The organism is Xanthomonas sp. NCPPB 3959 (genome assembly GCF_056675575.1).
Map to the genome: position 1 here is coordinate 173,014 of NZ_JBWWVR010000007.1, position 57,671 is coordinate 230,684.

Below are 57,671 nucleotides of genomic sequence, written 5' to 3' on the forward strand. Positions count from 1 at the left end.
CGGCAAACAACCCAGGCACAGACGCGCGCGGCAGCACCGGTCGCGCATCTGTTGAACAAGGTCCGTAGCGCCTGAGGAATTGGCGGTGAACCCAGCGCTGCCCTCAACAGCGTCGTCGGCGTGGTTCCACTGACGGCACTGGTTGGGGCCTGCATAGATCCGCCCTCGGAATGTCGTCTACGAAAAGCGTCTGGCAAGGCGCTTTTCGTTGTTTCCGACCGTTTAAACCGCGGCCACGCAGATCACGTCCACAACTGCAGGCCTGATCAGTTGCTAGGCGCGGTCGCGGGTATATATCCCGGGGATGTAACGCTCCATCAGCGACTGTGGATACAACGGTGACGTAAACCCGTAGCGCGCGTATAACCCGTGCGCATCGCTGGTGGCCAGGCTGAAACGGCGCAATCCCTGCAGCTCGGGGTGTGCCATGACCGCATCCATCAGCAGCTTGCTATAGCCCTTGCCTTGATGCTCGGGCAGCACGAAGACATCGCCCAGATATGCAACGGTTGCGTAATCGGAAACCACCCGCGCGAACGCCACCTGCACGCGCTCCACAAACCCGCCAAAGCACAGTGAATTGGCGATGGAGCGCTGCAGCAGCGACAACGGGATGTCCCTGGCCCACGTGGTGTGCTGCGACAGATAGCGGTGGATCATCGGCACATCGAGCTCGGACTTGTCGGTGGTAATGCGCAACGGCGGCATGACAATGACTCCAGTCATATGGGGGGGTCAGAGTAGCGCAGCATGCGATGGCAGCAGCAACAAGGCGCACAGCACCAGCATGAACACCGCGATCAATGCATCCAGGACGCGCCATGCGCGCGGATCACGAAAGGCCGGCTGCAGCAAACGCGCGCCATATCCCAAGCTGGAGAACCAGGTAACACTGGCAAGGCACGCACCCGACGCAAACGCCCAGCGCAGCTGGCCTGGATAGCGCGCAGACACGCTGCCCAGCAGCACCATCGTGTCGAGATAGACGTGTGGATTGAGAAACGTGAATGCCAGACAGGTCAGCATGGCGCGCTGCCAGGATTGCGCGTCGCTTGCTGCCGGTGCCAATGCTCCCTTGCCATGCCAGGCCCTGCGTGCAGCCAGGATTCCGTACGCTGCCAGGAACGCAGCGCCGGCATAGCGAAGAACTTGCAGCACGCCCGGCCATTGCTTCACCAACGCACCGATCCCGGCGACGCCCAGCACGATCAGCGCGATATCGCCGGCTGCGCAGATCAGCACGATCAGGCCCACATGCTGACGCTTGAGCCCCTGCCGCAACACAAACGCATTTTGTGCCCCGATCGCAATGATGAGACCTGCGCCAGCGATCAAGCCGGCCGCTGCTGCCTGAACGAACATATGCATCTCCCGAGAACCAGGCCTGCATCGTGATCGCAGCAAGCGATTCAGAAAAACTAAATATTCTGTAGGCTAGTTAGAACTTCTAATCCAGTGAAGAGATGCCATGGATCTGCTGCATCCACAGCTGGCGGCGTTCGCGGCCGTGCTGGAAGAAGGCAGCTTCGATGCTGCTGCGTATCGGCTGTCGGTCACTCCCTCGGCCATCTCGCAGCGCATCAAGGCACTCGAAGACCGGCTTGGCCAAGTGCTGGTGATACGAAAAGCACCCTGCCGCCCTACCCCGGCGGGTGAACGCCTGTTACGTCGGGTACGACCGATGCAGGTACTCGAAGCCGAGGCAATGGCCGACTTCCTGCCCGGCGACGGCGCAGCTGGACATCCACGCACCATTGCCATCGCCGTCAACGACGATTCACTGCAGACCTGGTTCCTGGCTGCACTGGCGTCCTTGCATCAAACGCATGGGTTCCTCTTCGACGTCCATGTGGACGACCAGGACCACACCCTGGAATTGTTGCGTGCCGGCACCGTGCTTGGCGCCGTCACCTCGGAGCGCAAGCCGCTGCAAGGCTGCAATGTCGACGCATTGGGTGTGATGCGTTACCACGCCATCGCATCGGCCGCCTTCGTTGCAAGGTATTTCGAGCAGGGTTTCAACGCTACGGCGCTGACGCGCGCGCCGATGCTGGTCTTCAACCGAAAAGACACGCTACAGGCTCGCTTCGTCCGCCGCATCACGCGCGCGCAGGTGGCGCCACCGGTGCACTATCTCCCCACCTCGACCGGCTTCATCGAAGCTGCCGCGCGTGGACTTGGATGGTGTCTGGCCCCGGACTCGATGGTCGTTCCGGCAGTCCGGGACAAGCAGGTGGTCATCATCGATCCCACGCGCTGGCTCGATGTGCCGCTGTACTGGCAATGCGCGGCAGTGCGCTCAAGTGCCTTGCACCATCTCAGTCAGGCGCTGAGTAAGGCGGCAGCTGCCAGTTTGCTTGGCGGCAGGCAGTAGCTTTTGCCGTCGCGTGCACCCGCACGATGCCTCGATCCGGCAAAGCGTTATTCACTCGCTTCGGCTGGCCTCGACAATTTTTAAAAAGTGCGGACTAGCCTGCGCTTGTCTGCTGCAGCAGCGCCAATGCGGCCTGCAGATCACGCAAGTGGAAGGGCTTCTGCAAACCGTGCCGATGCTGGAATTTCTCGGGGATGCCCCCAACAGAATAGCCAGTCACAAAAATATACGGCACTCCGCGGGCATCCAGTTCCTCGGCGATCGGAAAGGAATAGATGCCGCCTAGATTGACGTCCAGCAACGCCAGATCAAGATTCCCCTTCTTCACTTCCTCAAGCCCGGCATCCACGTCTCCCACCGTTGCCGCGATCTCGTATCCCAGTTCGATCAAGCAGTCTTCCAGCAGCATGGCAACCACGGATTCGTCTTCGACCAACAAGACGCGCCCGGTCACGTGTGCGCCTCGACCAGCTCGGCCGGCAGCGGCATGCAGACACGGAACGAAACGCCCGCAGGGTCGAAAACGAGTTCGACATCGCCCTTGAGGTCGTGCTTCAAACCACGTTCCAGCAATCGGGAGCCGAAGCCTTTGCGCGTTGGTGGGCGGACAGCCGGCCCGCCGCGTTCCTGCCAGACCAGTTCGAGCTGCGCGTCTGCATCCTGCATTCTGCGTTCCCACGCGATCAGCACGCTGCCTTCCGGAACAGACAGGGCGCCATGCTTGAGCGCGTTGGTACACAGCTCGTGCAGCGCCATCGATAGTGCCAACGCCCGCCGAGGATCGAGCCGGCATGATTGGCCCTGCAGCGCGAAGCGCACGCCATCGTGGGTTTCATACAGTGCGGCAGCATCGCGGGTCAGCTCGAGGATATCGGCACTGACCCAGTTCTCGCGGGTAAGCGTGTCATGGGCTCTGGAGAGCGCCAGCAGACGCGCATCGATCTTTTCTTGCGCATCCGCAAGGCTGGTCGCGTTATTGAACGACTGGCGAGCCAGCGACTGCACCATGATCAGCGAATTGTTGACGCGATGATTGAGCTCGTTGATCAGCAACTGCAGGTGCTGCTCATGCTGTTTGTGCTCGGTGATGTCACGCGTGGCGCCGGCGATCGCCTCCACCTCCCCATCAGGCCCAAAGACCGGTGTAAAGATGTACTCGTACACACGCAGGCCCTTGGTGGTATGCGGAAACGGCACCTCGCCTCGCAGCGGCTGGCCGGTCGCCTTCACTTGCTCGATTTCGGTATCGTGCATCGCCGCGTGCCACGGCTCGTAGCCAATTTCAAGGCAGGTCTTGAGGTGCGCCTCTTCCCAGCGCATCCCCCACATCGTCAACAATGCCTCGTTGGCGTAGATAAAACGATGCTGGATATCGAACACGTACAGAAGGTCCGGAGTCGCTTGTAGCAGCGCCTTGTAGATACGCGATTTCGCGGCGTCTTCCTGCTGGTCGGCCATCACGTCATGGACTCCGGATTCGATCCGCACAATAAACCGGTAACCGTGAACAAAAAATCATGCGGCCGCCACTGCAACGTTGATTGGCTGAGCGGTGTAACGATGCGGCGTGCAGGGAGCCATGCACTATCTCTCGCAGCGGCATCGCGTCAATAAACAAGCGCTCAAGACATTCAAACCCTAGGCCTCGGCCGGATGCCAGAACTCCTTGGCAGGACCGTGCGGCAATAGCGCGCAGTCGCCGTGCAACGCCGACCCTGCTAGCCTCTCCGCTTCCGTTGTTACAGCCTGATTCCGTCATGAAAAAAGCCGTAGTTCTCCTGTCCGGTGGCATGGATTCCGCCGCCGTCGTCGCGCTCGCGCAGGAACAGGGCTTTGCCGTGCACGCCCTAAGCGTGCGCTACGGCCAGCGCCACACCTCCGAACTGGACGCGGCCGCACGTGTGGCCACCGCGCAAGGGGTCATCGCCCACAAGGTGGTCGACGTGGACCTGCGCAGCATCGGCGGCTCGGCGCTCACCGCCGACATCGACGTTCCCGATGCCGGCGGCGACGGCATTCCGGTTACCTATGTGCCTGCGCGCAACACCATCATGCTGTCGCTCGCGCTGGGCTGGGCCGAGGTGATCGGCGCCAACGACCTGTTCTGCGGCGTCAACGCGGTGGACTATTCGGGCTATCCCGATTGCCGGCCCGAGTTCGTCCGCGCCTTCGAAGTGCTGGCCAACCTGGCCACCAAGGCAGGCGTGGAAGGCGCCGGCCTGCGTGTGCACGCACCGCTGCAGTTCCTCAGCAAGGCCGATATCGTCCGCAAAGGCGTACGCCTGGGCGTGGACTTCGGCCTCACCGTGTCGTGCTACCGCGCCGACACCGACGGACGCGCCTGCGGCCACTGCGACGCCTGCCGCCTGCGCGCCGCCGGCTTCACCGACGCCGGCATCCCGGACCCCACCCACTACGCCATTTCGTCTTGACGCCGGTGTAGGGTAGAATGCGCACCCCGGCGCACTGCCGGGACAGTGGGCCGTTAGCTCAGTCGGTAGAGCAGAAGACTTTTAATCTTTTGGTCGATGGTTCGAATCCATCACGGCCCACCAATCAAATCAATCACTTGAAGAGCGCCTAAGGCGCTTTTTTTGTGCCTCCGGAAAACTTGGCGGAAAAATGAGCGGCCGGGACGATGTCCCACGGCCACACACGTCGGATGGGATTCACGGCCTGCCTGGTCTGGCGTGGCGGCTTCACAGCCGGGATATCATGCCAATCACGTTGCGTCATCTTGCATGTCATGCGGCGCGGCGCATGCTGCCAATTCTTCCTCGCTGATCACATGGTCCGCGTCTTTTGGGTAGGCAATTGCGTGCACCGTGTTCATCGTGCGGCTCCGTTGGCGCGCGCTTGGCTCCTCAGCCAAATGAAGACTTCGACTGCGGGATCAATATGCATGCAAACATGCAGCCGGCCACGCACGACGCTCTGCGCATCGTCGCCCAACAAAACGTCATCGCAGCAAGGGCAACATGCCGCTGGATCGCCGCGCGCCCGTGTTGCCGGGTGTCATCCGTGAATCGGTGCGCAAGGCTGACAAGCATCATCTGACCGGCAAGCCCAACGAATTGATGCGTCAGCTAGTGCGGATCTGCGAGGCAGATGGGCGCGTGCTCGATCCGTTCGCTGGTTCTGGCACAACGTTTGGTTTCCGCGCAATTAGAGGGCGTCGAGGCGGTCGGCATTGAGATGACAGAACTCTACGCTGAGTAACCCGCAACCGCATGGAAGAGGTCCGGTAGAAAGCCATCTACTCAAATGGCAGTAGTCGCCTAGCTAACGGCTACTGCCACGGATGCATTTATTCAACTCGTCTAGCGCACGATTTACCTGGAATCGTCTGCCAAGTAAGTGCCTCAGTAGATCCCGACCGTGGAATATACGAAATGGTCATGCGATTCCCATTCCTCTTGATTGGCAAAGGGAGTAATCGGTCAACATCGGAGAACAACGGCTTTAATAAGGTGTTGCCCGCCAAATGATCTCCTACTCGCAGTCCGGCGCGCTCGGCATTTGAGCCGGGAGAAACTGAAGCGATCCGGTTTCCTCCAGGCTCTTTTGTATATTGCAAGTCAAATATGCCGATTTTTGTTTTGGCGGCCTCTAAGCACGGCCCGAATGCGCCCGCGACTGGGAAGATGGTGTTTCCGGCTAGCATTGCATCTAAAGCCTCAACACCCTCTTTACCGGCGTGGCGCTCGACGAGTCCTCGCCATTGGGCAAGACCATGTGGCCTGTTCTGATTTGATTCTTCCTGAAATTCTTTCAGTAGCGTGAAGATCGTATCCTTTCCCTGGTTCCTGCCGCGCACGCGAGCATCGAGGTCGGCGAAGTACAGGGCGCCACGTGTGTATGGGACGGTCCAGGCGTCTGGGGACGCCCACATTTCTTTAGGAATAGATGAGTTCGGAATGTTGCGCCTTGAAGTTCCGTAGTATTGGGTCACCTTGGAATTTATCTCACGCAGATAATCCTCTGGCGAAATGAGTCCCGCTTCATACGGAATCAAAATTGCTAAATATTCAGCAGCTCCTTCCGTGAACCAGAGGCTGTCCTCGTCGTCATCAAGGCTTGGCTGAAAGACATGAACAAGCTCGTGAGCAATCAGTTGCTTGAGATTTTCTTTTTTTAATTCTTCATCATGAGTTGGCGCAATATAAAGCAATACTCCATTGGAGTCTGCTCTTCCGCTGTCGAGCGGGCCGCCATCAAAGCTTCTATAAAATGCTCGGAATGAATCTTTTTCGGCGCCAGAAAAGGCTAGTCGTGTGGCTTCATACTCTTTTGCTGACCAAGAAAAGAACTCGTCAAGGTTTATGTCGTTATCGCCCAATCCATAAGCACTGAATTCACGCTTCCCGGAAGATGGTTGAAATTTCCTCAATTTTCCAGCGAGATAAAAAGCATTTCGTATTTCCCAGGACTGACGTGTTGTGGTGACATCCCCTTGACCAAAACTGCTGATTGCCTCGAAGCCATGAGGTAGCTTCCAGCGGAGACGCAAGTCAATGTCACCCTGTATCTGCGGGAGCAGTAGAATGCCATCACCGCTTGTTGTGAAGCCACCGCCCGCAACAATCAGCTCGCGATGGGCTCCGCGCCCATTGGGTGCAGATGGATCCGCTGGAGAGACGGTATAACTTACGGATACTGCGCCGACATTACGTCTATCGCTCGTATAAATAATATTTAAGCCATTATTGCCGGGCGATGAACTCATCATCAATGGCCCCTGCGAATCACGCACTACTAAGTTTTCGACCTTGTCAGTGGAACGTCCAGGTGTCGGCGCGAGGAGATCCCACTCTAAAACTAGTGGCGAGTCATTGCCATTGCCCGACAATGTGTAATTGACGTTTATATCGTGCCCGCCATCCTTAGAGATGATTGGGGAAAGCACGAGGTCTAAGGATGCAGTTTTCGCTACTTTTCCCTCTGTGGAAGGGCTGGCCAGAGAAATGGTGCTCATCAGCGACGCATTGGCGATTAAAAATAGAAATAAAATTTGTCGCGAGCGTCGCATCTTGCATCCTAATCTTAGATGAGTTGGGAGGTACAGCTTATCTGGCTTGGTTTCTGCTTGCATTACTTGCAGATGATACTTTTTTAGAACTACCAAAATGTATTTCAAGCAAGTCGACGGACGTGTTGTCCTTGGTAAAAAGGCCGCAAAAAAAGAGTGTCGGTAGTGCAAGACTATTGCAAGGCCCAACGCGTGGAGGCCTGCGCTCAGCAATCGAGCGTATCAACTATGACACTATTTCAGCGGTTTCAGTCGACGTCTGCTGCGCGTTTTCCGCTTACGAGATGGCCTCATTGTTCAGCAAGGCTTGATAACTTGTTGCGATCACATCAATCACGCATGGCTAATGCAATCCAAAATTAAAAAGACGCGTGACTAGGTCGCCACGCGTCGTTCGACCGTCAAAAGCCCTTCTCCGGGTTATTTTTTAGATGGGCGTAGTCATGTATCTCGCTATACGCCATTTGCCGTCGTCTTCCTTCCGAAGAATAAACAACTCCTCAAAAGCCGCAGCCTTAGATTCACCAGTTGCGACAGTGATGGCGGTGCCAGTCGAACTAGTACGGACAAACGCCCATGTCGGCGCCATGATTGTCACGGCAGTGGCCTTGTGTTTCATTTCAAACCGAACCGCCTTGAACAGATGCTCGTACGCCGTGCGCAAAGCGGACTTGCCCGCAGCCGGTGGTGAAGCGGGTGCGCTCAGCTCGCCGTCCTCGCCGTATAAAGAGAGCACCAGGCCAATGTTCTGGTCGCGGAGCGCACTCTGCCCTATATAGAAAAATGGCAGGCGGGTTACGCATCGGCACCCAATTCAGATTGAGCTCGTCCTCTTGGAAGTCCTCGGCGGGTGAAGGGAAGCCCAGCTGGATCCGGAACGCGCTGACGGCAGGCAGAGCGGGATCGGATCGAGACAGGCCGGTCCTAGCAAGCGGGCGTAGGTATGAGGAGGAAATAGGGCCAACATGACGCGAACTCTCGCGAAGCAAAGCCTCAAAGGTCGAGACGGGCTAAATGTTAGCAAAATTACTAGATTTCAGTTGTCGACAATCCGTGCTGCGTTCAGCACCTACGCCCCGACCGGAGAGTTGAGCCCTCAATCATTCATGACGCGCGCAAATAAGGGTTGGTGCAGCCAGCGCGGGGTGGCCCAGATCATGGCCGCGCTGATCTTATTGCCCAACCCGGGGACAATGCTGATACGACCCTTGTGGAGTGCACGGATGCCCGCACGGACTACCGGAGCTGGCTGCATCATCGCCAGCTTCAATCCGAGGGTGATCTTTTGCTGCGCAGCCTGAGCGAATCCTGTGTTGGACATACCCGGGCACAGCGAGGTGACGGTGACGCCGTCGCGCTTGAATTCGCGGTGTAGCGCGTCCCCCAAACGCAGGACGTATGCCTTGGATGCACCATAAACAGCCATGTCCTCCACACCCCACAGCGCCAGCAGACTGGCAACCAGCAGGATCCTGCCGTGACCGCGCTGGCGCATGTCGGCGCCGAACAGTCGGGTCATGACGGTGAGGCTGGCGATATCCAGCTGCACCATATCCAGGGTGCTTTGCAACGAAGTGTCCAGGAAGGTGCCTTGTAGCCCGTGGCCGGCGTTGTTGATGAGGATTTCCACCTCAATGCCCCGTTCACGGAGGCTGGAATGCAAGGCCGCTATGGCGGTTACTTCTGACAGGTCAACTTGTTCGGTGATGATTTCCACTCCGTGCTCGTGGCGCAGCGTAGTAGCCAGAGCCTGCAGGCGGTCTAGCCGACGCGCGACGAGAATCAGCGGGTGGCCCTTAGCTGCGTATTGCCTAGCGAATTCTTCGCCGAAACCGCTGGAAGCGCCAGTGATCAGGACCCAGTCTGTGTTGTTGCTTGGCATGGTGATAGCTCTGTGCGTGGTGGACGACGTGGCCTGGATCCTGGCTTTCAGGCAAGATTGGAGACCGATGGTCTTCAATTTAGAAGACCGCCGGTCTTTTATCAAGTGAGGTGCAGGTTTCCGTATGAATTTGTTCACGCCATATGTCCGCGCACGCTCGGTTGAGCAAAAAGAGGAGCGCCGCCGCCACCTTCTAGCCACTGCTCGCGCGATGCTGGATGACAGCCCGGGCGCGCTTGATCTGGGAATCAATGAGCTGGCGCGCCAGGCGCAGATGACAAAATCCAACGTCTATCGCTACTTCGAAAGCAGCGAAGCTGTACTGATAGACGTGCTCGTAGAGGAATACGCCGGCTGGCAGGCCGAACTTGGAGTAGCGCTGGCACTGGACGGCAAGGCCGAGGCAACTGTCGAGGACATTGCAGCGGTCTTTGCGCAAACGTTGTGCGCTCGTCCGTTGCTGTGCCGGCTGACAAGCATCATGCCGTCCATTTTGGAGCGCAAGTTGTCGTTCGAGCGCATGGTCGAATTCAAGCTCAACTTGTTGGCGTTGCGCCATCAGGCTGCGCAGGCCTTCCATGCGCGCTTGCCAGAGATGTCGGTAGATGCGTTCGAGCAGGTGATCAAATACGCGCTGCCACTGATCATCGGGTTGTGGCCGCTCAGCAATCCCGTCGATGTCGCGGCACAAGTGATTGCGCTTCCGGAATTGGAGGGGCTGCGCTACGACTTTCAGCATGATGTCGAGCGCGCGGTGCTGATCTTGATGCGCGGTGCCCGCGACTGATTGCGACGGTAAGCCAAAGAGACACGAACCTTCTGCGGCGTGGTGGTTTGCCGCGCTGGTGCCGGGAAAAATAATTGGCATAAATTATTGATTTAAAGTCATAATCTGGCTTGCTTTCAATCTTTTGGTCGATGGTTCGGATCCATCACGGCCCACCAATCAAATCAGTCACTTGAAGAGCGCCTAGGGCGCTTTTTTTGTGCCTCCGGAAAACCAAACCGGTTCCGCGTTTAGCGCCGGCCGCATGCATCGCGCATCCGCGCGAGGATCAACAGGCGAACTCAAGGTTTGTCGCCATTCAAGCCGCAGACAATGTCCTTCAGGCCGTCAAAACCTGAAACACCGACACGTTTGGCCATACGAATATCTCAGCCGACGCCCGTGCGCCCATGCAGTGCAGGCCTCGGCAGCGATCAGCCAGGGCCACATCAAACGCGAATTCACAAGCCGCACCACGTTTCCTATCGTTGTGGGCTCAACGACACGCGAGTGCAATGCCATGACCAACATCGACAAAGCCGGAACGTTTCTCCTTGGTGACCGCCAGGTCACCCGCGTCGGCTACGGCGCAATGCAGCTTGCCGGGCCTGGTGTGTTCGGCCCGCCCAAGGATCGCGATGCGGCGTTGGCGGTGCTGCGCGAAGCCATTGCGCTGGGCGTCAACCATATCGACACCAGCGATTTCTACGGGCCGCACATCACCAATCAACTGATCCGCGAAGCGCTGCATCCCTATCCGCACGACCTGACCATCGTCACCAAAATCGGCGGAGCGCGTGGCACGGATGGAGCGTGGCTGCCGGCTTACTCATCGCAGGAGCTGGTCAAGGCCGTGCACGACAACTTGCGCAATCTGGGCCTGGACGCGCTGGATGTGGTCAACCTGCGCGTGATGTTCAAGGCCCAGGAGCCGGCAGAAGGCTCCATTGCCGAGCAGTTGGAGACCTTGGTCAACCTGCAGCGCGATGGCCTGGTGCGGCACATCGGCATCAGCAACGTCACTGCAACGCAGGTGGCCGAGGCACGCGCCATCACCAACATCGTCTGTGTGCAGAACATGTACAACATCGCGCATCGACATGACGATGAAATTATCGACGCGCTCGCGCGCGACGGCATCGCCTACGTGCCGTTCTTCCCGCTTGGCGGTTTCTCGCCGTTGCAATCGTCCACGCTTGCCGCTGTTGCCGAGCGCCTGGCCGCAACCCCGATGCAGGTGGCACTGGCATGGCTGCTGCAGCGCTCACCCAACATCCTGCTGATCCCGGGGACGTCGTCGGTGGCGCATCTGCGCGCGAATCTAGTTGCAGCGGAGCTGAAACTTCCGGCCGATGCCGTGGACGCATTGAACAAGATCGCAGCGTAGAAACTCAGACGATTGCGTCTTGGCAAGCAGCGCCTGGCAATCGGGCGTCAGCGCCCTGGCTCGTCGTTCCACAGCAACTTGTGCAACTGCATCTGGAACCGCACTGGCAGACGATCGGCAACGATCCAGTCTGCCAGCTGCCGAGGCGTCACTTCGCTTTTGCTGGGCGAAAACCACACCGTGCAGCGACGGTCCAACGCATGCGCGGCAACAATCTCGCGCGACCATTCGTAATCGGCGCGGCTGCAGATCACGAACTTGATCTGGTCGCGCGCGGTCAGCAGCGGCAGGTTGTCCCAGCGATTGCGCTGCTCCTCGCCGGATGCGGGTGTCTTGATATCGACCACGCGCGAGACGCGTGGATCCACTGCAGAAACGTCCAGTGCGCCAGAGGTCTCCAGCGAGACATCAAAGCCGGCGTCGCACAGTTTCTGCAGCAGCACCAGGCAGCGCTTCTGCGCCAATGGCTCGCCGCCGGTCACGCAGACGTGGCGCACGCCATGGCTGGCCACCTCGGCAACGATCGCATCGATATCGTGCCACTCACCGCCATGGAAGGCGTAAGCGGTGTCGCAGTAGTGGCAGCGCAGCGGGCAGCCGGTCAGGCGCACGAATACGGTCGGCCAACCGGCAGCCTCGGCCTCACCTTGCAACGACAAAAAGATTTCGGTGATCTTCAATCGCGGCAATGGCGATTGGACGATCTCGCTGGGGACGGCGGCGGCGTTCATAGGCAAAGTATGCGCCGCGCCCAAAGGCACCGACGCGCGGGCTCAGCGCAGTTGCTGGCCGAGACGGATGGACTGCAGGCGTTCCTGGGCGACGCGCGCCGCATCGGAGCCGGGATACTGCGAGACGACTTGCTGCAAGGTCTGCTGGGCTTCGTCGTTTTTGCCTTCGCCATACTGCGACAGGCCGAGCTTCAACAAGCCGCCAGCGGCCTTGTCATGCGTGGGATAGCGGCCGACGAGATCGCGAAACTGCGCCTCGGCCAGCTGAAAATTTCGGGTGGCGTAATAGCTTTCGCCCAGCCAATACAACGCATTGGGGGTGTAGACGCCGTTCGGATAGAGCTCCAGAAAGCTCAGGAACAGTTGCGACGCATCGTCGTACTTGCCATTCTTCAACGCATCGAACGCCACGTTGTAAGCCGTGCGTTCTTCGTTACTGGCGGTCAGCGTGCCGGAGTCGCCATGCACACTGGGCGGCTTCTCGGAAGTTGCCGCCGCTGCAGGCCGCGCGGCCGGAGCCGGGGCTGGGGTGACGCTGCCGGTAGCCGGTGGCAATGGCGGCGTTGCACCACCTGCACCTTCCAACCGATTCAGACGCCCGTCCAGATCCAGATACTGGTCCTTGGACTGTTGTTTGAGTTGTTCGTTGTCGTGCTGCAGCTGTTCCACCGTCGCTCGCAATCCCTGCAGGTCAGAACGCGCCTGCTGTAGCTGATTGAGAAGATCGTTGTTGGCCTGACTGTTGGCCTGCTGCTGCTCGAGAACGGCAACACGATCAGCGAGACTAGCTCGCTGCGCGTAAGCCGGCGCGGCGACCACAAGGGCCGCCGCGACGAACAGAGATGTCACTCGAAAGCGCATCGCTTATTACTGAGCCGTGTACACGATTTCGACGCGACGGTTCTGCGACCAGCAGCTTTCGCTGGTTTCGGTGCAGACCGGACGCTCTTCACCGTAGCTGACGACGGTCAGCTGGCTGGCGGAACCGCCAGCAGCCTGCAGCGACGAGGACACGGCATTGCCGCGACGCTCGCCCAGGCCCATGTTGTACTCACGCGAGCCGCGCTCGTCGGCATTACCCTGCAGGGTGATGCGCGAGGAAGGACGGTCACGCAGGTACTTGGCGTGGCAAGCCATGATGGCCTGGAATTCCGGCTTCAGAGAGTCCTGATCCAGATCGAAGTAGACAACGCGCTGGCGCAGGCAGGCATCGGTATCCAGGTCGCCCGGGCCGTACAGGCCTGAGGTTGCCGGGCCGGTGGGAACGGAGGAACCGGTGGTGGTGTCGGTCGGAGCAGGCGGAGTTTCCTTCACCTTTTTCGAACAACCAGCCAGCACGGCAACAGACAGCAGGGAGACAAGCAAGACGCGGGTGGACTTGTTCATGGGATACCTATGGTGGCTCCTGGGCCAATGGGGTTTAACGCAGCGAAATATTAACATTAATGCGCGGTTCGGTAAGGCCCCCATGCAGGTTCTCTTACATCACCATCGGCCAGGACCAGACGCTGGCGCACCCGAGCGTCGGAAGAGACGGCATACAGCACGCCCCGGCCACCCTCGCGAGCGGCGTACAGAATCATGCTGGCGTTGGGCGCGAAGCTCGGCGACTCGTCCAGCGAACCCGGCGAAATCGTGCTCCAGCTGGGCGAACCCAGGCTGCGATCCATCATGGCGATACGGTAGGTATTGCCGCTGCCCTGCGCCACGGCGACCTTCTTGCCGTCGAACGAGACGCTGGCAGTGGCGTTGTAATTGCCCTGGAAAGTCACGCGGTTGGCGCTGCCGCCGCTTGCAGCCACCTGATAAATCTGCGGGCGACCGCCGCGATCGGAGGTGAAGTAGATGCTGCCGCCATCCGGCGCCCAGGTCGGCTCGGTATCGATACCGAAGTGGTTGGTCAGCTGGGTCAGCTGCTTGCTGCCCAGATCCATTACATAGATCTCCGGGTTGCCGCTGCGCGACAGCGCCAGCGCAAGGCGACGGCCATCGGGCGAGAACGAGGGCGCACCATTGATGCCACGGAAGCTGGAGACCAGTTCACGCGCGCCAGTGGAGATGTCCTGCAGATAGATCGAGGAATTGCCGCGCTCGAAGCTCACATAGGCCAGCTTCTTGCCGTCTGGGCTCCAGTTCGGCGAGAGCAACGGCTCGGCCGAACGCACGATGGTTTGCGGGTTGTAGCCATCGGAATCGGCCACCATCAGCGCAAAACGCATCGAACCGCCGCTACCGCTGGCAGTGACATAGGCAATGCGGGTCCAGAACGCGCCGCGCACGCCGGTGATTTTTTCGTAGATCGCATCGGCCATCTGATGCGAGACATCGCGCATCGCATTGGCGCGTGCGGTCATCGCCAGACCAAGCAGGCGCTCGCCCTTGGCCACGTCGAACAGTTCGTACTCGACGCGGTAAGCGCCTTCGCCGGCATCCATCACGCGGCCGACCACGATGTAGTTCTGCTTGAGCGTGCGCCAGGTCTGGAACTGCACCTCGGTCCCGCGGGTCGGCTTTTCGACGATCTGCGCGGCCGGCAAGGTCCGGAACTGACCGGAGCGGTCCAGATCGGCGCCGACCACAGCCGCCACATCGGTCTGCGGCGCGGTGCCGGAGCCTTGGTAAGCCATCGGAATGACAGCGATCGGCGTAGCCGAAGCGCTACCGCCGACGATATCGATAGTGAGCCCCTGCTGCTGCGCGAGGGCACTCAGCGGAAGCAACAAGGCGGTCAGGGCAGCTAACCAACGCAGCGGTTTTTTCATGGACGGCTCGGATCGGGCAGGAAAAGTGTGCAAGAGATACCAATCAACGAGTGAACATACTCGCAATCGTGAACGAGACAGCGTGAAAGTGGAGCGAGTGGCCGTAGACAGCACGACACCTCTGTATTGCCAACCGACCGGTCGTCCAGACCGGCCGTTACTGATCCTGCGCAGTGAACACAAAGGTCAGATTGCGCTGGAACACCGATTCGTAGCCGCGATACGGCAGCGGCTGCGCGCTCAATACGGCGGCCTCGATCGAGCGCTGACCCGCCTCGTCGTACGGGCAGCCCGGCGCAACCTTGGCTTCCATCACCTGGCCGCCCGGCAACTGGCGGATGTTGATGGTGCATTTCTGACCCGGCGGCACCGACGGCGGGCGCACCCACTGCCCCAACACCTTCTGCTGGATGGCCGCAGCGTACTTGGCCGACAGGTCGGTGTTGGTGCCGCCCTGCCCTGCAGTCGGTTGGGCAGTGGCAGCGGCGGCCGAAGACGCCTGTTGCGCACGTGCAGCGGCCACCTGGCGCAGCTTCTGCTCGGCCAGTGCGGCTTCCTTGGTGGCCTGTTCGCGCTGCCGGCGGATATCGGCGATCTTCTTTTGGCGTTCGGCGTCTTCGGCCTGCTGTGCGGCAGCCTGCTTCTTCTTGGCGTCGGCCTCTTCCTGCTGCTTGGCCAGGCGCAGCTTCTGCTCGGCCTCTTCCTGGCGTTTGCGCTCGGTGAGGTCGATCTGCTCCTGACGGCGCTTGGCTTCCTGCTCCTGCTTGGCCTTTTCCGCCGATAGCGCGAGCGCATCGACACGCTCCTGATCAACCTTGTCCGGCTGGGCCACGCGCTCCTGGGCCTGCGCCTGTTGCGGCGTGGGCGCATCCTGCGGGCGCGGCTCGGGGATCGGCTGCGGTGGCGGCACGCTTTCTTCCGGCGCGGGCTCGGGCACCGGTGCGGGCGGTGGCGGTGGCGTCTCCACCGGGGTCGCCTTCAACGCCTGCCGCGCAACGCGCGCTTCGGCTGCGGACACGTCCAGCGAGGCTTCCATGCTGGGATCGCCAGCGGCCGGCTCGACCGAACGCTCGGGTGACCACAGCCAGCCGGCGATGAACACCAGCGCGACCAGGACGTGCACGACCAAGGCCAGCACGACTGGTCGCAACCAGCCATCCTCGCGCGCGCTCTGCGTGGGGAGTGCGTCAGCGTGCATCGCTGCCTGCAGCACCGCCGGAGTCGGAAATCAGGCCCACCTTTTCGACCTTGGCCTGCTTGAGCACGTCGATGGCATCCATGATCTTTTGATAGGGCGCGGCGCGATCGCCAGCCACCACCACGCGGGCCTCTTTGTCCTGGGCCACGATGGCGGCCAGCTGCGCCTGCAGTGCGGCCACGTCCATTGCCTGCGGCTTGCCCTTGGGCAACTGCAGTGCGAGCTGGCCGTCGGCGGCCACCACCACCACGATCGGATCCTGCTTGCTCTCCAACGCCTTGGCGCGCGAGCTCGGCAGATTGACGTCGGTGCTCAGGGTCAACAGCGGCGCGGTCACCATGAAGATGATCAACAGCACCAGCATCACGTCGATGTACGGCACGACGTTGATGTCGGATTTGAGCTTGCGCTTCTTACGGCGGGAAATACTGGAAATCATCGCGACACGTTCCTAATTAATCCCTCGCACATGAGTGTGCGGACTGCTCCGAGGGACTCGCCCATCCTGTCCCCGCACACGAAGGTGCGGGCGTCTGCGAGGCACTCGCATGCAAGCCGGCTGTTGCGAGGGAGCGGCATCACTCGTCGGCGCCGGCCTGACGCTGCAGGATCGAGCTGAACTCGTCGGCGAAGGTTTCGTAACGCACCGACAGCCGTTCCACGCGGGTGGTGAAGCGGTTGTAGGCCCACACCGCCGGAATCGCCACGAACAGGCCGATGGCAGTGGCGAACAAGGCTTCGGAGATACCCGGTGCGACTGCAGCGATACCGGCCTGCTCACCGCTGCTGACCATGTCGTGCATGGTCACCATGATGCCGAACACGGTACCGACCAGCCCGACATACGGCGCGGTGGAGCCGATGTTGGCCAGCAATTCGAGATTGCGCTCGAGCTGGTCGACTTCGCGGGTGAAGGCGGTGCGCATGGCGCGCTGGGCGCCTTCCAGCTGCACCCGCCCATCCAGACGGCGGCGATCGCGCAGGCGCGAAAATTCGCGGAAGCCGCTTTCGAACATCGACTCCAGGCCGCCGACGGTGCGGTTGCGATCGGTGGCCGAGGCGTACAGCTTGGCCAGATCGGCGCCGGACCAGAAGCGGTTTTCGAACTCGTCCGCCTCGCGGTTGGCCTGCTTGAAGGCGCGCGCCTTGCGGAAAATGATCACCCAGCTGATGAACGAGCCGATCAGCAGCAACAGCACGATGATCTTGACCGGGATGCTCGCCCGCAGGATCAACTCGACATAGTTGATGCCGCTGTTGTGCGCCACGCTGGCGGTCTGTGCCGCAGCGGCGGCAACGTCCTGCGGTAGTGCTTCCACTACCGTGTCCTGCAGGGCCAGGAGCAATGCAATCGACATCCGTTTGTTCCTCAGTCTTCTGATTCTGTGGTTTCTAAAGCTTTCAACACGTCGTATAGCGCATCGTCCATGCCGCGCGGGCGGAAGTCGCTGGCACTGAGTGCGGCAATGCGCACCTGCGCGGTCAGCAGCACCTCGCCCTCGCGACGCACCGACTGCGCGAACAGCAGGCTGGCACGTTTACATCTGAGCAGGACCGCCGACACCGACAGCGCGTCGTCGAGCCGGGCCGGCTTGAGGAAATCCAGTTGCATCGAGCGGACCGCGAACACCAGATCGTGCTGCTGGCGCAGGCGTTCCTGTTCATAACCGAGTGCGCGCATCCATTCCGTGCGCGCCCGTTCCATGAAAGCGACGTAGCGCGCGTGGTAGACCACCCCACCGGCGTCGGTATCTTCCCAATACACGCGTGTCGGCCAACTGAATCGGGGATCAACCGACATCCTCGTCCTCCACGAACAGGTCCGGCGCCGGCGCAGCCTTGGGCTTGAGGCCGAGGTGGCGATAGGCCTTATTGGTGGCCATGCGCCCGCGCGCGGTGCGGATCAGAAAGCCCTGCTGGATCAGGTAGGGCTCGATCACGTCTTCCAGGGTGCCGCGTTCTTCCGACAGCGAGGCGGCCAGCGATTCGACCCCCACTGGGCCGCCGTCGAAGTGATCAACGATCACCCGCAGCATGCGGCGGTCGAGCTCGTCAAAACCTTCCGGGTCGACCTTGAGCATCTGCATCGCCGCCTGCGCCACCGGCAGATCGATATGACCGGACGCCTTGACCTGGGCGAAGTCGCGCACCCGCCGCAGCAGGCGATTGGCGATGCGCGGGGTGCCGCGCGCGCGGCGTGCGATCTCGGCGGCGCCATCGGGCGTGCAGTCGATGCCCAGGATCGCGGCCGAGCGGATCACGATGCGGGTCAGCTCTTCCGGCGAATAGAACTCCAGCCGCTGCACGATGCCGAAGCGGTCGCGCAATGGCGCGGTCAGCAGGCCAGCACGGGTGGTGGCACCGATCAGGGTGAACGGCGGCAGGTCGATCTTGATCGAGCGCGCGGCCGGGCCGTCACCGATCATGATGTCGATCTGGAAATCTTCCATCGCCGGATACAGCACTTCTTCCACCACTGGCGAGAGCCGGTGGATCTCGTCGATGAACAGCACATCGTGCGGCTGCAGGTTGGTCAGCAGCGCGGCCAGATCACCGGCTTTTTCGATCACCGGGCCGGAGGTCGAACGCAGGCTCACCCCGAGCTCGTTGGCGATGACGTGACTGAGCGTGGTCTTGCCCAAGCCCGGCGGACCGAAGATCAACACATGATCCATCGCTTCGCCGCGCGCCTTGGCCGCCTGGATGTAGATATCCATCTGCTCGCGCACCGGCTGCTGGCCGAGATAATCGGCAAGTCGCTTGGGGCGGATGCTCGCATCGGCGGCATCGTCTTCCCGGGTGGCACTGCTGGCGATGATGCGGTCCATTGAGAGCCGGGATTGGGGATTCGTTATTCGGGATTTGCAGCCCACTAGTATGGGCTGCGAGGCGCCTCCGGCGCTACGCTCTTGCTAGTCCAGACTCTCCAGTCCCGAATCCCGGCCACCGCAGGCGGCTCAGATCTCCACCTGCGCGCCCAGCTCCACCAGGCGGTTGCCGGGGATGCGGAAGAACCCTGTCGCCGGGGCGGCGTTGCGATGCATCAGCGCGAACAACTTGTCACGCCAGATCGGCATGCCGCGGTTGGCGCTGGCCACGATGGTCTCGCGGCTGGCGAAAAAGGTGGTGTCCATCGGGTCGAAATGGATGCCGCCCTGGTCGCAGGAACGCATCAATGCCAGCGGCACGTCGGGGGTTTCCATGAAGCCGAAGCGCACGTAGACGCGATAGAACTCGTCGCCGATCGATTCGATCTGCAGGCGCTTGTCCGCCGGCGCATACGGAATCGGCAAGGTATCGACGTTGAGGAAGATGTTGCGCTCGTGCAGCACCTTGTTGTGCTTGAGGTTGTGCATCAGCGCATGCGGCACGACCATCGGGTCGGCGGTGAGGAACACCGCCATGCCCGGCACGCGCGCCGGCGGCGCCAGCATCAGGCCCGGCAAAAAGCTGTCGATGCGGATGCCGTCCTTGCGGATTTCCTCGCGCAGCAGCGCGCGGCCGCGGCGCCAGGTGCGCATCAGGGTGAACACCACGATGCCCAGCGCCAGCGGGAACCAGGCGCCCTGCAGCAGCTTGGCGCCGTTGGCGATGACAAACGCCAGTTCGATGATGAAGAACACCACGCACAGCGGCAGCACCCAGTTGCGCCAGCGCGGCCACAGCGAGCGCGCCACCAGCGCCAGCAGCAAGGTGTCGATCAGCATCGTCATCGACACCGAGATGCCGTAGGCCACGGCCAGATTGGTGGAGCTGCGGAAGATCAGCACCAGCGCGATCACCATCACCATGAGCAGCCAGTTGATGCCGGGCACATAGATCTGGCCGATGGTGGTGCGCGAGGTGTGCTTGATCAGCATGCGCGGGATGTAACCCAGCTGCATCGCCTGGCGCGCCACCGAATACGCACCGGTGATCACCGCCTGCGAGGCGATCACCGCCGCCAGCGTGGCCAGGATGATCATCGGATACAGCGCCCAGCTCGGTACCGCTTCGAAGAACGGGTTCTTCAGCGCGGACGGGTGGTTGAGCACCAGCGCGCCCTGCCCCAGGTAATTGAGCAGCAGCATCGGCAGCACGAAGAAATACCAGCCGTGGCGGATCGGCTTGGCGCCGAAATGGCCCATGTCCGCGTACAAGGCCTCGCCGCCGGTCACTGCCAGCACCACCGCACCGAGAATGAAGACACCGTGCCAGCCGTGCTGCATGAAGAAGCGGATCGCCCACCACGGGTTGAAGGCCTTCATCACTTCCGGCGCATCGACGATGTTCCAGATGCCGATCGCCCCCAGCGACAGGAACCACAGGCAGGTGATTGGGCCGAACACCTTGCCGACCTTTTCGGTACCGAAGCGCTGCACCATGAACACCACCAGCAGCACCACCACGGTGATCGGCACGATGAAGGGATGCAGGCTGGGCGCGGCGATTTCCAGACCTTCCACTGCGCCCATCACCGAGATGGCCGGGGTAATCACGCCATCGCCGAAGAACAGCGAGGCGCCGAAGATGCCCAGGATGCCGACTACATACGCCGAGCGCGACCCGTTGCGCATGGTGCGCTGGGTCAGCGCCATCAGCGCCATGATGCCGCCCTCGCCCTCGTTGTCGGCGCGCATGATGATGGTGACGTACTTGAGCGTCACCGTGATCATCAGCGCCCAGAACGCCAGCGACAGCACGCCCAGCACGGTGTCGTGATCGCTGGTCAGCCCGTAATGCGGCGAGAACGCCTCCTTGAGGGTGTACAGCGGACTGGTGCCGATATCGCCGAAGACGACGCCGATGGCGCCGATGACCAAGGCCATATGGCTATTGGCAGGCGCATGGCCGTGGCCAGCTGCGGAAGTGGGGGTCTGTGACATGAAGTGGGCAGGGTATCGCCAAGTGGCGTGAAGGAGAGGAAGACGGCGCGGCGTTGAGTAACTAAAAACGTAGCGAGCGGGGGTCAGCTGGGTGCGGGCGGCGCGCAGGAGCCGCAGTGTACGAGTGGTACATGCCGATTCCGAGCACCGGCCGCGCCCGCCTGGCGACCGCGCAGTCGTTTTGCTAGTCGCCCTTAACGCAGTGCGGCCTGGAGGGCCTTGCGGATGACCGTGGCGACTTCGTCGCCTTCAGCCCCGGCCTCGCGTGCCATGCGTGCGGCCTCGGCCGGCTTGTAACCCAGTTGTTGCAGCGCCACGGTGGCTTCGGACACTGCATCCGGGCCGAGCTGGCCGGTGATCGGCGCGCCACTACTGAAGTCGGCGGCGCGGTCGCGCAGCTCCACCACCATGCGCTCGGCGGTCTTCTTGCCGATGCCGGGGATGCGGGTCAGCGCGGTGATGTCGCCGCTGGTGATCAGGCGGGCGAACTCGTCCACGGTGACCCCGGACAACACCGCCAGCGCGATCTTGGCGCCGATGCCGGTGACCTTCTGCACGTCGCGGAACAGCCGCCGCTCGCCTTCGCGCAGGAAGCCGTACAGCGACACGCTGTCTTCCTTCTGCGCGTAGTGGGTGAACAGAATCACGTCGCGGCCGACATCGGGCAGGTCGTAGAAGGTGCTCATCGGCGCCTCCAATTCGTACCCCACCCCACCCACATCGATCACCAGCCACGGCGGCTGCTTGTAGGCCAGGATCCCGCGCAGGCGGCCGATCATTGGGCACCGCCTTGGCGGTGCCGGGAATGGGTATTCGGGATTGGGGATTGGCTGGATCCCTCGCTGCCGTTAACGACGGCCGCGCACCGCCGCATCGGCACAGCACGTGTGGACTCGCGTTTGCGACTCCCCAATCCCGACTCCCAAATCCCTGCTCTCATCTTTTCCGGCTCCAGGCCTGTTGGGTATTGACGCCCAGGCGCTGCGCGGTGGCGCGCACGTGGGCGTGGGTGATGGCAACTGCCAGTGCGTCGGCGGCGTCGGGCTGCAGCTTGCCTTTCAGGTTGAGCATGATGCCGACCATGTGCTGGACCTGCACCTTGTCCGCCCCGCCCTTGCCGACCAGCGCCAGCTTGATCTCGGTGGCAGCGTACTCGTGTACCGGCAGGTCGCGTAGCACCACCGCGCAGATCGCCGCGCCGCGCGCGTGGCCGAGCTTGAGCGCCGAGTCGGCACTTTTGCCCATGAAGACCTTCTCGATCGCCACTTCCTGCGGCTGGTAGGTGTCGATCACCTCGCCCAGCCCGTGCAGCAGGCGCTTGAGCCGCTGCGCAAAGTCGCCCTCGCCCAGCAGTACCAGCGGCGCGTGATAGACATGCCGGCTGCGACCGCTCTCATCGATGTCGATGATGCCGACCCCGGTGCGCTGCGAGCCGGGGTCGATGCCCAGGATGCGGGTCATCGAGGGGCCGGGAGTGGAGATTGGGGATTGGGGATTGGTGACGCACCTGCAGTGCGGCGATCGCGTTGCTGTTGCGTATCCCGAATCACGAATCCCGCCATCCCGGCCATCATCAGGCGCCGAGCGCCGCTTGATCGACGTTCGAATACACGTCCTGCACGTCGTCCAGGTCTTCGAGCATGTCGAGCAGCTTGCGGACCTGCAGGGCGGTGTCGCCGTCAACGGCGATGTCGTTTTCGGCGCGGAAGGTGATTTCCGCATGCACCGGCTCCAGGCCGGCGGCGGCGAGCGCCTGCTTGACCTGGGCAAAGGCGTCCGGGGCGGTCAGCACGTCGATGGCGCCGTCTTCCGGGTACACCACCACGTCGTCGGCGCCGGCTTCGATCGCCGCGTCGGTGAGGGTATCTTCGTCGGTGCCGGCGGCAAAGCTGAGCACGCCCAGGCGCTTGAACATGAAGGCCACCGAGCCGTCGGTGCCCATGTTGCCGCCGCACTTGCTGAAGGCATGGCGCACGTCGGCCACCGCGCGCACGCGGTTGTCGGTGAGGCAGTCCACGATCACCGCCACGCCGCCGGGGGCATAGCCCTCGTAGCGCACTTCCTCGTACTCCACGCCTTCCAGCTCGCCGGTGGCTTTCTTGATGGCGCGTTCGATCACGTCCTTGGACATGTTCGACGACAAGCCCTTGTCCACCGCCACGCGCAGGCGCGGGTTGTTGGCCGGATCACCGCCGCCGCCGCGTGCAGCCACGCTGATCTCGCGAATGATCTTGGTGAACATCTTGCCGCGTTTGGCGTCGGAGGCGTTCTTGCGGCCTTCGATCGAGGGGCCTCTACCCATGGGTGGTTCCAGACTGGCTTGGATGACAGGGCGCGGATTTTACCTGATTGCTCGCCCGCACCGGAGCGGCGGCGTTCAGTAGCGGACTCAGTGGCGAAATCGGCCGGTGCGCAGGAAGCTCAGCGCCTGCTGCGCGGCCTCGGGTGAGCGCAACAGACCGCTATGGCTGGCCGGCACCACGCAATGGTCGCGCAACCCGGGCAGGTGGGTTTCGGCCAGTGCCACGGTGCCGTCCGAGCCGCCGTCCAGCGGCGCCAGCCAGCGTCCGACCCCGCGCGCGACATTGCCGGCGACCTGACCGATCTCGGCCTCGCCCTCCCATTGCACAAACCCTTGCTGCAGTAAGCCCGCGCTACGCCCCAACGCCCACTGCCCGCCACGTTGGGACAGGCCGCGCGCGGCGGCGCTGCCGCACAACGGCGAGCCCAGGCAGACCACACGGCGCACCGGCAGCTCGGGCGCCGTGCGCAGAGCCTGCAACGCCATCAGCCCGCCTAGGCTGTGACAGACCAGCAGTTGCGCGCCGGTCGTCTGCAGGCGTTCGATCAGCTGCGGTACCGCCTGCGCGGGGCCGCCAAGCACGCTGGCGTAGCCGAACAGCGCAGGCGCCAGGCCCTCTGCACGCAATCGACGCGCGAGCGGCAGCAGCCAGTGCGCGGTATTCCAGATGCCATGCACCAGCAGTACGTCGGCGGTGGCGGTGGTCGGTGCCGTGCGCGCGGTGCGTCTGGATGCAGCTGGAAATGCCGAGGAGCTGCTGGGCATCAGTGCGGTTTCCAGGACGTGGCGCGCGATCGCCGGGCTGCTGCGGACGGCGCCTGCATGCGCTCAGTCGGCCGCGACGATCGGCTTGCGGCGCAGGATGTGCTCGCGATCGACAATCTTGCCGACCGGGAAATCGTACTCGCCGACTTTTTCGAATCCGTAGCGGGCGTAGAAGCGTTGCGCGCCGAAATTTTCCGACCACACGCCGATCCACAGCGTGCGTGGGCCGTTGCGTTCCAGCCATTCCAGCGTGGTTTCGAACAGGCGGCTGCCCCAGCCACTATTCTGGTAGTCCTTCAACAGATACAGCCGCTTGAGCTCTCCATCGCCGGGACGCACGTCTTCGTGCGGCAGCCCGCACGGGCCGGCGGCGGCGTGGCCGACCAGCAGGTTGTCCATCTCCAGCAGCCAGATCGCGTAGTCCGGATGCGCCAGCACGATGCGTGCGCGCTCGACCGCGTAGGTCTCCTCGAGAAAACCGCGCAAGTCTTCTTCCGGGTACAGATGCCCGAAGGTTTCGGTAAAGGTTTGCGCGGCCAGCAGCGATAACGCTTCGGCATCGTCCGGTGTGGCGCGGCGGATGCGGGTCATGCGGGGCCTCTCGTGCCTGGTTGATCTGGCAGCTTCTCGCATGCAGATGCGCTACCGCAAGCGGGATTGGGGATTGGGGATTGGGGATTGGGGATTGGGGATTGGGGATTGGGGGAATCGGGAATCGGGAATCGGGAATCGGGAATCGGGAATCGGGAAAGCATCTGCGATGCGTGGATTCCGCGTGTGCAGGATTCGGCATGGGCGCTGACGGGTTCAACCAAGCGCGCACGACCGGCTCCGCATGGCACCGCGCAGGAAAGATAAACACTGCAAGGGATGGCTATCTACTTGCGGAGCTCAGGCGCGCTTGGGACGGACCTGCAGGACGCACTGCCGCCGGTGATCGGCGGCGGTGCCCCGTGCGCAACACCCAGCCCTGGCACTAAAGGTTCCACCGAAGCGCGCAGCACTGGCTGCGCTGGGCGCCTTGTACAGATGACCACACACACGGCATGGCCACCTGCTAGCGCAGGTCAGACCTGCTTCGGCCGCACCTGCACGTGCACTTCGGCCAGTTGCTCGGCCGGAATCGGCGACGGGGCGTCGGTCATCAGATCCTGCGCGCCGGTGGTCTTGGGGAACGGGATCACGTCGCGGATCGATTCGGTGCCGGCCATCAATGCCGCGATACGGTCGATACCGAAGGCAATGCCGCCGTGCGGCGGTGCGCCGTAGTTCAGCGCATCCAGCAGGAAGCCGAACTTGGCGCGCGCTTCTTCTGCACCGATGCCCAGCAGCTCGAACACCGCGCTCTGCATGTCGGGGCGATGGATACGGATCGAGCCGCCGCCGATTTCATTGCCGTTGAGCACCATGTCGTAACCGCGCGACACGGCCGTGCGGGCATTGGCGCGCAGGTCGGCGATGTCGTCCACGGCCGGCGCTGTGAAGGGGTGATGCAGGGCGACGTAGCGCTGCGCCTCCTCGTCCCACTCGAACATCGGGAAGTCGGTGACCCACAGCGGCGCCCAGGTGTCGGCGACCAGCTTGAAATCCTTACCGGCCTTCAAACGCAATGCACCCATGAAATCGGACACGGTGTTGTAGCCGCCGGCACCGAAGAACACGATGTCGCCGTTGCCGGCACCGACGTGCGCGAGCAGCGCAGCAAACGCCTCTTCGCTGAAGAATTTGGCGATCGGCGAGCTGACTTCGCCGGTTTCCGACAGCTTGATGTAGGCCAGGCCCTTGGCGCCGTACTTGGCGGCGTGCGCGGCGTACTCGTCGATCTGCTTGCGCGACAGCGCGGCACCGCCGGGGATACGCAGCGCGGCCACGCGGCCGTCGGCATCGTTGGCGGCGGCGGTGAATACCGGGAATTCACTGGACTTGACCAGCTCGGCCACATCGACCAATTCCAGCGCGATGCGCAGGTCCGGCTTGTCCGAGCCGTAGCGACGCATCGCCTCGGCCCAGGTCATGCGCGGGAACTGCACAGCCAGATCGACGTCCACCACTTCCTTGAAGATGGCGCGGATCATGTCTTCGACAAAATCCTGCACGTCGCGCTCGCGCACGAAGGCGAACTCCATGTCGAGCTGGGTGAATTCCAGCTGGCGATCGGCGCGCAGCGCTTCGTCGCGGAAGCAGCGCGCGATCTGGTAGTACCGATCGAAGCCGGCCACCATCAGGATCTGCTTGAACAGCTGCGGGCTCTGCGGCAACGCGTAGAACTCGCCCGGATGCATGCGCGCCGGCACCAGGAAGTCGCGTGCGCCTTCCGGGGTGGCCTTGGTCAGGATCGGGGTTTCGATGTCCTGGAAATCGCGCGCATCCAGATGCCGGCGCAGCGCCTGCACCAGCTTGATGCGGGTGCGCTGCATGCGCTGCATTTCCGGACGGCGCAGGTCCAGATAGCGGTACTTCAGGCGGGTTTCTTCGCCCGGATTTTCGTGCGCGTGGAACGGCAGCGGCGCGGCCTTGTTGAGGATGGTGATACGCGTGGCGATCACTTCGACCTTGCCGCTGCGCAGCTTGTCGTTGACCGCATGCCGCGCACGCACCACGCCTTCGACCTGCAGCACGTCTTCGTAGCCGAGGCTGGCGGCCACCGGGAACACGTCCGCGTTCTCGGGCTCCACCGTCACCTGCACGATGCCTTCGTGGTCGCGCAGGTCGATGAAGCACACCCCGCCCAGGTTGCGGGCCACGTCGGTCCAGCCGGCGAGAGTGACGGTTTGGCCGATCATGGTCTCGTCGACCAGGCCGCAGAAGTGGGTACGCATCGAAAGCTCCGCTGAAAACCCGACACAGGACAGCGCCGGAGAGCCGGATATTCTGGGGCCGGCGGGCGACAGGAGCAAATGCGCAGGCGCTCATGGTCGCTTAAGTCAGCGCCCGGCTGAATAGGCGCAACGCCCCTCCCGCACCAAGGACGACACGATGCTGCGCACTGCCCTGCTGCTCTCCGGCTTCGGCCTGATCTCCCTGACCGGCCTGCTCGCCAGTGCCCCTGCCGCGGCGCAGGACCGCGGCTGGAACGGCCCCAGCATCACCTGCTCCAGCAACGACAACCGCCGCCGCGAGTGCGATACGCCGTTCCGCGGCCGCGCGGTGCTGGTCGAAAACATCTCCGGCACGCGCTGCATCGAAGGCCGCAACTGGGGCAGCGACCGCGGCCGCGTGTGGGTGGACAACGGCTGCCGCGCGCGCTTTGTGGATGGCCGCAACGGCAGTGGCGGCGGCTGGGGCGGCAACAACGGCGGCGCTGGCGGGGTGGCCGGCACGGTGCGCTGCGAGAGCAACGACCAGCGCCAGAAGATCTGCGATACCGGTTGGCGCCGCGCCATGCTGGTGCGCCAGCTCTCCAACACGCCCTGCGTGGAAGGCCGCAACTGGCGCCAGGACGGTGGCCGGATCTGGGTGGACGACGGCTGCCGGGGCGAGTTTGCGCAAGCGCGCGGTGGCGGTTGGGACCGTGGCGATGGCGGCTACGGTGGCCGCGACGACCGCCCGCGTAACGATTACGCCATCAGCTGCGCCAGCGACGACCGCCGCCTGCGCACCTGCGCCTGGGATGGCCGCTACGGCCGTCCGGTGCTGACCCGCCAGTTGTCGGACACCCGCTGCGAAGAAGGCCGCAGCTGGGGCTACGACGAGCGCCGCGCGACGGTCTGGGTGAATGACGGTTGCCGGGCGCGGTTCGAGGCGCGTTGAGGGACTGCGCGTCAAGCAGTGCGTGCGTAGGCCAGTCCTGGAGCGGGATCGGCCTGCGCATTCAACCTGTCATCGATCGCATTGGCGGATAACACGCGTTCCCGGCGGAAGCTTGCGCTACTGCGACTCTGTCTGATCAGGTTTTCGGCCGGAGACGCGGGCTCTGAAACTCGAACGATGCCGATTACCCGGCCAATCGACCGGCTCAACTTCCCCACGGCGCGGGCGGCAAAGCGACCGGCTGGGTGAGATCGAATTCGACCCGGAACAGCCGCCCGCCTGGGCGGCTCAATTCGTAGACGACACTACGGCCGGGCTGGATTTCCATCGCCCAGGTGTTGCTCAGCGAGGCGGTCGAGCCGAGGCGTTTGAATAGCGCGTTGGAGTCGGCATCGACCGGGAATTCCTGCCGGTTCGCGCTGCCTGCATCGATGGTAGCGCCGCCGTATTGGGTCAATGCGTCCGCGCTGCCGTCGGCATGGCGATGATCGTGCTTGAGGCGCAGGCCGGTGGCAGTGCGCGTCAGTACCCAGGTGCGCGAGTGGTCGTCGCCGACATGAAACGGAATCCGTAGCTCGCGCGCAGGATCGTCGCAGCTGCGCACATGCATCACCAGTGGTTTGTCGGCGAACGCGCTTGGCGTTGCGGATGCGGGTGTGTCGATCAGCACACGGCCGGCGAAAGCCTGGCCGCAGTGCGCAGCGAGCGCGGCCAGGAAGCGGTCGGCGGGTGCGGCGCTTATGGGTGCAGGCGACGTTGTGGTAGTGGTCGTGGAAGACGTGGTGCATCCGCTCACGGCGGCGACCAGCATCAGCAACGTCAGCCCAGGAGTAGCTAACGAAACAAGGCGGGCAGCTTGCTGGATCGCTGCGCCAAGCTTCATACCGCTCTCCTGCCTGCGCGCGTGACCATGGATCATGCCGGATCGGCTGGTTTGGACGCGGGCGTCGAGGCAGGCTTGCTCTCGGCGGCTGCCGCCGGCTTGGCATCGCCACCGGCACTACTGCTCTCGGTGAGATTTTTCTTCTTCTCGCCTGCCGACTTGAAGTCGGTTTCGTACCAGCCGCTACCGGACAGGCGGAACGAGGGCGCGGTGATCTGGCGCTTGATCGTGGCCGCCGCGCAGGCCGGGCAGGTCTGCGGATCGGGGTCGGCCATCTTCTGCAGGCGGTCGAAGGCGTGACCGCAGGTGGTGCACTGGAAACCGTAGATGGGCATGGCAGGATCAGCTGATGATGATGCAGGGGCGCAGATTCTAGTCGTATGCGGGCAAGCAGGTGCAGCAACCGTCTGCGCGGCGGGCACGCGGGAGCTGGTTGCGGGCGACAGGCATCGATCAATCGTCGCTTCGTCGCGCCTGCCCGCTGACGGCGCACGTTCAACGCCGCGGTTGCCGCCTGCAGATGCAAACGCCAACTGCGCATGCCGACGTCTCGAGCAAACGTGACGAGTCGTTGTCAGGTCAGCGAGATTGCGCGGAATACAGCGTTCGTCCTGCAGCGCGCAGACAACCGGCACGTTGCGCCGACTTGACGACTACCAGCGACTGTCGGGAGCCGTAGAGATGAGCCCCTTGAATCAGCCTGCACCACACGTTTCGATCAAGCCGCCACACAGCGGCCTGCTACACTCGAACACGTGATCGACGCGCCTTTTCCCCCACAAGAGCCGCATCCATGTTGCGACTGACCGCCTTATTGCTGGGCGTGGCCCTGTTGCTGACCGGCAGCGGGCTGCTCGGCACCTTGCTTGCCGTGCGCGGTGGTCAGGCCGGCTTCGATGCGCGTGCGCTGGGCCTGATCATGTCCGGGTATTTTGCCGGCTTCTTTCTCGGCACCTTCTTCGCGCCGCCACTGATTCGCCGCATCGGGCATATCCGTGCGTTTGCTTTTTATGCGGCATTGGCTGCCATTGCGGTGCTGCTGCATCCGATCTGGTTGAACGCCTGGGGCTGGGGATTGCTGCGATTGGTCACCGGCGCGGCCTTGGTCGGCCTGTATACGGTGATCGAAAGCTGGCTCAACGCCGAGCCGGATGCGCGCCGACGCAGCCGGGTGTTTTCGGTGTACATGGCGATCAATCTGTCCGCACTGGCGCTGGGCCAGATCCTGCTCACGGCCGGAGATGCAACTGCGCCGGCGATGTTCACGCTAACAGCGATCCTGATCTGCGCGGCAGTGATGCCGGTGATGACCACACGGTTGATTCCGCCCGAGGTGCCGCACGTGTCGCGCCTGCGCCTGAAAACGCTGTACGCATTGGCGCCGGTGGCGACCATCGGCGCGGGGTTGTCGGGTTTGGCAATGGGCGCGTTCTGGGGCTTGTTGCCGGTGTACGCCAACCGTATCGGGCTGGATGCCGATGGCGTGGCGATGTTCATGCTCACCGCGATCATTGGCGGCGCGGTGTTGCAGTGGCCGATCGGGCGCATCAGCGATGGCCATGACCGGCGCATCGGCCTGGTCACGGTCAGTGTGCTGGCTGCCGGCATTGCAATTGCCGCCGCGGTGCCGATGGTGCAATCGCAGACCACCATGCTGTTCGTGTTGTTCTTCGTGTATGGCGGATTGGCGTTCTCGCTGTATCCGTTTGCGGTGGCGCACATGCTCGATTACCTGCCGCGCGAAGATCTGCTCTCCGGCTGCAGCAGTTTGTTGCTGGTGCATGGCGTGGGCGCAGCGATCGGCCCGGCCCTGGCCGGCGGCGCGATGCAGAAATTCGGGCCCGCGGCACTGCCGGTGTACTTTGCTGTGATGCTGCTGGCATTGGCCGGCTTCACCCTGGCGCGCCTGCTGCGTTTTACACGCCGCCGCACCCATCCGATCGCCTTCCGCCCGATGCTGCGTACGACGCCATCGGCGCTGGAATTGATGCCGGAAACGCAGCAGACCGAAGCGGCGCCACGCACCAAGAACGGCTGACAAAACACTTCGCTTTGGTCTATTGCAGAGCGATTGATCTGCCGCTTGGCTGCAGGTCAACCGCTGGTCCGCGACTTCGCTGCAGGGCCCTTGCCCGCCCACCATCGCGGGACACGCCGCAAGTACGTCCGTGTAGGCTCTTACGCGGCATCCATGCCGCGTAAGGTCCCGCGACGGTGGGCGGGCAAGGACCAGTCGAGAGTGGCGGTGTGCATGGTGCAAGCAGTGCATCGCGTGCTTCTAGCTCGCTAGTTCACATGTAGTTATGCGATCAGCCTTGGCAAGCCAAGGCAACTCTCGAGACGGCCAGGCTTTTTAACCAGCTACCGACTAACTCTCTGGTGCGGTGCCCTCGCCGATTGCGGGACCGTGTGGCGGCATGGATGCCGCCACCGAGCCTCCAGGGACGGATTCACGGCGTGTCCCGCAAGCGGTGAGGGCACCGCGCACTCGACTAGCCATGCCTTTGATCTAAGCCCTTGACTGTATCTACAACGGCGCAACGATTTCAAATTTATCGTCTTGGAGCGAATAGACCACGCTGCCGCACGACATTCCGGGTGTTTTGAAACCAACCTGACCTGGAATATCCAAACACCGCCAGATCGTCATTGTCCTGGCGGTGAGGCTTCCCCATTTACCCGTGATCGCGGCCCCACATGTAGCGCGGTCATCATCACGCAACGCAAGTGCGGGAGTCTTTGCAGACTCCCTCCCTGCTTGTTGGATTGCAATGGATTCGACGTCTTCATCGCGCATGCGCCATCCAGCCACGCTCGCGCTGCTGCTGGTTCCGCTCGCCCTGCCCGCCTACGCACAGCAGGTCCCGGATGGCGCAGTATCTGGCCCGGCCGCGGCCGAACCGAACAACGCTGGCGAACAGGTGTCCACGCTGGATCAGGTGCAGGTGGTCGGCCAGGCGATGACCTATTCCAAGACCACCGTCAGCAAGGAAATGCTGGACCGCCAGTTCGTGCTCGGCAGCGTCAACGATGCGCTCAACGAACTGCCTGGCGTGGTCGTGACCGAAGCCGATGCGTTCGGCTCGTCGGACTGGGGCACGCAGATCAGCATGCGCGGCTTCGTCAGTAATCGCGATACGCAGCAGATCGGCACCACGATCGACGGCGTGCCCAATGGCGGCTCGGCGTATGGCGGCGGCTCCAAGGCCAACCGTTTCATCGACATGCCGGATCTGGAAACGGTGGAAGTCAGCCAGGGCACCGCCGACATTGCATCGCGCTCCAATGAGGCGCTGGGCGGCACCTTGAATTACCTCACCGGCGAACCGCTGGAAACACAGCGCGTGCGCGTGATCGGCGGCATCGGCGACAACCAGGGGCGCAAGTATTACGCGCGCTACGACACCGGCGTGCTTGGCGACAACACGCGCGCCTGGGTCAGCGGCTCGTCCGCGCGCAACGACGACTGGATCGACAGCAGCGGCCACACCAGCCGCGATCACCTGGCTGGCAAATTCGTCAGCACCTTGAACAAGTGGACGCTCAGCGGCTATCTGTCGTACGACGATGCAGACGAATCCGAATACACCAGCGTGACCCCCGAGCAGTTCGCACGCGATCCCGAGCACGATCTGTTGACCGGCACGCTCACCGGCATTCCGTATCTGGACCAAAACTACCGCTCCGGCTCGCGCGCCTTGCGCAAGAATACGTTTGGCTATCTGCGCGGCGCCTTCGATGGCGGCAACGGCTTCAAGACCACGCTCACCGGCTACGCGCATCGCATGCAAGGCCGTGGCGACTGGATTCCGCCGTATCTGGTGGACGTGACCAACGACGGTGCGGGCGCGCCGGAATCCGAAGCACGTGGCGGCAACACCGTGTATGCCGGCAGCGACCTGGGCAAGTTGTATTACCTCACTCCGGGCGGCGCAGCCGCGACGATGCTGGCCGGTTGTGCCGGCAGCGATGCGGTACCGGCCGAATCCAACCCGGCCTGCTACCCGGCCGGCTCGGTGCCGGTGCAGTCGTATCGCCACAGCCACTACGACAACCACCGTGCCGGCGCGATGGCGGATGTGGAATGGCGCGCGGATCTGGGCGCCATCGACAACACCGTGCGTGCCGGTGCGTGGCTGGAACGTTACGACCGTAGCGTCACCCGCGACTGGCATCGCCTGCTCAATGTGGGCACCAATATCAGCTTCGATCATCAGCCGTACTGGGTGCAGTTCAAGGACGAATACCAGACCGACGAGCAGATGTATTACGTGGAAGACGTGATGCGCTATGGCGCGTTCGCGTGGCGGGTGGGCGTCAAGCAGTTCTTCGTCGACCAGACCCGCGACCGCCGCATCGGCGATGCGCAGCATGTTGAATCGGATTCGCACTCCGACCCGCTGCTGTCGGCCGGCCTGACCTGGACCACGCCGGTGCAGGGCCTGGAAGCCTTTGCCGGTTACTCGCAAAATTTCGCCGCGATTCCGTCCGGTGTTCTCGGCGAAACCGACCCGGTCGCGCTGAGCCGCGTGCAACCGGAAACCGCAGACAACGTCGAGCTCGGCCTGCGCATCAGCCGCTGGCCGTTGACCGGCAGCGTGACGCTGTACGACATCCGTTTCGATAACCGCATCGTGTATGTGCCGGCCAACTTCGTCACCGGCATCGATTACCTGGGCGAGACCGATGGCGTGTACGAAAACTTCGGCGGCGTGCATGCGCGCGGTGTGGAGGCAGCGCTGGGGTATGGCTGGGACAACGGCTGGCGCATCAACGGTGCCTACACCTATAACAAGGCCGATTACCTGGGCAGCGGCGATTCCGCGCGCGACACCGCATTGGAAATCACCCCAGGCGCGCAGGTGATCGGCCAGCCGCGCAACACGCTGGTGGTCTCGGCCGACTGGCGCGGACAGGCATGGCGTTTCGGTGTGTCCGGGCGTTATCTGGGCAAGCGCTATCTGGATGCCTCCAACCGCGCCGCACTCGACGGGGTGACCACCTTCGATGCGAACCTGGGCGTGGAACTGTCGCAGCTGACGTCGCAGCTGCAGGGCCTGCAACTGGCACTCAACGTCAGCAATCTCACCGACAAGCGCTATCTGGAAGGCGTGGACGGCAGCGACAGCGCGTTTATCGGCGCACCGCGCACGGTTGGTTTGACGTTGACGCTGGATCTCTAGCGTAGACGGCGCATTGCCGACCTGCGCGGGATGGTTTTTGCGACGTGCAGGGAGCGGGTCGGCTAAAGGCACGCCACCCGATCCGCTCCCTGCATCGCCTCCTGCACAAGTGCAAAGGGACATGACCGGCAGTTTTGCAGGCAGGCAAGAGAACACACGCGCTGACAAGTTGGGTACGCTCGACCCGCTCCAGCGCAGACAGGATTGGCGCGCCAACCAGGTGACACGATGATCGATCTTCCCCGCCGCCGCGTGTTGCAGACCGGACTCGCCAGTGCCGCGGCCGCGTTATTGCCCAGCATCGCGCGCGCCGCGGCCATCGCGCCGGACCGTCGCAGCGGCACGTTGGAAGACCTGCAGCATGTGGTGATCCTGATGCAGGAAAACCGCGCCTTCGATCATTACTTCGGCGCGCTGCCCGGCGTGCGCGGGTTCGGCGATCGTTTTCCGATTCCTGCTCCACCACTGCCAGGTGCGCCTGCACGCACGGTGTGGCTGCAGCCCAGCGAAGATGGCAGCCAGTGGCTGACGCCGTTTGCGCTGGATACTGCGGCGCAGTTCGGCTTCATGCGCGTACAAGGCACCCCGCATAGCTGGGTGGATGCGCAGCGCGCCTGGGACCACGGCCGGCTCGGGCATTGGGCGGCCGCCAAGCACAATCACGCGCTGGGTCATTACGGGCGCGCGGATATTCCGTTTCAGTACGCGCTCGCCGATGCCTTCACCATCTGCGATGCGTACCACGCCTCGATCCAGACCGGCACCAACTCCAATCGGGTATTTTTGTGGAGCGGCGGCAACGATCCGCAGGCGCGCGCCGGTGGGCCGGTGATCGGTAACTCGCACGACAACTTCCCGGAGCTGGGCGGTTTCGCCGAGCCGTATCGCTGGACGACGTACGTCGAACATCTTCAGAAAGCGGGTGTGTCCTGGCAGATCTATCAGGACATGCGCGACAACTTCACCGACAACCCGCTGGCAGGCTTCGCGCCGTTTCGGCAGGCGTTCAGTGCTGCGCCGGGGCACGATGCGCAACTGCGCGCGCGTGGCGTGAGCACGCGCGGTGTCGAGCAATTACGTGCCGATGTGCTTGGCGGGCAACTGCCATCGGTGAGTTTCATCATTGCCGATGCGGCCGGCAGCGAACATCCGGATCCCTCCAGTCCTGCGCAAGGCGCGGCCTACACCGCAGGCGTGCTGGATGCGCTGACTGCCGATCCGCAGGTATGGAGCCGCACGGCACTGCTGTTGATGTTCGACGAGAACGACGGCTTTTTCGATCACATGCCGCCGCCGGCGCCACCGTCGCCGGATCCGCGTGCTGCCGCCGGTTTTGCTGGTGCATCCAGCATTGCCACCGACGACGAATACCACCGTCAGCCAGCACCCGGCGAGCAAAAAGTGGATCTACCGGAACTGCGTGGCCGCCCCTATGGACTGGGCCCGCGTGTGCCGCTGTATGTGATCTCGCCCTGGAGCCGTGGCGGCTGGGTGGATTCGCAGGTGTACGACCACACCTCGGTATTACGCCTGTTGGAACGCCGCTTCGGTGTGCCCGCACCGGAGATCACGCCATGGCGGCGTGCAGTCTGCGGCGATCTCACCACCGCATTCGATTTTAGTACCGCGGATGCGCGCCCGTTCGTCGCTGCATTGCCGGATGTCAGCGCCACTGCAGCGCGCGCGGCAGCGATGCGCGAGCACACGTTGCCGCCGCTGCCTGTTTCGTTGCAAGCGCCGCAGCAGCCATTCGGTGTACGGCGTTCGCGTGCAGTGCCGTATCGCCCGACTGTGCAACTGACTTATGTGCAGGAGCGCGGCGACGTGGTGCTGCGCATGTCCAACAGCGGTGCTGCGGTCGTGCTGCACGTCTACGACCGCTACGACCTGGCGGCGATTCCGCGTCGCTACACGCTCGGCAACGGCACCACGTTGGAAGGCAGCTGGAGCACCTACGACGGTCGTTACGATCTGTGGTTGCTCGGCCCCAACGGCTTCCATCGTCACTATCGCGGCGATCTGAGTGCTGCGCTGCTGGTGGCAGATATCACGCAGGATGCGAACGATCCAACCGCGTTGTCGCTCTTGCTGCACAATCCCGGCACCACCGCAGTGCAGGTGGCGTTGCAACCAGCGGCCTATGCGAATGCGCAGCCACGCGAGCAACTGACCGTGGCGCCGGGCAGCACGCAGCGACGCAGCTGGAAGGCCGCAGCAAGCGGCGGCTGGTACGACCTGTGGCTGGAGCAGGACGGCGCACGTCAACGTCTGGCCGGCCGCGTCGAAACCGGCGCCGATAGCGTGAGCGATCCGGCGATGGGTGGGCCGGCGCAGTTGTATTAGACCGAATTGACCCATGCGCCAGGATCTTGAGTGATCGATGCTGCGGCTTGACTGGATAGGCCGGATTGGCCAGACCGTCGATGTCGAGATCCTCCACTGCGGCCATGGTCTCGTCGGCTGATGTCGACCCACAGGCTTTCGCGCACTTTGGGTATCGGTATCGCGCTTGATCAGGACTTAGAGCGGCTAACAAAACTACTTCACGTCAGCCTACTGCAGGCCGGTTGATCTGCGGCCTGGCTGCAGGGCCCTTGCCCGCCCACCATCGCAGGACACGCCGCAAGTACATCCATGTAGGCTCTTACGCGGCATCCATGCCGCGTAAGGTCCCGCGACGGTGGGCGGGCAAGGACCAGTCGAGATGGTCGGTGTTTATGGTTTTAAACAACGCAACCGATCAACTCTCTGGTGCGGTGTCCTCGCCGCTTGCGGGACCGTGTGGCGGCATGGATGCCGCCACCGAGCCTACATGGACGTACTTGCGGCGTGTCCCGCGAGCGGTGAGGCCACCGCACCCTCGACCCACTCAGCGTTTGATCTGGACCTCATCCACCAAGATGCGGCCGACAAAACCACTGCACTCACTTTCAGGCGCTCGCTCGCTAGGTTTTGTTAGCCGCTCTTAGTCACTGGCGTCGAAAAAACGCCCGCCGCGCTGGTTGCAGACATGGCCTCGAGGCGGAGTGCTGCAACTGCAGCACTGAGTCGACCTCCAACAGCCGACCACGCTGGTTCGCGGCTTGCAGAGCGGCGATTCGATCGCGTTGTGAAGCGGGCCGCTCCAGAGCCCGCCGCGCACGCATCAAGCAGACACGTGACTCGCCACTGCCTGCGCCACTGCTTTTAACGCCGCATCGCGCGCATCGCTGTCGACGCTGGCGCCATTCAAGTATGTGGTGAGCAGCAGTGGTGCCCTGCCCTTCGGTGGCCAGAGGATGGCGATGTCGTTGCGAGTGTCGGTGCCGTTGCTGCCGGTCTTGTCGCCGATCTTCCAGCTGCGCGGCAGGCCCGCGCGCAGGCAGGTATCGCCGGTGCGGTTGTCGATCATCCAGTCGCTCAGTTGCTTGCGCGAGGTCGGTTGCAAGGCATCGCCGAGCAGCAGCGTGCGCAGCGTTAAAGCCATCGCGGCCGGGGTGGTGGTGTCGCGCGGGTCGTCCTGGGCGAACCGATTCATCTCCGGCTCGTGACGGTCGCTGCGGGTCTGGGCATCGCCAATACCGCGCAGGAAAGCAGTCAGGCCTTGCGGATCGCCGACCAGCGGGAACAGCAGGTTTGCGGCCGGGTTGTCGCTGTAGATCATCGTGGCCCGGCACAGCTCGGCCACGCTGAGCGAACCGCCGACATGGCGCTCGGTCACCGGCGCATGCGACAGCATGTCCGAGGCACGGATCTTGACCCGTTGCGCCAGCGTCAGCTTGCCCTCGTCCACCCGCCGTAATACTGCCGCAGCCAATACAAATTTGAAGGTACTGCACATCGGAAAGCGCTCGTCTTCGCGCTGCCCGAAGTGCTTGCCGGTGGCGCTGTCAAGCAGGCCGATACCCAGGCGGCCACCGGTGCCACGTTCGATCTCGGCCCAGCGTGCCCGCAGCAGATCGCCCGTTGGCTCGTGCAATGTCGCCACCCGGGAGAGCGGCCATGCGGATTTGGACGCCGCAAGCAACACACTCGCACCGGTCACGGACAGGAACTGCCGTCGGTTCAACATGGGGCCACCTCATTGGGAGAGCCCGCAGTATCGATGCAGGCGACGCAGCCGACCATCGCGATGTTTCGATCCCAGGCATGAATTGAACTAATCTCTACGCATGCCCCGGCCCCGCCTCCCGCTCAATGCCCTGCGCGCCTTCGAGGCCGCTGCGCGTCATCAGAACCTGACCCGCGCGGCCGGCGAGCTGTGCGTGAGCCAGGCCGCACTGAGCCACCAGATCAAGGCACTTGAACAGCAGCTGGGCACCAACCTGTTCCACCGCCTGCCACGCGGCGTGGCGCTCACCGACGAGGGCGCGGCGTTGGCTCCGGTGCTGGGCGAGGCCTTCGACCGCATTGCTGCCACCCTGGAGCGCTTTGCCGATGGCCGCTATCGCGAGGTACTCAGCGTCGGCGTGGTGGGCACCTTCGCCACCGGCTGGTTGCTGCCGCGCGTGGATGCCTTTCATGCGGCGCATCCGGAGATCGAGCTGCGCCTGTCGACCCACAACAACCGGGTCGATCTGGCTGGCGAAGGGCTGGATCTGGCGATCCGTTTCGGCGATGGCGACTGGCACGGGCAGATCGCCCATGCGCTGATGGAGGCGCCGTTTGCACCGGTCTGCGCGCCGGCAATGGCGCGCGCGTTGCGCACGCCGGCCGATCTGGCGCAGGTGCAATTGCTGCGCTCGTATCGACTGGACGAGTGGCCGCAGTGGTTTCGCGCGGCGGGTGCGATCGAGGTCGCAGCGCGCGGTGCGATGTTCGATTCGTCGCTGACATTGGCCAGCGCCGCGGCGGCAGGTGCCGGGGTGGCGTTGTTGCCGTTGCCGATGTTTCGCCAGGATCTGGATGCAGGGCGCCTGGTGTGCCCGTTCCCGATCAGGATCGACGCTGGACGCTATTGGCTGACCCATCTGCGTTCGCGGCCGGCCGGAGCCGCCGCGCTCAGCTTTCACCGCTGGCTAGCGCAAACCATTTCCGAATGAGCGGTCCAGTGGCGCCTGTTCCCTCTGGACCGGCGCAGAAGAATCGGCACGCCGACACATTCGCTGTTGGCCGCTTGTTTTAGAGATGAAAGAAGTGATGAAAACGAATAGCTGCAATAGTTTTATTCCCAGAAACTGAGGGCTACGTTGGGCTCCCATCCCGCATCGGGCAGACCCATGATCACGCCTTCGCACCTTCTTCGTTTCTCGCTATGTATCGGCGCATGTGTTGCTGCCGCCAACGCGACAGCGCAAGTCACTGCACCCGGAACAACTTCGCCTCCCGCAACGAACGCAGCTGCCCAGCAAGATGCCGCACCCACGCCCAGCTTCGAACAATGGTTGGTCGACTTCCGCCAGCGTGCACTTGCTGCCGGCATTGAAACAACCACGCTAGACACCGCATTCGCTGGCGTCACACCCGATCCATCGGTGCAGGCACTGGATCGGCAGCAGCCCGAATTCACCCGCTATCTCTGGGATTATCTCGACGACCGTGTCACACCGTCCGCCATCCAGGAAGGACAGCAACTGCTGATCAGCCAGCGCGCCCTCTTTCAAAAGTTGCAGCAGCAATACGGTGTGGATCCGGGCATCCTGACAGCCATCTGGAGCATGGAAAGCGAGTACGGCAAACAGATCGGCGACCGCTACGTGATCCGTTCGCTGGCGACGCTGGCGCATGAGGGTCGGCGCATCAAGTATGGAAATACGCAATTGCTTGCGGCGTTGCAGATCCTGCAGACGGAAAAAGGCGTCGATCGATCGGAGTTTGTGGGCTCATGGGCCGGCGCCATGGGACAGACGCAATTCATTCCCAGCACCTATCGCGACTACGCGGTCGACGACGATGGGGACCACAAACGCGATGTGTGGAATTCCAGTGCGGATGCGTTGGGCTCTGCCGCGAATTATCTCAAGCAGAGCAACTGGAGCAGCGCTGTTCCCTGGGGCCAGGAAGTACATCTGTCAGGCGGCTTCGACTACGCGCAGGCCGACCTGACGACCAAGAAGACCGTTGCCCAATGGCTGCGCCAGGGCGTGGTGTGTGGCAGCAAGCCGATTGCACCCGCACTGGCCCAGGAACAGGCATCGGTGCTTTTGCCCACAGGGTATCGCGGCCCGGCTTTCCTGGTGTTCGACAATTTCCGCAGCATTCTGCGTTACAACAATTCCACCGCCTATGCGCTGGCGGTCGGTCTGCTGGCCGATGGCTATGCGGGTGGAGCCGGGGTCGAGCAGCCCTGGCCCAAAGACGATCCGCCGCTTAATAGCGTGGCAGAGATCACCGAGCTGCAGCAGCGGCTGACCGACAAGGGATTCGACGTGGGCGGCGTCGACGGTGCGCTGGGGGCGCGAACTCGCCAGGGAATCCGTGCATTCCAGCGCAGCCAGCAGTTGCCGCAGGACGGTTATGCCAGCAGCGCTTTGCTAGCGCGGCTGCGGGCACGCTGATCGCGTCATCGTACCGCCAGACCATACTGACCACCGGTCCGGCCCATGCTGCGGCTGCTCATGCAGCGAGGAGAAGCGCTTGGCGTTGCCAAGCGCTGCACGCTCGCGCGGACTGCATGACCGCGCGACGAACTGGCTGGCAGGACCAGCCCGCGGGCATGGCTGCAGCTGCAGCACGCGCGATCAGGCAGCGCCGTCGATCAGTTCCATCCACGCCGCTTCCGCTGCCGCCAACAACTGCGCGGTGGCCTCGCGATCGCGTCCCAGCACGGCCATTTTCTCGCTGTCGGCGTAGTTGGCGGGATTGGCCAGTTGCCGGTCCAGTTCCGCCAATGCCGCTTCCAGCTCGCCCACACGCTTCTCGGCGCTGGCCAGCTTGTGCGGATTGACGACCTTCTTCGGCGGCAGCGGTTTGGTCGGTGGTGGCGGGGTCGGGGCGACCTCGGCCAGCTTCTGCTTGGTGCCTTGCGCGGCCGGGCGACTGCGCAGCCAGGCGGCGTATTCGTCCAGGTCGCCGGCGAACGGTTCGACCACACCGTCGGCCACGCGCCAGAAGCTGTCGCAGACCAGGCCGATCAGATGGCGGTCATGCGAGACCATCACGATGGCGCCTTCGAAGTCGCTCAGCGCCTCGGCCAGCGCTTCGCGCATTTCCAGGTCCAAATGGTTGGTCGGTTCGTCGAGCAGCAGCACGTTCGGCTGCTGCCAGGCGATCAGGGCCAACGCCAGACGCGCGCGCTCGCCACCGGAGAAACCGTCCACCACTTCGAACGCGCGGTCGCCGGCGAAGTTCCACTTGCCCAGGAAGTCGCGGAATGCCTGATTGGAGCCATCCGGCGACAGCTCGCGAAAGTGATCCATCGGTGACTGGCCTTCGTGCAACGACTCCACCGTGTGCTGGGCGAAGTAGCCGATGCGCAGATCCGGATGCGCGCTGCGCTCGCCAGACAACGGCTCCAACTCGCCCACCAAGGTCTTGACCAGCGTGGTCTTACCCGCACCGTTGGGACCGAGCAAGCCGATACGGTCACCCGCCTCCAACCCGAACCCGACGTCGTGCAGGATCACCGAATCCGCGCCGTAGCCGGCGTCCAGATGATTCAGCCGGATCAGCGAAAACGGCAGCCGATTCGGCTGTGCGAATTCGATGCGGAATTCGCGCTCGGCGCGCACCGCTTCGGTACCGGCCATCTTGGCCAGCCGCTTCATGCGGCTTTGCGCCTGGCTGGCCTTGCTGGCCTGCGCCTTGAAGCGGTCGATGAAGCTCTGCAGATGCGCGCGCTCGGCCTGGCCCTTTTCGTGCGCGATCTGCTGCTGACGCAGGTGCTCGATGCGCTGGCGTTCGAAATCGGTATAGCCGCCGACGTACAACTTGGCGGTGCCGCCATGCAGATGCAGCGTGTGGGTGGCCACGTTGTCGAGGAACTCGCGGTCATGCGAAATCAGCAGCAAGGTGCCCGGGTACTTGAGCAGCCATTGCTCCAGCCACAGCACTGCGTCCATGTCCAAGTGGTTGGTCGGTTCGTCGAGCAGCAACAGGTCGCTGGGCATCATCAGCGCGCGCGCCAGATTCAACCGCACGCGCCAGCCACCGGAGAACGAGGAGACCGCGCGGTGATGGGTCTCGGCCGGGAAGCCCAGGCCGTGCAGCAGCTTGCCGGCACGCGCTTCGGCGTCGTAGGCGCCCAGTTCGGCCATCTTCTGATGCGCGTTGGCGACCGCTTCCCAGTCCTCGCGCGCGGTGGCCGCCGCCTCTTCCTGCAGGATGGCCGACACCTCGATATCGCCACCGAGCACGAACGACAGCGCCGGATCGGGCAGCGAGGGGGTTTCCTGCGAAACGCTGGCGGTGCGCACCTTGCCGGGCAGGTCGACATCGCCCTTGTCCGCTTCCAGTTCGCCCTTCACCGCGGCGAACAGGCTCGACTTGCCGGTGCCATTACGGCCCACCACACCGACGCGGTAGCCGGCATGCATGGTCAGGTCGACGTTGGACAACAGCAGACGCTCGCCGCGTCGCATGGAGAAGTTGCGCAGGGAAATCATTGATGGACAGTCCGATAGAACGAAAAGGAATGAGCAGATGAGCAGCATTCCTGCGACGCCATTCTAGCGTTAACGAATAATTAGCGCCTTCAGGCTGGCCGCTGGCTTCATTCGCGATTGGCTTTTTGCGCCCAGACCCTGCCCAGTCTTGCTGGTCCTGCTTGGACCCCAGTTTCGGAGTTGTCATGAATTACCCGTTGTCCACGCTCGCAGCCGCCGTCGTTGCGGCGCTGCTCGCCTCCCCCGCCCTCGCCCAGACCACCGCGCCGGCCACTGCCCCAGCTGATGCGCCCGCGAATACGCTCGATACGGTCATCGTCACCGGCACCCGCGTGTCCGACCGCACCGTGGCCGAATCGCAGTCGCCGATCGACATCATCAGCGCCGAATCGCTGCAGGCCACCGGCACCTCCGAACTGGCCACCGCGCTGGCGCGTGCGCTGCCCTCGCTGAACTTCCCGCGGCCGGCGTTGAGCGACGGCACTAGCGCGATCCGTCCTGCGCAGTTGCGCGGCCTGTCGCCGGACCAGGTGCTGGTGCTGGTCAACGGCAAGCGCCGCCACACCTCTTCGCTGCTCAATCTCAACGGCACGATCGGGCGTGGCGCGGCAGCGGTGGATCTGAACACCATTCCGGTCGCCGCCATCGCGCGCGTGGAAGTGCTGCGCGATGGTGCCTCGGCGCAATACGGCTCCGATGCCATCGCCGGCGTGATCAATATCGTGCTCAAGGGCGCTGAAAAGGGCGGCAGCCTGCAGGCCGGTTTCGGCCAGTACTCGGCCGGCGACGGCAGCAACTACGAGCTGTCCGGAGACACCGGCGTGGCCTATGGCGGCGATCGCGGCTGGCTGCATGTGGCGGCACAGCTCAACCAGCAGGACCCCACCGACCGTGCGCGTGGCTATGCCGGCGCACCCAGCGCCTCGCAGCCGGCCGTCGGCCAGAAGGCGTTCAAGATCGGCGACCCCGACGTCAACGCGCAGGCGGTGTCGGCCAATACCGAGTTCGCCTTCAGCGACAGCATCACCGGCTATGCGTTCGCCACCGCCAGCAACCGCGACATCACCTCGTTCGCGTTCTTCCGCGCGCCGGGCAGCACCACCCAGAACATCCTGTCGGTCTATCCGCAAGGCTTTTTGCCGGAAATCCAGACCTACGCCAAGGACCGCTCGCTGGTGGCCGGCGTGCGCGGCTCCACCGCCAGCGGTTGGGACTGGGATGCCAGCTACAACTACGGCTACAACAAGATCGATTTCCACACCCGCAACACGCTCAACGTGAGCCTGGGGCCGACCTCGCCGACCTCCTTCTACGATGGCGCGCTGGAGACCACGCAGAACATCGTCAACCTGGACGTCAAGCGCGGTTTCGACTGGGGCCTGGCGTATCCGGTGACGGTGGCCTTCGGCGCGGAATACCGCAACGAGAAGTGGAACCAGTCGCCGGGCGAGGTGGGCTCGTATTTCCAGGCCGGCACGCTGGCCGGCGGTGCGCAGGGCTTCGGCGGATTCGCGCCGAGCGTGTCCGGGCAGTATTCGCGTGACAGCTATGCGCTGTACGCGGATCTGGAAGCCGATTTCACCGACAAGTTCTCCGCCGGCCTGGCCGGGCGCTACGAGGACTTCAACGATTTCGGCAGCCAGGCCTCGGGCAAGTTGTCGGGGCGCTATGCGTTCACCGACAAGATCGCGTTGCGCGGCACGGTGTCGTCCGGCTTCCGCGCGCCATCGCTGGCGCAGCAGTATTTCCAGTCCACCAGCACCACCTTCCTGGCCGGCAATCCGAACCCGTTCGAGATCCGCACCTTCCCCGCCGACAGCACCGTGGCGCGTGCGCTGGGGTCTGAGCCGCTGGATGCGGAAACCTCGCTGTCCTACAGCCTGGGCCTGGTGTTGCAGCCGACCGATGCGCTCTACCTCACCGTGGATGCGTACCAGATCGATGTGGACGACCGCATCGTGCTCTCGTCCAACCTCACCGGCACTGCCGTGCGTAATCTGCTCGAATCGCAGGGCATCTTCGGCATCAACGGCGGGCGCTACTTCACCAATGCGGTGGATACGCGCACGCGCGGTGTGGACGTGGTCGGCAGCTACCGCTGGCAGCTGGCCGCCAGCAGCGTGGACCTGACCGCCGGCTACAACTATTCGGAAACCGAAGTCCGCAACGTGGCGGCCAACCCGGCGGCGCTGTCGGCCAACGGACTGAGCCTGGAGCGCATCGACCGCACCGAACGCGGTCGCATCGAAGAAGGCTTCCCGCGCGACAAGTTCCTGATCAACGGTAGCTGGAATCTGGAGCACTGGACGCTGGCATTGGGTGCGACGCGCTATGGCAAATACAGCACCCGTCCGGCCGCGGCGATCAACGACCAGACCTTTGGCGCCAAGTGGGTGGTGGATGCATCGGCCAGCTACAAGGTCGACCGCTGGACGCTGACGCTGGGTGCGGACAATCTGCTTGACGAATACCCGGACGAGAACAACTTCGCCAATTCCACCAGCGGGCAGTTCCCGTACAGCAATCTGTCGCCGTTCGGTTTCAACGGCGCGTATGTGTACGGGCGCATCAACTACCGCTGGTAAGTTCTGCGGCTGCACAGTCTGAGGTTTGACCACACGCCCCGGCCAGTCCGGGGCGTGTGCGTTTCAAGACATGGCAGCAGCGGTTGTTGCGTTGGCCGCGAGTGCACCGATGCTGCTTCCAATCAGCAGCCACGTGAGACATACCGCCACACACGTATGCGTGAGTCCGAGCGCGACACCGGCGCGGCCGTCTCGTTCTCCTGCGCAATACCGCACTCATGCGGGGTAAATCACGTTCTGATGCAGAAGTTTCATAACTGGTATCGATGTCCAAGATGGTGCAAGCAAGGCCGTGCCACAGCAGCCCTGGTGCAAGCAACGCATCACTTTGGTGCACGATGACAACGATGCCATTAGCACATCCTCGATGACGGTTGCACGCGCAACATAACCAAAATTTGACATGTGGTTACACGTGGTTAATGGTTGGGAACGCACCGCAGCTGCCGCAACGGACGCGGCCCGGGAGGGGGCCCCCTGCGATGCATCCGTTCCCCACTCGGAGTTGTCACCGCATGAATTGCAAGACCAGTCCACTCGCAATTGCCGTTGTTCTTGCACTGTCGTTTTCCGCTTCAAGCGCATCCGCGCAGTCACAGGCTCCCGCCCAGAAAACCCTCGATACCTTGATCGTGACCGGCACGCGCGTGGCCGATCGCACCGTGGCCGAATCGGCATCGCCGATCGACATCATCTCGCCGCAGGCACTGGAATCGACCGGCACCACCGAGCTGGCTACCGCGCTGTCACGCGCGATCCCCTCGTTGAATTTCCCGCGCCCGGCCATCTCCGACGGCTCGGACGCGGTGCGCCCGGCGCAGCTGCGCGGCCTGTCGCCCGATCAGGTGCTGGTGCTGGTCAACGGCAAGCGTTACCACACCACAGCGCTGATCAATCTCAACGACACCCAGGGCCGCGGTTCGTCGCCGGCCGATCTCAATACCATTCCGATCGCTGCCGTGGAGCGTATCGAAGTGCTGCGCGACGGTGCGTCGGCGCAATACGGTTCGGACGCCATCGCCGGTGTGATCAACATCGTGCTCAAGGGCAGCGGCGAAGGTGGCAGCATCAGCGGCCGCTACGGCAAGTACAGCGCCGGCGACGGCGAGCAGTACCAGCTGTCCGGCGATGCAGGCTTCAGCTTCGCCGGCACCGGCAAGGTGCATCTGGCCGCGCAGGCCGGGCATTCGGATCAGACCAACCGCGCGCTGCCGTTCCAGGGACGCGTGGAGCAGCGCTACGGCGACCCGGACATCGACCAGGGCGCGGTATCGTTCAATGGCGAATACAGCCCCACCGATTACCTGACCTTCTACTCGTTCGGCATGGTCAGCCGTCGCGAAGTGCTCTCCAACGGCTACTTCCGTTTCGCCGGCGACAACCGCAACCGCCCGGAAATCTATCCGGATGGCTTCCTGCCGCAGATCTACAACGTCAGCAAGGACGTGTCGTGGGTGGGCGGGTTGAAGACCTCCACCGAAGGCGGTTTGAACATCGATCTGAGCTACAACTACGGCCAGAACAATCTCACCTTCGATGTGCGCAACAGCTTGAACAACAGCCTGGGGCTGGCCAGCCCCACCGACTTCCACGCCGGTACGCTGGAAGTCACCCAGAACGTGCTCAATGCCGACTTCACCAAGACGCTCGATTGGGGGCTGGCCTACCCGGTCACGCTGGCCTTCGGTGCGGAATGGCGCGGCGAGAAGTTCAACCAGTCGCCCGGCGATGCGGCGTCCTCGGCCAACGGCGGCATTCCCTCGGCCAACGGCTCGCTGATCCCCGGCGCGCAGGTGTTTCCTGGCTTCAAGATCTCCGACTCGGGCTACTACAACCGCAACAGCCACTCCGCCTACGTGGACCTGGAAGCGGATCTGACCGAAAAGCTGTCGGCCGGTCTGGCCGGGCGCTACGAGAAGTACAGCGATTTCGGCGACACCGCCACCGGCAAGCTGTCGTTGCGCTATGCCTTCACCGAGAAAGTCGCGCTGCGCGCCACCGCCTCCACCGGCTTCCGCGCGCCGTCGTTGCAGCAGCAGAACTTCCAGTCGATCGCCACGCAGTTCCTCAACGTGGCTCAGCCCAACGGCACGGTGACGGCGATTCCGTTCGAGATCGGCACCTTCCGTACCGACAATGCCGCAGCGATCGCGCTCGGCGCCGAGCCGTTGAAGGCCGAGGAATCCAAGAACTACGGCCTGGGCGTGGTGTTGCAGCCGATCGAAAATCTGTACGTCACCATCGATGCGTATCGCATCGATATCGATGACCGCATTGTGCTGTCGGAGAACCTCACCTCGACCGCGGCGCGCAATTATCTGCAGGCCAATGGCTTCCCGGGCATCGGTGGCGGGCGTTACTTCACCAATGCGGTCGACACCAAGACCCAGGGCGTGGATGTGGTCGGCACCTATCGCTGGAATCTGGACGGCAGCAGCGTGGAGCTGACCTCCGGCTACAACTACAACAAGACCGAAGTGGAGAAGATCGCCGACAACCCGGCAGCGCTGGTGGCGATCGACCCCAACGCGGTGCGCATCGGCCGTGCCGAAATCGGTCGTATCACCGAAGGCACGCCGCGCGACAAGTTCTTCCTGGGCGGCACCTGGGCACCGGGCAACTGGTCGTTCACCGGCACCGCCACGCGCTGGGGCGAGTTCACCACCTTCGGCACCAACGCCGGCAGCGACCAGACCTATGCGGCCAAGTGGACGCTGGACCTGGCCGCCTCCTACAAGCTGGGCGCCTGGAACTTCACCGTCGGCGGCGACAACGTGCTCAACGAATATCCGGATCGTCAGCAGGCCGGCCTCGGCACGCGCACCTACCTGCCCTACAGCGGTTCCTCGCCGTTCGGCTTCAACGGTGCGCTTGTGTACGCCAACGTGAGCTACAAGTGGTAAAGCGCTGCGCGCTGGTCGGCAACGGCCAGCGCTTGTCCTACCTCGCAAAACGCACCACACACCACGCAGCGCTGGGGCGCTGCAAGTAACACCGCAGCATCGCTCCCCCTCTCGCATCGATGCGCGAGGGGGAGATCAACGCTCTTCTTCAGCAAGGATGCGCAACGCAGCAGCATGGCTGCGTCACCGGCCGACGTCATTGCTGCACACGCCGTCTCCGCCACGCGGAACACATCTGGCGCGCAAGCACGACGGGCCACGCAGTAAGCAGTCGCACTCCAGTCGCACTCCCCCGAGCAACACGCGCATTTCCTTCCTGCGTCCTTCATCCCCTTTGAGCCTTCATTCCCATGCACACCTCCAACGCACTTTCGCTTGCGATTTCCGTCGCACTCACCGTCTGCACGTTCGCCGCTAGTGCGCAGTCGCAATCGACCCAGCCGCAGAAAACCCTGGATACCCTGATCGTCACCGGCACACGCGTGAGCGATCGCACGGTGGCCGAATCCGAATCGCCGATCGACATCATCACCGAGCAATCGCTGCAGGCCACCGGCGCCACCGATATCGCCAGCGCGCTGGGCAAATTGCTGCCGTCGCTGAACTTCCCGCGTCCGGCGATCTCTGACGGCAACGATGCCGCGCGCCCGGCCACCCTGCGCGGCCTGTCGCCGGATGCGGTGCTGGTGCTGGTGGATGGCAAGCGCTATCACACCTCGTCGTTGATCAATTACAACCCGTACGTGGGCCGTGGTTCGGCACCGGCGGATTTGAACTCGCTGCCGATGTCGGCGATCGCGCGCATCGAAGTGCTGCGTGATGGCGCCTCGGCGCAATACGGCTCCGATGCGATCGCCGGTGTGGTCAACATCGTGCTCAAACATGGCGCCGATACCGGCAGCAATACCGTGTCGATCAACGGCGGCATCATGGACAAGGGCGATGGCGAGCAGAACGGCATCGACGGCTCGGTCGGCATGCCCTTCGGCGGCACCGGCGGCGATACGGCACCGGGCTGGGTGCGGCTGTCCTGGAACTACCAGAACACCATGAGCACCAACCGCGGCGAGAACACCAACCGCGCCACCACCGTGCCGGGCACGCCCAATCCGGGCGGTGTGCCGTATCAGCGCCATGGCGACCCGGCCTCCAACTTCTATCAGGGGCTGGCCGCGTTCGGCTATGAGTTCTCGCCGAACCTGGAACTGTACGGCCACCTCAGCATGAGCCGCCGTGAGGTCACCTCCAACGGTTACTACCGCGCTGCCGACAACACCGCGCGCAATGTGCAGGCGATCTACCCGAATGGCTTCCTGCCGCAGATCTACAACCCCACCAACGATCGCTCGGCGGTGCTGGGCATCAAGGGCAGCACCGAAAGCGAGTGGAACTGGGACCTGTCGGCCGTTTACGGCAAGAACGACATGACCTTCAACATCCTCAACAGCATCAACACCAACCTGTTCTGGAGCACTGGCAGCTCGCCGACCAACTTCAATTCCGGCGGTTTCGAAACAGAGCAGGGCACGGTCAATCTGGACGTCAGCAAGGCCTTCGACTGGGGCCTGGCGTATCCGGTCAATGTGGCCTTCGGCGCCGAGCACCGCCAGGACCGTTACCAGATCAGCGCCGGTTCGCCGGAGTCGTACTTCTTCGACCCCAATACCATCAACCCCGACACTGGCGCGCCCTATCCGGGCGGTGCACAGGTGTTCTCGGGGTTGGAGCCGTCGGTGGCCGGCAAGTTCGGCCGCCACAGCAATGCGGTCTACGCCAATCTGGAAGCGGACATCACCGACAAGCTCTCCGGCGGTATCGCCGGGCGCTATGAAAACTACAGCGACGCCGGCTCCACGCGCTCGGGCAAGTTGTCGGCGCGCTATGCCTTCAGCGATACGTTCTCGCTGCGCGGCACCATCTCCAACGGCTTCCGTGCACCGTCGCTGGCGCAGCAGAACTATGCCTCGGTGGTGACGCTGATCCAGGACGGCGAGCTGGTGCAGGTAGGTACCTATCGCACCTCCGATCCGGTTGCCGTAGCGCTGGGCGCACAACCGCTGAGCCCGGAAAAATCCACCAACTACGGTCTGGGCGGTGTGTGGCAGCCGACCGCCAACTTCACCTCCAGCCTGGACGTCTACCAGATCCGCATCTGGGACCAGATCCTGTATTCGGACCAGTTGCAGCTGGCGCAGCCGATCGGCCAGGTGGCGGCGGTGCAGTTCTTCGTCAACGGCGCCACCAGCCGCACCCGTGGTGTGGACTGGATCAACAGCTACCTGGCCGATCTGGGTAACTACGGCAAGCTCAATCTCAGTGCCAGCGCCAACTACAACAAGACCACCATCCTGGAGTTGACCAACCCCAACTTCGGCCGCGCCAGCCAGGGCCTACTCACCGACGCCACGCCACGCACCAAGTACATGGCGGCGGCAGACTGGACCTTCGGCGGATTCGGGCTCAATTTCAACGCCACCCGCTACGGATCGATCAAGCGCATCAGCGACCCGGTCGATGGCAGCCAGGACCAGACCTACGACGCGCGCTGGTTGTTGAATCTGGCCGCCAGCCAGACCTGGAACGCGTTTACCTTCACCGTGGGCGCCGACAACCTCACCAACCAGTATCCGACGAAGGCACAGTTGAACACTGCCTATGACGACCGCGCCGGCGGCCTGCAGTATTCGTCGTTGTCGCCATTCGGTTTCAACGGGCGCTACTGGTATGGCCGGGTTACCTATCGGTTCTGATTAGCGACGCTTGATCGTAAAGTGCTGATCGAAAGTTCCGATCAGCGCATCTATCACGCAAACACCGCCGAGCGATCGGCGGTGTTTGTCGTTGTGGGGATTCACAATGCACTTAAGACTCCATGGACGGATTCACGGCGTGTCCCACGAGCGGTGAGGGCATCGCGCCCTCGACCAGCTCTGCTTGGGAACATCCAGACTCCGCTGAAGTTCAAGATCTCGGTCGCCTTGAGAGGTATTCAAACGGTGTCGATGCGTCGCTTGTAGAGCGGATGATCTGCAGGTTTGCTGCAGGGCCCTTGCCCGCCCACCGTCGCGGGACACGCCGCAAGTACGTCCGTGTAGGCTCTTACGCGGCATCCATGCCGCGTAAGGTCCCGCGACGGTGGGCGGGCAAGGACCGGTCAAGATGGTCGGTGTGCTTAGCTCTCCTCAAAGCAACCAGCAACCTGTCTGGTGCGGTGTCCTCGCCGATTGCGGGACCGTGTGGCGGCATGGATGCCGCCACCGAGCCTACATGGACGTACTTGCGGCGTGTCCCGCGAGCGGTGAGGGCATCGCGCCCTCGACCAATTCCGCTTGGGAACATCCAGACTCCGCTGAAGTTCAAGATCTCGGTCACCTTGAGAGGTAATCGAACGGTGTGGATGTGTCGGCTATAGAGCGGATGATCTGCGGCTTGGCTGCAGGGCCCTTGCCCGCCCACCATCGCGGGACACGCTGCAAGTACGTCCTTGTAAGCTCTTACGCGGCATCCATGCCGCGTAAGGTCCCGCGACGGTGAGCGGGCAAGGACGAGTCGAGATGGTCGGTGTGCAGGGTTGCAAGCAGTAGATGCGAAGGCGGGTGTGGCCTACGCGTTGCCGCCATCTGTGCAGTGTCCAGGAGGTTTCGTTGGCTGCTCTTGGCCACTCACTTCACCAGGAGGCGAACAGTGCGTCGACACCGCGCAGGTTGGCGCGATCGTTCCAGCTCAACGCGTCGAGCTGCGGCAGGCGAAGTGCCGGCAGATGCTCGAGCAATGCGGCAAGCGCGGCTTCCATTTCGATCAGCGCCAGCCGATTGCCCAGACAGTGGTGGATGCCACCACCGAACGACAGCGCGCGGCCCTGCTGGCGCTGGATATCCAGCACCTGCGGGTCGGTGAATTGCAGCGTGTCGTGGTTGGCCGCGCCCAGCATCAGATACAACATCGTGCCCTGGGAGACGGCCACCCCATCGATGTCGAAATCCTGCAACGCGGTGCGCGTGGCGATCTGCACCGAGCTGTCGTAGCGCAGGCATTCGAGCACTGCATTCGGCATCAAGCTCGGGTTTTCCTGCAGCAGGCGCAGTTGCTGCGGATGCCGATGCAGGGCGACCAGCGCATTGCAGATCATGTTGGAGGTGGTTTCGTGGCCAGCAAAGAACAGCAGGATCACATTGGAGACGATCTCCTCATCGCTCAAGCGGCGGCCTTCGTCTTCGGCCTGGATGAAACGCGAAATCAGATCCTCGCCGCCATTGTTGCGACGTTGCTCGATCACGGCGTTGAAATAGGTTTCCAGCTGGATGAAGGCAGCGCTGGTGGCCTCCAATTCCACAGGCGTCATCATGGGATCGAAGACTTTTGCCAGCGCGCTGGTCGCGTGACTCAGCACGGTAACATCGGCTGCATCGATGTCCAGCATCCGGCAAATGATGGCGATCGGCAGCGGAAACGCGAACTCGGTCAGCAGATCGCAGTGGCCCCTGGCTTGAAACGTCTCGATCAAGCCGGCGGCGGTGTCGCGGGCGACTTCGCGCATGGAGTCCATCTGCCGCGCACCGAAGGCCTGTGTCATCAATCCGCGCAACTGGGTGTGCACGGGCGGGTTGAGCAGCAGAAACATGCGGCTCAGGCCCTGAAATAGCGGCATTTGCACCGCTGCCTCGCCGTAGCGCAGGCGGATGCTTTCCAGATAATCGCGGCCCACCCGGCGATCGCTGAGCAGGCTGTCCACGACCTTGTAGTGGCCGGACATCAGTCGCCTTTCGGCCACCTGCACCAGCGGCCCTTCGGCACGCAAGCGTGCGTAGGTCGGATAAGGATCGTGCCGAAAGACGGGTGTTGCGAAATCGCTGAGGTGCATGGCCTGGCTCGTATGGCATCACCATCCGCAGATGGGCGATGGGGGCTGGGGCGATAAGGACTTGGACCTGATGAAGAACGCAGGCTCTTCAACAGGGAATCGCTGATTGTCAGAGGCAATTTGTCAGCGGCAATTGTCGACCGACATCGCGCACGTGCCTTGCCCAGGCGCGAAGCCTTGTCGTCAAAGTTGATTCGGCGTTGCCTGTCTGTGCAGTGCATCTCGCTGTCGCGCTGGCGCACGCATGCTCATGCGGTCCACATGCCGCGCCCAACGCGTGCATCCGTTTGCGTGCATGCGCCACGTGTCGCATCGCGTTAATCAAGCGCTGTGTACTATGGGCGTCCGGCCAACCGGACCTGCAATGCGGTCTTGTTCCCCTCGCCGGACTCCAGCCATGACCACACAATGCCCGCAGGCGATGCCCGGCGCAGTGCCGTTGGCTGGGTCGCCCTCGCTATTCTCGGACAACCTCACAACGGATTGGAATGCATCACGACACCAGCCTCATCGACATCATCGCCGTCGGCCTCGCGGTCGCTTTCGTGCTGGGCACGCTCGCACAGAAAGTGAAGCTCTCGCCGCTGGTCGGCTATCTGCTTGCCGGCGTCTGCGTCGGGCCGTTCACGCCCGGCTTCGTGGCCGACCAGACCATGGCCAACCAGCTGTCCGAGCTGGGTGTGATGCTGCTGATGTTCGGCGTGGATCTGCACTTCTCGCTCGACGATCTGATGGAAGTGAAGTGGATCGCCATTCCTGGCGCGCTGGCGCAGATCGTGGTCGCCACGCTGCTGGGCTGGGCATTGGCCTGGAGCATGGGCTGGCCGTTGATGCATGGCCTGGTGTTCGGTCTGGCGCTGTCGGTGGCCAGTACCGTGGTGTTGCTGCGCGCATTGGAAGAACGCCGCCTGCTGGAAACCCAGCGCGGCCGCATCGCGGTGGGCTGGTTGATCGTCGAAGACCTGGTGATGGTGATCGCGCTGGTGATGTTGCCGGCATTGGCCGAGGTGCTGGGCACCGGCGCGCCAGCTGCCGCGCATGACGGCGAATCCACCTCGCTACTGGCCGCGCTCGGTTTGACGCTGTTCAAGATGGTGGCGTTCGTGGCGGTGATGCTGGTGATCGGGCGCCGGGTGATTCCGTGGTCGCTGGAAAAAGTCGCTGCCACCGGTTCGCGCGAATTGTTCACCTTGGCGGTGCTCGGCATCGCGCTGGGCGTGGCGTTCGTGTCGGCCACCCTGTTCGGCGTGTCGTTCGCACTGGGCGCATTCTTCGCCGGCATGTTGCTCAAGGAATCCGAGCTCAGCCACAAGGCGGCCAGCGATTCGCTGCCGTTGCGCGATGCGTTCGCGGTGCTGTTCTTCGTCTCGGTGGGCATGTTGTTCGACCCGATGATTCTGGTCGAGCATCCGTGGCAGGTGCTGGCCACGTTCCTGACCGTGACCTTGGGCAAGTCGCTGGCCGCGTTTGTGATCGTGCGTGCATTCGGCCACCCCACCGGTACCGCGCTGACCATTTCCACCAGCCTGGCGCAGATCGGCGAGTTCTCTTTCATCCTGGCCGGGCTGGGCGTGCAGCTGGCGATCCTGCCCGAAACCGGGCGCGACCTGATCCTGGCCGGCGCGCTGCTGTCGATCATCGCCAACCCGTTCCTGTTTTCGTGGCTGGACCGCTGGCAGGCCAGGCAGGCGCAGGACGCCCCGGCCACGGTGGAACCGGAGTTGCCGCCCGGCCCGCCACTGCAGCTGGACGGCCATGCCATCGTGATCGGCTACGGGCGCGTGGGCAGCGCGCTGGCGCAGTTGTTGCGTAGCCGTGGCGTGCCGGTGCTGGTGATCGACGACAACGGCGATCATGTGGCCAAGGCGCATGCGGCCGGCATCCCCGGCATCCGTGGCAGCGCGGCGGCCGACCGCGTGTTGGCCGAGGCGCGCCCGGAGCACGCCAAGATCGCGATTCTTGCGATCCCGCAGCCGCTCGAAGCCGGCGAAGCGCTGGCCAAGCTGCGTGCGATCAATCCCTCGCTCACGCTGCTGGCGCGTGCGCACAGCGATGCCGAGGTCAAGCATCTACTCGCTCACGGCGCCGACGGCGCGGTGCTGGCCGAACGCGAACTAGCCTACTCGCTGGCCGAAATGGTGATGTCGACCCCACCGTATCGGGCGTTGCGCGTTCCGGCCTCGTAAGCTGCAGCGCAGCATCAGGCAACACCGCACGAAACAAAAAACCCGCCGGCGCTACCTGCGGGTTTTTTGTTGCCCGCAGCTTGTTCAGTACGGAAAGGTCTGCGGCAGCGCCTTGATCAAACTGCGACCAGGGCACCACGAACTGCCCTCCAGACACACTTGATAATCATTCCCATCAAGAGCAGGATGAGCGCCCGTTTCCTTGGCGGCCTCATCCATGACGTTTGCGGTTGGCGTTCTCAATGCGTTGCCAAGCGTGCAGCTGTGCGAGCTGCTGGGCCGCATCGGCTATGGCTTTGTGGTGCTGGATCTGGAGCATGTGCTGCGCGCGCCGGACGAGCTGGAACACGCCATCCGCGCATGCGAGCTGTCCGGCTGTGAGGCCTGGGTGCGCGTGCCGGAGGTGGACGAAAAACTGATCGGTCGCGTGCTCGATGCCGGCGCACGCGGGATCGTGATTCCGCGCGCCGAATCAGCGGCACAACTGGCCTCCGCCATCGCTGCGGCGCGGTTTCCGCCGCTGGGCCGGCGCGGTATCACCGGCGGGCGTGTCACCGGCTTTGGCAACCTCGATCTGCCCAGCTACATCGCACAAGCCAATCGCGATATCCGCATCGTGCCGATGATCGAAAGCGCGGCCGGTGTTGCTGCGCTGCCCGAGATGCTTGCCGTGCCCGGCGTGGCGCTGGTGATGGAAGGCGCACTGGATCTTGCGCTGGATCTGGGCCTGGGCCCGCAACCGACCCATCCACAGGTGTGGGAACTGCTGCTGCAACTGCATGCGCAATGCGTTGCTGCCGAGGTGCCGTTCTGCCCCAATCCGCGCACCGATGCGCAACGCGCGCACTGGCTGCAACAGCCCGATCTGCGCTGGCTGCTTGCCGGCGAAGACCGCGCACTGATGCAACGTGCACTGCGCAGCCACCTGGCCACATTCGCCATACCCACTTCACCACCCGCCTGCAGGAGCACGCCGTAGATGTCGACGTTCCGTTTCCACGCCCTGGCCATCGCCATCGCTGCGATCACTGTGACCCTGCCGCAGGTGGCGTTCGCCATCGAGTCGCCGGATGCCGATGCCGCCGATGCGCAAACGCCGATCCGCGCATTGGATGCGATCCAGGTGCAGGGCAGCCTGCTCGGGCGTTCCAAACCCGACGATGTGCAGCGGTATGCCGGCAGCCGCCAGGTGATCGATCGCGAACAGCTGCGCAACGGTGGCAACCGCTCGCTGGACGATGCGCTGCAACGCGTGCCGGGCATCAAGATCTTCGACGAAACCGGCACCGGCGCGTTGCCGCAGCTGATGCTGCGCGGCCTGTACGAAAGCCGCAGTGGCCGTGTGCAGGTGCTGGAAGACGGCATTCCGCTGGCATTGGCGCCGTATGGGCAGACCAGTCTGTCGCTGTTTCCGGTGGGGCTGAATCAGATCGACCGCATCGATATCGTGCGCGGCGGTGCGGCCGTGCAGTACGGGCCGAACAACGTGGGCGGGGTGATCAATCTGGTCAGCAAGGACATCCCCAGCGCGTGGAGCACCACGCTGGCGCACAAGATCACCGCCGGCGGCCAGGGCCAGTTTCTGCAGGACAGCGCGCTCAGCAGCGGCGGCTATCTCACCGACAACTTCGGCATGCAGGTCGATGCCAATCGCACCTATGGCGAGTATTGGCGCGCGCACAGCGATACCGATATCAGCAATCTGCGCGTGCGTGCGGAGTGGTGGCTGGACGACACCAAGTTGCTCAAGGCCAGCGTGCAGCGTTATCTGGTCGACATGGATCTGGCAGGCGCGCTCAGCCCGGACGATTACCGGCGCGACCCGCGTCAATCCACGCGTCCGCTGGACAGCTTCAACGGCCGCACCACGCGTGCATCCTTGAGCTATGAGCAGTTGCTGGGCGATTGGGGCCCGATGAAGGATGTGCGCCTGGATTGGACCAACTTCAGCGCACGCAGCAGCCGCAACTTCATCGTCGGCATGCGTCAGGCCGCCACCGAAACCTGGCGTTCGGATCTGCCGCCGCAACTGCGCCAGACCGCACCGCGCGATTTCCGCGTGGTCGGCAGCGAGCCGCGCCTGAGCTGGAACATGGGCGCTGCCGGTGGCGTGCGTCAGCAGTGGACCGCCGGTGTGCGCGCCGTGCACGAAGACATCGATTTTCTGGTCGGCAATCTGCGCCTGCGCGATGGCCTGTTCACCAGCGTGCGCGATTGGCAGTTCGAAGATCGCGCCTTGGCCGCCTACGTCAGCAACGCGATCACCCTGCCCGACGAACGTTTCACCATCACCCCGGGCCTGCGTTACGAGCGGCTGGATTCGCGCTATTTCAATCGCGCCACCGGCGTCAGCACGCTCAACCAGACCCGCGATGTGTTGCCGGGTCTGACGGTCGGGTTTCAGGCTAACGCACAGTGGTTTTTCTATGCCGATGGGCAACGCTCAATGCGTGCGCCGCAGGTCACCCAGATCATCTTCGGCAACAATCTGGATGCCGAACTGGCCTGGAACTACGAAGCCGGCACGCGCTATCAACCCAACGAGCGCACTCGCATCCAGTTGGGCGGCTATCTGATCGACTTCGATCAGCAGATCCAGCTGGACAACACCACGCGCGTATTCCGCAACCTCGGCAAGACCCGCCATCAAGGCGGCGAGTTGGAACTGCAATGGAGCCCGGAAAATCTGCGCGCGCTCACCCTCAACGCCGGTTATGCATATCTGGATGCCAGCCAG

At 63.3% G+C, this 57,671-nt stretch carries 46 protein-coding genes, 2 tRNA genes, 1 other RNA gene and 1 pseudogene (2 of these 50 only partly in view); 20 read left to right on the top strand and 30 right to left on the bottom strand.

The window, feature by feature from the left end; all coding sequences use genetic code 11:
• Positions 1-75: the 3' end of a methyl-accepting chemotaxis protein gene (locus tag AC1KVG_RS10330; protein WP_481094338.1), read on the top strand. Its footprint begins 2,094 nt before the window's first position; only the last 75 of its 2,169 coding nucleotides appear in the window; the start codon falls outside the window, past its left edge; the stop codon is at positions 73-75.
• A 198-nt stretch (positions 76-273) separates the two neighbouring features.
• Here AC1KVG_RS10330 and AC1KVG_RS10335 read toward each other — a convergent pair whose 3' ends face one another.
• Both AC1KVG_RS10335 and AC1KVG_RS10340 read right to left on the bottom strand, forming a co-directional pair.
• The gene (locus AC1KVG_RS10335; protein ID WP_481094339.1) at positions 274-708 is read right to left on the bottom strand and encodes a GNAT family N-acetyltransferase; all 435 of its coding nucleotides are present in this window, start codon (positions 706-708) and stop codon (positions 274-276) included.
• Between the two features lie 27 nt (positions 709-735).
• Positions 736-1,362: a LysE/ArgO family amino acid transporter gene (locus AC1KVG_RS10340; protein WP_481094390.1), complete on the bottom strand. Its 627-nt coding sequence runs from the start codon at positions 1,360-1,362 to the stop codon at positions 736-738.
• 106 nt (positions 1,363-1,468) lie between these two features.
• Between AC1KVG_RS10340 and AC1KVG_RS10345 the strand changes: the two genes are divergently transcribed.
• Positions 1,469-2,374, top strand: coding sequence for a LysR family transcriptional regulator ArgP (locus tag AC1KVG_RS10345; RefSeq protein ID WP_481094340.1), 906 nt, complete (start codon positions 1,469-1,471; stop codon positions 2,372-2,374).
• 94 nt (positions 2,375-2,468) lie between these two features.
• On the opposite strand, the gene AC1KVG_RS10350 is transcribed toward AC1KVG_RS10345, so the two are convergent.
• On the bottom strand, positions 2,469-2,828 hold the full coding sequence (locus tag AC1KVG_RS10350; RefSeq protein ID WP_481094341.1) for a response regulator: 360 nt from the start codon (positions 2,826-2,828) through the stop codon (positions 2,469-2,471).
• Positions 2,825-3,832, bottom strand: a complete 1,008-nt coding sequence (locus AC1KVG_RS10355; RefSeq protein WP_481094342.1) for a sensor histidine kinase — start codon at positions 3,830-3,832, stop codon at positions 2,825-2,827. Before AC1KVG_RS10355 ends, AC1KVG_RS10350 begins: the two co-directional genes overlap by 4 nt.
• Before the next feature lie 299 nt (positions 3,833-4,131).
• Between AC1KVG_RS10355 and queC the strand changes: the two genes are divergently transcribed.
• The 3 genes and pseudogenes from queC to AC1KVG_RS10370 form a co-directional block, all read left to right on the top strand.
• Positions 4,132-4,806 (top strand): 7-cyano-7-deazaguanine synthase QueC, encoded by a 675-nt coding sequence (queC, locus tag AC1KVG_RS10360; RefSeq protein WP_481094343.1) that lies wholly within the window; start codon positions 4,132-4,134, stop codon positions 4,804-4,806.
• A gap of 47 nt (positions 4,807-4,853) precedes the next feature.
• Positions 4,854-4,929 (top strand) — tRNA-Lys (locus tag AC1KVG_RS10365).
• A gap of 411 nt (positions 4,930-5,340) precedes the next feature.
• A pseudogene (locus AC1KVG_RS10370) lies at positions 5,341-5,593 on the top strand (DNA methyltransferase); the annotation flags it as partial.
• An 88-nt stretch (positions 5,594-5,681) separates the two neighbouring features.
• On the opposite strand, the gene AC1KVG_RS10375 reads toward AC1KVG_RS10370, so the two are convergent.
• From AC1KVG_RS10375 to AC1KVG_RS10385, 3 genes are all read right to left on the bottom strand, one after another.
• Positions 5,682-7,349 (bottom strand): M61 family metallopeptidase, encoded by a 1,668-nt coding sequence (locus AC1KVG_RS10375; RefSeq protein ID WP_481094344.1) that lies wholly within the window; start codon positions 7,347-7,349, stop codon positions 5,682-5,684.
• Positions 7,350-7,830: 481 nt separating this feature from the next.
• The gene (locus AC1KVG_RS10380) at positions 7,831-8,217 is read right to left on the bottom strand and encodes a YybH family protein (protein ID WP_481094391.1); all 387 of its coding nucleotides are present in this window, start codon (positions 8,215-8,217) and stop codon (positions 7,831-7,833) included.
• 282 nt (positions 8,218-8,499) lie between these two features.
• Positions 8,500-9,285, bottom strand: a complete 786-nt coding sequence (locus tag AC1KVG_RS10385) for an SDR family NAD(P)-dependent oxidoreductase (protein ID WP_481094345.1) — start codon at positions 9,283-9,285, stop codon at positions 8,500-8,502.
• A 124-nt stretch (positions 9,286-9,409) separates the two neighbouring features.
• Between AC1KVG_RS10385 and AC1KVG_RS10390 the strand changes: the two genes are divergently transcribed.
• The 3 genes from AC1KVG_RS10390 to AC1KVG_RS10400 all read left to right on the top strand — a co-directional run bounded on the left by AC1KVG_RS10390 (position 9,410) and on the right by AC1KVG_RS10400 (position 11,438).
• Complete coding sequence (locus AC1KVG_RS10390; RefSeq protein WP_481094346.1) at positions 9,410-10,072, top strand: TetR/AcrR family transcriptional regulator; 663 nt, start codon at positions 9,410-9,412, stop codon at positions 10,070-10,072.
• A gap of 63 nt (positions 10,073-10,135) precedes the next feature.
• A tRNA-OTHER gene (locus AC1KVG_RS10395) sits at positions 10,136-10,230 on the top strand.
• Between the two features lie 341 nt (positions 10,231-10,571).
• Entirely contained in the window at positions 10,572-11,438 is an 867-nt protein-coding gene (locus AC1KVG_RS10400) for an aldo/keto reductase family oxidoreductase (protein ID WP_481094347.1), read from the top strand.
• 47 nt (positions 11,439-11,485) lie between these two features.
• On the opposite strand, the gene queE is transcribed toward AC1KVG_RS10400, so the two are convergent.
• From queE to aspS, 17 genes are all read right to left on the bottom strand, one after another.
• Complete coding sequence (gene queE, locus AC1KVG_RS10405; RefSeq protein ID WP_115040751.1) at positions 11,486-12,169, bottom strand: 7-carboxy-7-deazaguanine synthase QueE; 684 nt, start codon at positions 12,167-12,169, stop codon at positions 11,486-11,488.
• Positions 12,170-12,211: 42 nt separating this feature from the next.
• Positions 12,212-13,030, bottom strand: coding sequence for a tol-pal system protein YbgF (gene ybgF, locus AC1KVG_RS10410; protein WP_104592594.1), 819 nt, complete (start codon positions 13,028-13,030; stop codon positions 12,212-12,214).
• A 6-nt stretch (positions 13,031-13,036) separates the two neighbouring features.
• Entirely contained in the window at positions 13,037-13,555 is a 519-nt protein-coding gene (gene pal / locus AC1KVG_RS10415; protein ID WP_006452380.1) for a peptidoglycan-associated lipoprotein Pal, read from the bottom strand.
• Positions 13,556-13,611: 56 nt separating this feature from the next.
• A complete protein-coding gene (gene tolB / locus AC1KVG_RS10420) occupies positions 13,612-14,931 on the bottom strand; it encodes a Tol-Pal system beta propeller repeat protein TolB (RefSeq protein ID WP_023904815.1) in 1,320 nt (439 codons plus the stop codon).
• Positions 14,932-15,088: 157 nt separating this feature from the next.
• The gene (gene tolA, locus AC1KVG_RS10425) at positions 15,089-16,129 is read right to left on the bottom strand and encodes a cell envelope integrity protein TolA (protein ID WP_115040959.1); all 1,041 of its coding nucleotides are present in this window, start codon (positions 16,127-16,129) and stop codon (positions 15,089-15,091) included.
• Positions 16,119-16,568 (bottom strand): protein TolR, encoded by a 450-nt coding sequence (tolR, locus tag AC1KVG_RS10430; RefSeq protein ID WP_006452377.1) that lies wholly within the window; start codon positions 16,566-16,568, stop codon positions 16,119-16,121. The genes tolA and tolR overlap by 11 nt, the downstream gene beginning before the upstream one ends.
• 139 nt (positions 16,569-16,707) lie before the next feature.
• The gene (gene tolQ / locus AC1KVG_RS10435; protein ID WP_006452376.1) at positions 16,708-17,487 is read right to left on the bottom strand and encodes a protein TolQ; all 780 of its coding nucleotides are present in this window, start codon (positions 17,485-17,487) and stop codon (positions 16,708-16,710) included.
• A gap of 11 nt (positions 17,488-17,498) precedes the next feature.
• On the bottom strand, positions 17,499-17,930 hold the full coding sequence (gene ybgC / locus AC1KVG_RS10440) for a tol-pal system-associated acyl-CoA thioesterase (RefSeq protein WP_043910488.1): 432 nt from the start codon (positions 17,928-17,930) through the stop codon (positions 17,499-17,501).
• The gene (gene ruvB, locus AC1KVG_RS10445) at positions 17,920-18,957 is read right to left on the bottom strand and encodes a Holliday junction branch migration DNA helicase RuvB (protein ID WP_006452374.1); all 1,038 of its coding nucleotides are present in this window, start codon (positions 18,955-18,957) and stop codon (positions 17,920-17,922) included. Before ruvB ends, ybgC begins: the two co-directional genes overlap by 11 nt.
• Before the next feature lie 129 nt (positions 18,958-19,086).
• Positions 19,087-20,994: a potassium transporter Kup gene (locus AC1KVG_RS10450; protein WP_317062791.1), complete on the bottom strand. Its 1,908-nt coding sequence runs from the start codon at positions 20,992-20,994 to the stop codon at positions 19,087-19,089.
• Between the two features lie 59 nt (positions 20,995-21,053).
• Positions 21,054-21,127, bottom strand: a non-coding RNA gene (locus AC1KVG_RS10455) — sX9 sRNA.
• Between the two features lie 61 nt (positions 21,128-21,188).
• Positions 21,189-21,773: a Holliday junction branch migration protein RuvA gene (ruvA, locus tag AC1KVG_RS10460; RefSeq protein ID WP_006450983.1), complete on the bottom strand. Its 585-nt coding sequence runs from the start codon at positions 21,771-21,773 to the stop codon at positions 21,189-21,191.
• Between the two features lie 157 nt (positions 21,774-21,930).
• Positions 21,931-22,455: a crossover junction endodeoxyribonuclease RuvC gene (ruvC, locus tag AC1KVG_RS10465; RefSeq protein WP_104551279.1), complete on the bottom strand. Its 525-nt coding sequence runs from the start codon at positions 22,453-22,455 to the stop codon at positions 21,931-21,933.
• Between the two features lie 112 nt (positions 22,456-22,567).
• Positions 22,568-23,296, bottom strand: a complete 729-nt coding sequence (locus tag AC1KVG_RS10470) for a YebC/PmpR family DNA-binding transcriptional regulator (RefSeq protein ID WP_006451885.1) — start codon at positions 23,294-23,296, stop codon at positions 22,568-22,570.
• An 87-nt stretch (positions 23,297-23,383) separates the two neighbouring features.
• Positions 23,384-24,061, bottom strand: a complete 678-nt coding sequence (locus tag AC1KVG_RS10475; protein ID WP_481094348.1) for an esterase/lipase family protein — start codon at positions 24,059-24,061, stop codon at positions 23,384-23,386.
• Between the two features lie 63 nt (positions 24,062-24,124).
• Positions 24,125-24,652 carry a GNAT family N-acetyltransferase gene (locus AC1KVG_RS10480; RefSeq protein WP_016904140.1) on the bottom strand — a complete coding sequence of 176 codons (528 nt, stop codon included), beginning with the start codon at positions 24,650-24,652 and terminating at the stop codon, positions 24,125-24,127.
• A gap of 476 nt (positions 24,653-25,128) precedes the next feature.
• Positions 25,129-26,880 (bottom strand): aspartate--tRNA ligase, encoded by a 1,752-nt coding sequence (aspS, locus tag AC1KVG_RS10485; RefSeq protein ID WP_481094349.1) that lies wholly within the window; start codon positions 26,878-26,880, stop codon positions 25,129-25,131.
• 157 nt (positions 26,881-27,037) lie between these two features.
• On the opposite strand from aspS, the gene AC1KVG_RS10490 reads away from it, so the two are divergent.
• Positions 27,038-27,811 (top strand): DUF3011 domain-containing protein, encoded by a 774-nt coding sequence (locus AC1KVG_RS10490; protein ID WP_481094350.1) that lies wholly within the window; start codon positions 27,038-27,040, stop codon positions 27,809-27,811.
• 205 nt (positions 27,812-28,016) lie between these two features.
• On the opposite strand, the gene AC1KVG_RS10495 is transcribed toward AC1KVG_RS10490, so the two are convergent.
• Positions 28,017-28,694 (bottom strand): hypothetical protein, encoded by a 678-nt coding sequence (locus AC1KVG_RS10495; RefSeq protein WP_481094351.1) that lies wholly within the window; start codon positions 28,692-28,694, stop codon positions 28,017-28,019.
• A gap of 32 nt (positions 28,695-28,726) precedes the next feature.
• The gene (locus tag AC1KVG_RS10500; RefSeq protein WP_481094352.1) at positions 28,727-29,029 is read right to left on the bottom strand and encodes an FmdB family zinc ribbon protein; all 303 of its coding nucleotides are present in this window, start codon (positions 29,027-29,029) and stop codon (positions 28,727-28,729) included.
• A gap of 458 nt (positions 29,030-29,487) precedes the next feature.
• On the opposite strand from AC1KVG_RS10500, the gene AC1KVG_RS10505 reads away from it, so the two are divergent.
• The gene (locus AC1KVG_RS10505; RefSeq protein ID WP_481094353.1) at positions 29,488-30,732 is read left to right on the top strand and encodes an MFS transporter; all 1,245 of its coding nucleotides are present in this window, start codon (positions 29,488-29,490) and stop codon (positions 30,730-30,732) included.
• Between the two features lie 489 nt (positions 30,733-31,221).
• On the opposite strand, the gene AC1KVG_RS10510 is transcribed toward AC1KVG_RS10505, so the two are convergent.
• Positions 31,222-31,491, bottom strand: a complete 270-nt coding sequence (locus AC1KVG_RS10510; protein ID WP_481094354.1) for a hypothetical protein — start codon at positions 31,489-31,491, stop codon at positions 31,222-31,224.
• On the opposite strand from AC1KVG_RS10510, the gene AC1KVG_RS10515 reads away from it, so the two are divergent.
• Both AC1KVG_RS10515 and AC1KVG_RS10520 read left to right on the top strand, forming a co-directional pair.
• Positions 31,466-33,877 carry a TonB-dependent receptor domain-containing protein gene (locus AC1KVG_RS10515; protein ID WP_481094355.1) on the top strand — a complete coding sequence of 804 codons (2,412 nt, stop codon included), beginning with the start codon at positions 31,466-31,468 and terminating at the stop codon, positions 33,875-33,877. The genes AC1KVG_RS10510 and AC1KVG_RS10515 overlap by 26 nt on opposite strands.
• A 228-nt stretch (positions 33,878-34,105) precedes the next feature.
• Positions 34,106-36,220: a phosphocholine-specific phospholipase C gene (locus tag AC1KVG_RS10520; RefSeq protein WP_481094356.1), complete on the top strand. Its 2,115-nt coding sequence runs from the start codon at positions 34,106-34,108 to the stop codon at positions 36,218-36,220.
• Between the two features lie 802 nt (positions 36,221-37,022).
• On the opposite strand, the gene bla is transcribed toward AC1KVG_RS10520, so the two are convergent.
• Positions 37,023-37,928: a class A beta-lactamase gene (bla, locus tag AC1KVG_RS10525; RefSeq protein WP_481094357.1), complete on the bottom strand. Its 906-nt coding sequence runs from the start codon at positions 37,926-37,928 to the stop codon at positions 37,023-37,025.
• Between the two features lie 100 nt (positions 37,929-38,028).
• On the opposite strand from bla, the gene ampR reads away from it, so the two are divergent.
• Together ampR and AC1KVG_RS10535 are read left to right on the top strand one after the other, a co-directional pair.
• The gene (gene ampR, locus AC1KVG_RS10530; protein ID WP_481094358.1) at positions 38,029-38,898 is read left to right on the top strand and encodes a LysR family transcriptional regulator AmpR; all 870 of its coding nucleotides are present in this window, start codon (positions 38,029-38,031) and stop codon (positions 38,896-38,898) included.
• Positions 38,899-39,075: 177 nt separating this feature from the next.
• The gene (locus AC1KVG_RS10535; RefSeq protein WP_481094359.1) at positions 39,076-40,353 is read left to right on the top strand and encodes a lytic murein transglycosylase; all 1,278 of its coding nucleotides are present in this window, start codon (positions 39,076-39,078) and stop codon (positions 40,351-40,353) included.
• Between the two features lie 183 nt (positions 40,354-40,536).
• On the opposite strand, the gene AC1KVG_RS10540 is transcribed toward AC1KVG_RS10535, so the two are convergent.
• The gene (locus AC1KVG_RS10540; RefSeq protein ID WP_481094360.1) at positions 40,537-42,399 is read right to left on the bottom strand and encodes an ABC-F family ATP-binding cassette domain-containing protein; all 1,863 of its coding nucleotides are present in this window, start codon (positions 42,397-42,399) and stop codon (positions 40,537-40,539) included.
• Between the two features lie 185 nt (positions 42,400-42,584).
• Between AC1KVG_RS10540 and AC1KVG_RS10545 the strand changes: the two genes are divergently transcribed.
• The 3 genes from AC1KVG_RS10545 to AC1KVG_RS10555 all read left to right on the top strand — a co-directional run bounded on the left by AC1KVG_RS10545 (position 42,585) and on the right by AC1KVG_RS10555 (position 50,637).
• Positions 42,585-44,984 carry a TonB-dependent receptor plug domain-containing protein gene (locus tag AC1KVG_RS10545; RefSeq protein ID WP_481094361.1) on the top strand — a complete coding sequence of 800 codons (2,400 nt, stop codon included), beginning with the start codon at positions 42,585-42,587 and terminating at the stop codon, positions 44,982-44,984.
• A gap of 515 nt (positions 44,985-45,499) precedes the next feature.
• A complete protein-coding gene (locus AC1KVG_RS10550; RefSeq protein WP_481094362.1) occupies positions 45,500-47,887 on the top strand; it encodes a TonB-dependent receptor plug domain-containing protein in 2,388 nt (795 codons plus the stop codon).
• A gap of 350 nt (positions 47,888-48,237) precedes the next feature.
• Positions 48,238-50,637, top strand: coding sequence for a TonB-dependent receptor plug domain-containing protein (locus AC1KVG_RS10555; protein ID WP_115040769.1), 2,400 nt, complete (start codon positions 48,238-48,240; stop codon positions 50,635-50,637).
• Positions 50,638-51,554: 917 nt separating this feature from the next.
• Here AC1KVG_RS10555 and AC1KVG_RS10560 read toward each other — a convergent pair.
• Positions 51,555-52,748, bottom strand: coding sequence for a cytochrome P450 (locus AC1KVG_RS10560; RefSeq protein ID WP_481094363.1), 1,194 nt, complete (start codon positions 52,746-52,748; stop codon positions 51,555-51,557).
• Between the two features lie 488 nt (positions 52,749-53,236).
• Between AC1KVG_RS10560 and ybaL the strand changes: the two genes are divergently transcribed.
• The 3 genes from ybaL to AC1KVG_RS10575 form a co-directional block, all read left to right on the top strand.
• On the top strand, positions 53,237-54,934 hold the full coding sequence (ybaL, locus tag AC1KVG_RS10565) for a YbaL family putative K(+) efflux transporter (RefSeq protein WP_481094364.1): 1,698 nt from the start codon (positions 53,237-53,239) through the stop codon (positions 54,932-54,934).
• A gap of 217 nt (positions 54,935-55,151) precedes the next feature.
• A complete protein-coding gene (locus AC1KVG_RS10570) occupies positions 55,152-55,913 on the top strand; it encodes an HpcH/HpaI aldolase family protein (protein ID WP_481094365.1) in 762 nt (253 codons plus the stop codon).
• A protein-coding gene (locus AC1KVG_RS10575; protein WP_481094366.1) for a TonB-dependent receptor family protein crosses the window boundary here: on the top strand, positions 55,914-57,671 show its 5' portion. The gene runs 375 nt beyond the window's last position; 1,758 of the gene's 2,133 nt are visible here — the first part of the coding sequence; its start codon is at positions 55,914-55,916; the stop codon falls past the right edge of the window.

Bases quoted from the DNA above. Each gene is read 5' to 3' on its own strand.
- AC1KVG_RS10345 (WP_481094340.1), top strand. From the start codon at position 1,469: ATGGATCTGCTGCATCCACAGCTGGCGGCGTTCGCGGCCGTGCTGGAA.
- tolR (WP_006452377.1), bottom strand. From the start codon at position 16,568: ATGATTTCCAGTATTTCCCGCCGTAAGAAGCGCAAGCTCAAATCCGAC.
- ruvC (WP_104551279.1), bottom strand. From the start codon at position 22,455: ATGACCCGCATCCTGGGCATCGACCCCGGCTCGCAGCGCACCGGGGTC.
- tolB (WP_023904815.1), bottom strand. From the start codon at position 14,931: ATGAAAAAACCGCTGCGTTGGTTAGCTGCCCTGACCGCCTTGTTGCTT.
- AC1KVG_RS10535 (WP_481094359.1), top strand. From the start codon at position 39,076: ATGATCACGCCTTCGCACCTTCTTCGTTTCTCGCTATGTATCGGCGCA.
- AC1KVG_RS10555 (WP_115040769.1), top strand. From the start codon at position 48,238: ATGCACACCTCCAACGCACTTTCGCTTGCGATTTCCGTCGCACTCACC.
- AC1KVG_RS10450 (WP_317062791.1), bottom strand. From the start codon at position 20,994: ATGTCACAGACCCCCACTTCCGCAGCTGGCCACGGCCATGCGCCTGCC.
- AC1KVG_RS10560 (WP_481094363.1), bottom strand. From the start codon at position 52,748: ATGCACCTCAGCGATTTCGCAACACCCGTCTTTCGGCACGATCCTTAT.
- queE (WP_115040751.1), bottom strand. From the start codon at position 12,169: ATGAACGCCGCCGCCGTCCCCAGCGAGATCGTCCAATCGCCATTGCCG.
- AC1KVG_RS10480 (WP_016904140.1), bottom strand. From the start codon at position 24,652: ATGACCCGCATCCGCCGCGCCACACCGGACGATGCCGAAGCGTTATCG.
- AC1KVG_RS10470 (WP_006451885.1), bottom strand. From the start codon at position 23,296: ATGGGTAGAGGCCCCTCGATCGAAGGCCGCAAGAACGCCTCCGACGCC.
- AC1KVG_RS10505 (WP_481094353.1), top strand. From the start codon at position 29,488: ATGTTGCGACTGACCGCCTTATTGCTGGGCGTGGCCCTGTTGCTGACC.
- ampR (WP_481094358.1), top strand. From the start codon at position 38,029: ATGCCCCGGCCCCGCCTCCCGCTCAATGCCCTGCGCGCCTTCGAGGCC.
- bla (WP_481094357.1), bottom strand. From the start codon at position 37,928: ATGTTGAACCGACGGCAGTTCCTGTCCGTGACCGGTGCGAGTGTGTTG.
- AC1KVG_RS10515 (WP_481094355.1), top strand. From the start codon at position 31,466: ATGGATTCGACGTCTTCATCGCGCATGCGCCATCCAGCCACGCTCGCG.
- pal (WP_006452380.1), bottom strand. From the start codon at position 13,555: ATGAACAAGTCCACCCGCGTCTTGCTTGTCTCCCTGCTGTCTGTTGCC.
- ybgC (WP_043910488.1), bottom strand. From the start codon at position 17,930: ATGTCGGTTGATCCCCGATTCAGTTGGCCGACACGCGTGTATTGGGAA.
- ybaL (WP_481094364.1), top strand. From the start codon at position 53,237: ATGCATCACGACACCAGCCTCATCGACATCATCGCCGTCGGCCTCGCG.
- tolQ (WP_006452376.1), bottom strand. From the start codon at position 17,487: ATGTCGATTGCATTGCTCCTGGCCCTGCAGGACACGGTAGTGGAAGCA.
- ybgF (WP_104592594.1), bottom strand. From the start codon at position 13,030: ATGCGCTTTCGAGTGACATCTCTGTTCGTCGCGGCGGCCCTTGTGGTC.
- AC1KVG_RS10385 (WP_481094345.1), bottom strand. From the start codon at position 9,285: ATGCCAAGCAACAACACAGACTGGGTCCTGATCACTGGCGCTTCCAGC.
- AC1KVG_RS10375 (WP_481094344.1), bottom strand. From the start codon at position 7,349: ATGAGCACCATTTCTCTGGCCAGCCCTTCCACAGAGGGAAAAGTAGCG.
- AC1KVG_RS10520 (WP_481094356.1), top strand. From the start codon at position 34,106: ATGATCGATCTTCCCCGCCGCCGCGTGTTGCAGACCGGACTCGCCAGT.
- AC1KVG_RS10340 (WP_481094390.1), bottom strand. From the start codon at position 1,362: ATGTTCGTTCAGGCAGCAGCGGCCGGCTTGATCGCTGGCGCAGGTCTC.
- AC1KVG_RS10390 (WP_481094346.1), top strand. From the start codon at position 9,410: ATGAATTTGTTCACGCCATATGTCCGCGCACGCTCGGTTGAGCAAAAA.
- AC1KVG_RS10355 (WP_481094342.1), bottom strand. From the start codon at position 3,832: ATGGCCGACCAGCAGGAAGACGCCGCGAAATCGCGTATCTACAAGGCG.
- AC1KVG_RS10550 (WP_481094362.1), top strand. From the start codon at position 45,500: ATGAATTGCAAGACCAGTCCACTCGCAATTGCCGTTGTTCTTGCACTG.
- AC1KVG_RS10540 (WP_481094360.1), bottom strand. From the start codon at position 42,399: ATGATTTCCCTGCGCAACTTCTCCATGCGACGCGGCGAGCGTCTGCTG.
- AC1KVG_RS10495 (WP_481094351.1), bottom strand. From the start codon at position 28,694: ATGAAGCTTGGCGCAGCGATCCAGCAAGCTGCCCGCCTTGTTTCGTTA.
- tolA (WP_115040959.1), bottom strand. From the start codon at position 16,129: ATGCACGCTGACGCACTCCCCACGCAGAGCGCGCGCGAGGATGGCTGG.
- AC1KVG_RS10490 (WP_481094350.1), top strand. From the start codon at position 27,038: ATGCTGCGCACTGCCCTGCTGCTCTCCGGCTTCGGCCTGATCTCCCTG.
- AC1KVG_RS10335 (WP_481094339.1), bottom strand. From the start codon at position 708: ATGCCGCCGTTGCGCATTACCACCGACAAGTCCGAGCTCGATGTGCCG.
- AC1KVG_RS10545 (WP_481094361.1), top strand. From the start codon at position 42,585: ATGAATTACCCGTTGTCCACGCTCGCAGCCGCCGTCGTTGCGGCGCTG.
- ruvB (WP_006452374.1), bottom strand. From the start codon at position 18,957: ATGGACCGCATCATCGCCAGCAGTGCCACCCGGGAAGACGATGCCGCC.
- aspS (WP_481094349.1), bottom strand. From the start codon at position 26,880: ATGCGTACCCACTTCTGCGGCCTGGTCGACGAGACCATGATCGGCCAA.
- AC1KVG_RS10500 (WP_481094352.1), bottom strand. From the start codon at position 29,029: ATGCCCATCTACGGTTTCCAGTGCACCACCTGCGGTCACGCCTTCGAC.
- ruvA (WP_006450983.1), bottom strand. From the start codon at position 21,773: ATGATCGGCCGCCTGCGCGGGATCCTGGCCTACAAGCAGCCGCCGTGG.
- AC1KVG_RS10400 (WP_481094347.1), top strand. From the start codon at position 10,572: ATGACCAACATCGACAAAGCCGGAACGTTTCTCCTTGGTGACCGCCAG.
- queC (WP_481094343.1), top strand. From the start codon at position 4,132: ATGAAAAAAGCCGTAGTTCTCCTGTCCGGTGGCATGGATTCCGCCGCC.
- AC1KVG_RS10570 (WP_481094365.1), top strand. From the start codon at position 55,152: ATGACGTTTGCGGTTGGCGTTCTCAATGCGTTGCCAAGCGTGCAGCTG.
- AC1KVG_RS10510 (WP_481094354.1), bottom strand. From the start codon at position 31,491: ATGCGCGATGAAGACGTCGAATCCATTGCAATCCAACAAGCAGGGAGG.
- AC1KVG_RS10475 (WP_481094348.1), bottom strand. From the start codon at position 24,061: ATGCCCAGCAGCTCCTCGGCATTTCCAGCTGCATCCAGACGCACCGCG.